This window comes from Vibrio sp. 1457 (assembly GCF_033340195.1).
Taxonomy (GTDB): Bacteria; Pseudomonadota; Gammaproteobacteria; order Enterobacterales; family Vibrionaceae; genus Vibrio; species Vibrio alginolyticus.
Genome location: NZ_JAWOWA010000011.1, coordinates 57,672 through 115,342 on the forward strand (window position 1 = coordinate 57,672; position 57,671 = coordinate 115,342).

Consider the following 57,671-nt stretch of genomic DNA (forward strand, 5'->3'; position numbering starts at 1 on the left):
GGGCTCACTAGCGCTTGGCGGTGCATTGGGCACCATTGCTGTTCTAGTTCGTCAAGAGTTGGTGTTGGTGATCATGGGTGGCGTATTTGTAATGGAAACGCTATCAGTCATCCTGCAGGTAGGTTCTTACAAATTACGTGGTCAGCGCATTTTCCGTATGGCACCAATTCACCACCACTACGAATTGAAAGGTTGGCCAGAACCTCGCGTAATCGTGCGCTTCTGGATTATTTCTATGGTTCTTGTTCTGATTGGTCTTGCGACATTGAAAGTGCGTTAATCGCGCTTTCCAAGAACAAGATTTACAGTGTGATCAAATATGGAACGTTGGCAAAACATACATAGTGTTGTCGTCGTAGGGCTCGGTATTACCGGGCTCTCTGTCGTTAAACACCTAAGAAAAAATCAGCCACAACTTGTGGTCAAAGTCATTGATACTCGTGTAAACCCTCCAGGTGCAGAGCGCTTGCCGGAAAGTGTTCAACTGCATAGTGGTGGTTGGAATACAGACTGGCTTTCTGACGCGGATCTTATCGTGACCAACCCTGGTATTGCGCTAGCGACACCAGAGATCCAAGCCGTATTAGCAAAAGGTACGGCCGTAGTAGGTGATATCGAGTTATTCGCTTGGGCGGTGCAGAAACCGGTGATTGCGATTACGGGCTCAAACGGTAAGAGCACAGTAACCGACCTCACAGGTGTGATGGCTGAGGCTGCAGGTTTGGATGTTGGCGTTGGTGGTAACATCGGTGTGCCTGCACTGGATTTGTTAGAACAAGACGCAGACCTATATGTACTCGAACTCTCGAGCTTCCAGTTAGAAACGACGTCAAGCTTAAAGCTCAAAGCCGCTGCGTTTCTGAATCTTTCTGAAGATCATATGGATCGTTATCAAGGCATGTCTGACTATCGACAAGCTAAGTTGCGTATTTTTAACCATGCTGCTCTTGCAGTCGTGAACCGTGATGATCAAGAAACCTTCCCAGACGCAGAGATGCTATTGGTGACATTTGGCAGCGACAATCAGGACTTTGGTCTCGAGGTGGATGGCAACCGTACTTGGCTGCTCGATCACGGTCAACGAGTTGTCGCAAGTGATGAGCTTAAGCTGGTTGGTAAGCACAACTTATCTAACGCTCTGGTTGCTTTAGCGCTATTAAAAGCTGCGGACGTAAACTATCACAACGCATTGAATGCACTTAAAAATTACACGGGACTGACACACCGATGCCAGGTGGTTGCGGATAATCAAGGCGTCAAATGGGTGAATGACTCTAAAGCAACTAATATTGCCAGCACTATGGCTGCGCTATCTGGTTTGGAATCGACAGGCAAGCTCTACTTACTCGTTGGTGGTGTTGGCAAAGGTGCTGACTTCTCGCCATTAAAACCGATCTTCGCGACGCTTAACTTGCAACTGTGTTGCTTTGGCGCTGATGGCGATGAATTTATGCCACTGCATGAATCTGCAATACGTTTCGACACTATGGAAGATGTGATTCAACAAGTATCTTCGCAGTTAAAACCAGGTGATATGGTGATGCTGTCTCCTGCATGTGCTAGCTTTGATCAATTCGACAACTTTATGGCAAGAGGTGATGCTTTCGCTGCTCTTGCTCAGAAATATGCATAATTAAAGGTTACACACTTCGTGGGTTTAGGTAACGTTAAACGCAGTATTGGCAATTGGCTCAAGCATCCAGCCCCAGAGGCGATGTTTGATCGTCAGTTAGTGTGGATTGCACTGGGTTTGATGTTGACTGGTTTGGTCATGGTAACCTCTGCATCATTTCCAATCAGCTCTCGATTAACGGAACAGCCGTTCCACTTTATGTTTCGTCATGCGACGTTTCTCGTGCTGGCGTTAGGGACCTCCGCTGTTATTTTGCAAGTGCCTTTGCAAGAGTGGTTTAAGAAGAGCCATTACTTACTTTGGGCTTCTTTCGCACTGTTGATCATCGTGCTCTTGGCGGGTAAGTCGGTTAATGGTGCGTCTCGTTGGATTCCCCTTGGGCTGTTTAACCTTCAGCCAGCGGAAGTCGCGAAGCTATCGCTGTTTATCTTCATGTCTGGTTACTTAGTTCGAAAGCAAGACGAAGTACGACAAACGTTCTTTGGTGGCTTTATGAAGCCAATCATGGTGTTTGCCTTCTTCGCAGTATTACTACTTGGTCAGCCAGACTTGGGGACGGTCGTCGTGATGCTGGTCACGCTGTTTGGCATGCTTTTTATCGCAGGTGCAAAACTAACCCAGTTTCTCGCCTTGATGGTGGCAGGTATCGGCGCTGTAGTAGGTTTGATTCTCGTCGAGCCATACCGTATGCGACGAGTAACCTCCTTCCTTGACCCGTGGGAAGATCCATTTGGCAGTGGCTATCAGTTGACTCAGTCTTTGATGGCGTTTGGTCGTGGTGAATGGTTCGGACAAGGTCTCGGTAATTCAATTCAAAAACTGGAATATCTACCGGAAGCGCATACCGACTTTGTGTTTGCCGTACTTGCTGAAGAGCTTGGTTTCTTAGGCGTAGTGCTGGTCTTAATGCTGATTTTTAGCTTGGTGCTAAAAGCGGTTTACATCGGCAAGCGTGCATTTGAAGAAGGCGAAATGTTCGGAGGTTATCTGGCTTTCGGAATTGGTATTTGGTTTGCGTTTCAAACCTTGGTTAATGTTGGAGCTGCCGCCGGTATTGTTCCAACTAAAGGTTTAACACTTCCACTCATCAGTTATGGTGGTTCTAGTCTAATAATTATGTCCGTCGCAGTGTCCATACTACTGCGTATCGATTACGAATGCCGCTTGAAACGTGAGCAACAACAATCAGAACAACAAGCTAATGAAACAAAATAAACGTTTGATGGTGATGGCTGGTGGTACTGGCGGTCACGTATTCCCAGGTTTGGCGGTAGCAAAACAGCTTCAAGAGCAAGGTTGGGAGATCCGTTGGTTAGGTACGGCGGATCGAATGGAAGCGGATTTGGTGCCAAAACATGGCATTGAAATCGACTTTATCAAAGTGAAAGGGTTACGAGGTCAAGGCGTTAAACGTCTTCTTGCAGCACCATTTCAAATTATCAATGCCATTATGCAGGCTCGTGCTCACATGAAACGCTGGCAGCCAGACGCAGTGCTTGGTATGGGCGGTTATGTTAGCGGCCCGGGCGGTATTGCCGCTTGGATGAGTGGCATTCCTGTTGTTCTGCATGAACAAAATGCAGTAGCAGGTTTAACGAACCAATGGTTATCGAAAATCGCTAAGAAGGTTTTTCAGGCTTTCCCAGGCGCTTTTCCAAATGCCGAAGTGGTTGGGAACCCAGTTCGTGAAGACGTGACTCAATTAGCAGCGCCAACTGAGCGCATGCAAGAGCGCCAAGGTCCAATTCGCATTTTGGTGATGGGTGGCAGCCAAGGCGCACGTATTCTTAACCAAACTCTGCCAGAAGTGATGTCGAAATTGGGCGAAGATTACTGTATTCGTCATCAAGCGGGTAAAGGTGCCGCCGAAGAAGTGAATGCAGCATACCAAGCTAATGGTGTGGTAAATGCAGAAGTAATGGAATTCATTGATGACGTTGCAGAAGCTTACGCATGGGCTGACCTTTTAGTTTGTCGCTCTGGAGCGTTAACCGTATCTGAAGTCTCGGCGGCAGGTGTAGGCGCTATTTTTGTTCCATTCATGCACAAAGACCGCCAGCAAGCACTTAATGCAGACCACTTGGTGGATTGCGGCGCGGCGAAAATGATTGAACAACCAGATTTAACCGTTGAGTCTCTGACTCTGCAGATCCAACAATTGGATCGCCAAGCTTTACTTACAATGGCTGAGCAAGCGCGTGGCGCTGCAAAATTGAATGCTGACCGAGTTGTCGCACAAGCCATTGTCGCTTTGACCGAAAAGCGTTAACCGAATTATTGAGAATAGAATTGATGACAATCCAACATACACAAGACTTAGCTCAGATTCGCGCAATGGTGCCAGAGATGCGCCGCGTGAAATCCATCCACTTCATCGGTATTGGTGGTGCGGGCATGAGCGGCATTGCAGAAGTGCTGTTGAACGAAGGCTACCAAATCACAGGTTCTGATCTATCAGAGAACGCTGTGACAGAGCGTTTGGTATCAAAAGGTGCGACGGTATTTATTGGTCATCAAGCCAGTAATGTAGAAAAAGCCAGTGTGGTTGTTGTGTCAACGGCGATCAACGAAGAAAACCCAGAAGTGATGGCGGCACGTGAATTACGCATCCCTATTGTACGCCGCGCAGAGATGTTGGCTGAATTGATGCGATTCCGTCACGGTATTGCCGTTGCGGGTACACACGGTAAAACCACGACGACCGCTCTTGTTACTCAAATCTATTCTGAAGCCGGTCTTGATCCAACGTTTGTGAATGGCGGTTTGGTGAAAAGCGCAGGTACAAATGCGCGTCTAGGCTCGAGTCGTATTCTAATTGCAGAGGCAGATGAAAGTGACGCGTCATTCCTGCACTTGCAACCAATGGTGAGCATTGTTACCAATATCGAAGCCGATCATATGGATACCTATGGTGGTGACTTTGAAACCTTAAAGCAAACCTTCATCGATTTCCTTCATAATCTACCGTTTTACGGCCAAGCAATTGTTTGCATTGACGATCCTGTGGTTCGAGAGTTAATCCCACGTATTAGTCGTCAAGTGATAACTTACGGTTTTTCTGAAGATGCCGACGTACGTATTGAAGATTATCGTCAAGAGGGGCAGCAAGGCAAATTTACGGTAGTACGTAAAGGGCGAGCTAACTTAGATATCACGCTGAATATTCCAGGTCGTCACAATGCATTGAATGCGTCTGCTGCGATTGCGGTTGCTACTGAAGATGACATTGAAGACGATGCGATCCTAAAGGCAATGGCTGGTACGCAAGGTACGGGAAGACGTTTCGATCACCTTGGCGAGTTTGATACTGGCAACGGTCATGCAATGCTTGTTGATGATTACGGCCATCATCCAACAGAAGTGGATGTAACCATTAATGCAGCACGCAGTGGTTGGCAAGACAAGCGTTTGGTGATGATTTTCCAACCGCACCGTTATAGCCGTACTCGTGATTTGTACGATGATTTCGCGAATGTGCTTGAACAGGTGGATGTATTGATCATGCTGGATGTTTACGCAGCGGGTGAAAAGCCGATTGCAGGTGCTGATGGGCGCGCTTTATGTCGCACAATTCGCAGCCGAGGCAAGGTAGATCCGATTTTTGTTCCAGAAATCGAGCAATTACCTTCAGTTTTAGCTAACGTTATACAAGACGGCGACCTAATCTTAACGCAAGGTGCGGGTGATATTGGTAAAGTGGCGAAACAGCTGGCAGGTCTTAAATTGAATATAAACAAGATGCTTGGCTGACACATATTGTTGACGCGAAGGACAGATAAAGACTCAGATCTCGATTTTGCGTCAATATCATTGTGATTTATTGCTATCAGTGTTTGATAGTTTACAAGAGCTCAGTATAATCCCAAGGTTAAAGTCAAGACTTTTACCTCTGCGTAATTATATGGGTAAAAAGTACACGACAAAAGTCAGGAAACGAAGACGTTGTTGAATATTGCACTGAATGACGAGCGACCAAACACGGGTAACAACCGTGGTCGCCAAGAAAAAATCTTGGGTGCGTTATTTTTCGTTGTGGTTGTGACTTTAATTAGTTCTGTTTTGTACGCGGCGATCAGTTGGATGTGGGATGACCAAAGGTTACCTCTCTCCAAAATAGTACTTCAGGGGAAACTGGAGTATGTCCAAGCTGACGATGTGCAGGCTGCATTTAGTCGAATTGATCACATCGGTACATTTATGTCTCAGGATATTGATGTATTACAGCAAAGTGTCGAAGCTCTGCCATGGGTAGCGCATGCCGCAATCCGAAAGCAGTGGCCGGATACAGTAAAAGTTTTTTTGACGGAGCATCAACCAGAAGCCATTTGGAATGGCAACGAACTGTTAGATAAAAACGGGTTCGTTTTTGATGGAGATGTTGCTCTGTTGCAAGAAGAAAAAGTGAAGCTGTACGGACCCAAAGATAGCGGACCGGAAGTCTTACAGACTTACCGTGATTTGAGTCCTAAGTTTCAGCAATTGGGTTTAGCGATATCGTCTCTGGTATTAAACGAGCGACGAGCTTGGCAAATCATCCTTGATAACGGTATTCGATTAGAGCTCGGTAAAGAGTCTCTTCTTGAGCGTATAGAGCGCTTTTTTAAGCTCTATAACAAGCTTGGCAGTGACACGCAAAGAATCAGTTATATCGATCTTAGGTACGATACAGGAGCCGCAGTTGGTTGGTTTCCTGAACAAGAGTTAGAAGAGAGTACAGATGACTAAGGCCGCTGATGACAACATTATTGTTGGTCTTGATATAGGCACTGCAACCGTATCGGCTCTAGTGGGTGAGGTTTTACCAGACGGTCAAATTAATATTATTGGCGCAGGTAGTAGCCCCTCACGCGGCATGGATAAAGGTGGCGTGAATGATTTGGAGTCGGTTGTAAAATCAGTACAACGTGCAATTGATCAAGCTGAATTAATGGCAGAGTGCCAGATCAGCCGAGTCTTCATTTCGTTGTCTGGTAAGCATATCGCAAGCCGAATTGAAAAAGGTATGGGCACGATTTCTGATGAAGAGGTGTCTCAAGAAGACATGGATCGCGCTATCCATACCGCAAAATCGATTAAAATCGGTGATGAACAGCGAATTCTTCATGTGATCCCGCAAGAGTTCACCATTGATTACCAAGAAGGAATCAAAAATCCGCTTGGTTTATCTGGGGTAAGAATGGAAGTGAGTGTCCACCTTATCTCATGCCATAATGACATGGCACGCAACATTATTAAGGCGGTAGAACGCTGCGGCCTTAAAGTAGAACAACTCGTATTTTCTGGGCTTGCTGCTAGTAATGCAGTAATCACCGAGGATGAAAGAGAGCTTGGAGTTTGTGTGGTTGATATTGGCGCCGGCACGATGGATGTGGCCATCTGGACTGGCGGTGCGTTACGTCACACAGAAGTATTTTCGTACGCAGGAAATGCTGTAACCAGTGATATTGCTTTTGCTTTTGGCACGCCAGTGAGCGATGCTGAAGAAATAAAAGTCAAATATGGCTGTGCTTTGAGTGAACTGGTCAGTAAGGATGACACGGTTAATGTACCAAGCGTAGGTGGACGACCATCACGTAGCCTGCAACGTCAAACGTTGTCAGAAGTGATTGAGCCACGCTACTCTGAGCTTATGGGACTGGTTAACCAAACTATCGACTCTGTACAAGCAAAATTGCGCGAAGAGGGTATCAAGCACCATCTGGCTGCGGGAGTTGTACTCACCGGCGGTGCTGCGCAAATGGACGGAGTGGTAGAATGTGCGGAACGCGTATTCCGCAATCAAGTAAGGGTCGGCAAACCGCTCGAAGTCAGCGGATTAACTGACTATGTAAAAGAGCCGTACCATTCTACGGCAGTTGGATTACTTCATTACGCAAGAGACATGCAGTCTAGCGACGATAGCGATTATAATGAACCTAAACGCTCATCTGTAACTGGCTTTTTCGATAAATTGCGTAACTGGATACAAAAAGAGTTTTAACCTGAGTTGCAGGATAAACGGAGACAACACATGTTTGAACCGATGATGGAAATGTCTGACGATGCAGTAATCAAGGTCGTTGGGGTTGGTGGCGGCGGTGGTAACGCCGTTGAACACATGGTGCGTGAATCCATCGAAGGTGTGGAATTCATCAGCGTCAACACTGATGCGCAAGCACTTCGTAAGACAAGCGTTGGCAATGTTATTCAGATCGGTGGTGATATCACTAAAGGTCTGGGTGCAGGTGCTAATCCACAGGTTGGCCGTGACGCAGCTCTCGAAGACAGAGATCGAATTAAAGATTCCCTGACTGGCGCCGATATGGTGTTTATCGCAGCTGGTATGGGTGGCGGTACCGGTACTGGTGCAGCGCCTGTTATTGCTGAAGTGGCTAAAGAGCTTGGCATTCTAACAGTAGCGGTAGTAACTAAACCGTTTAGTTTTGAAGGTAAAAAGCGTTTGGCATTTGCTGAGCAAGGTATCGATGAGCTGTCTAAGCATGTTGACTCTTTGATCACGATTCCAAACGAAAAGCTACTTAAAGTACTTGGTCGTGGTGTAACACTACTAGAAGCTTTTGCAAGCGCTAACGATGTTCTTAAGAATGCCGTTCAAGGTATTGCTGAGCTAATTACTCGCCCTGGCATGATCAACGTCGACTTTGCGGACGTAAGAACTGTAATGTCTGAAATGGGTCACGCAATGATGGGTAGCGGCATCGCCAAAGGTGAAGACCGTGCTGAAGAAGCGGCTGAAATGGCAATTTCTAGCCCACTTCTGGAAGACATCGATCTAGCGGGCGCTCGTGGTGTTCTTGTCAATATTACTGCTGGTCTGGATATGCGTCTTGACGAGTTTGAGACGGTTGGTAATACAGTGAAGGCATTCGCTTCTGACAATGCGACTGTTGTTATCGGTACTTCTCTAGACCCTGATATGACTGACGAAATCCGCGTAACAGTTGTAGCGACAGGTATTGGTAATGAGAAAAAGCCAGATATCACGCTAGTTGCGGGTGGTAAAGCTAAAGTGGCACCGACGCCGCAAGCTCAACCACAGCAACAAGCAGCGGCAACGCAAGCTGAAGAAAAACCGGCACAGACCTTGCAAAATAATCAAGTGCAAGAGAAGCCACAGGTAACTCCTCAGCCGACAAACACTGCTCCTTCTTCTCCAGCTTCGTCGAGCCAAAGTTCTGCGGCTCCAAAGCAAGAAAAGGAAAGTGGTTATTTAGATATACCGGCATTTTTGCGTCGTCAGGCTGATTAATCTTTAACCCATAAATTTGACATGGCTCAAAATTATGGTAGCATTCACGGTCGACGTTACAGACGGCCGTGTTTTGTAGCAAATTTTTGAGAGGCAAGCAGATGATCAGACAACGTACTCTGAAAGAAATAGTGAAAACAACTGGTGTGGGTCTCCACTCTGGTCGTAAAGTCACACTTACTCTGCGCCCGGCTGCTGCAAATACAGGTATCATTTACCGTCGTACAGATGTAAATCCACCTGTAGATTTTCCAGCTGATCCAGCTTCGGTTCGTGACACCATGCTTTGTACTGCATTGGTAAACGATGAAGGTGTGCGTATTTCAACTGTTGAGCACTTGAATGCGGCACTTGCTGGTATGGGCATCGATAACATTGTTGTCGAAGTAGACGCACCTGAAATTCCGATCATGGATGGTAGTGCAAGCCCATTTGTATACTTGCTACAACAAGCAGGTATCGAAACGCAAAATGCGCCAAAACGCTTCATCCGCATCAAAAAGCCAGTTCGTTTTGAAGATGGTGATAAATGGGCAGAATTTGTACCATTTAACGGCTTCCGTATGGACTTCGAAATTGAGTTTAATCACCCAGCGATTGAATCAGACGAGCAACGTTTGCTGTTTGATTTCTCGTCAAAAGGCTTTGTTCGTGAGATTTCTCGAGCACGTACGTTTGGCTTTATGCGTGATATCGAATATCTACAATCTCAAAACCTAGTTTTGGGTGGTAGTTTTGACAATGCTATCGTTTTGGATGATTACCGTATTCTTAATGAAGAAGGTCTACGCTTTGAAAATGAGTTTGTGACTCACAAAGTGTTGGATGCGATTGGTGACCTTTACATGTGTGGCCACCCAATCATTGGTGAATTCCGTGCCTTTAAATCTGGCCACGGTTTAAATAACCAACTGTTACGTGCTGTTCTTGCAGATCAGGAAGCGTGGGAGTGGACTACATTCGAAGAAGAAGTCGGCTCACCAGTAGCATTCGCAGAACCAAATATGGTGCTTGCGTAAATACTTGGCATTAGAATTAATAAAAAACCAGGCTTATGCCTGGTTTTTTGCTATTTGGCTTTAATCCTGGATTTATCAATAACATTCAAGCTTTCAGCATATTGAAATAACGTTCACTTACGATCTTCCTTTTCTGCCATATCGGCTAATCGTTTTAAACGCTCTTGAATTTTCGGTGGCGCCATGTCGGCAATCGTCATTAATGACTTTGCTGCAGATTCGGTTAGTGGTGGACGCTTAGGTCTGTCGTCTTGTTGAAAGCGGTTTCGATATAGTGAAGGATTGATCCTCACTTCAACGCTCATCAGCTTGGCAAAGCCTTGAGTACGAAGTTTATTTAGGATCATGAGGCGATCGTAATCGATCTTCATTTTGATCGCGGCACTAGAGACATCGATCAATAGATGGCCGTTACGAACATTCGCTACTCGGCAATGATCGGCCGTCCCCGTGGGTAAGACCTCTTGCAAAGCTTGGTTAAGCTGTAAGATTTCTCCAGCATGTTCTTGAATCTGCTTGAACTGTGACTCAGCAATAACATCTTCAGTCGAGGTTGGACGGTGATCACGCATAGGTAAAATCTAATTTTGTTGAGATATAGCTATTCTAGAGCAGCTTTCTATCAAGGTATAGTTTACATTAACGTCTTTAGCTTCAGTTTTACAATGTAGCAAGGTAAAAAGCAAAGTTTGCTCTGGATGGATTACACATATTGCGGTATGCAATATCGGCTAATCAGTCACCACTTTAAGTAAAAACTTCAGAGTGCTTCAAACAAATACGTCTATTTATGGTTGTATCGATTAAAAATCCTTACACTAAGCCACATTGTTTCAAAACTTAGCCTTGAAATATGGATGTTTGAACTCAATATCTTTGATAAATGATTTATCTCAGTATTCTTAGTTCCAAACTGGCAGAGACTGAAGGCATTATGAGTAGATCGGGAACGGTCTGAATAAAGAGAGATTCACGAAAAATGATAACTAAGCTACTGACAAAAGTGATTGGCAGTCGCAACGACCGAACACTGCGCCGCCTTAGAAAAATTGTAAAAGAAATTAATAACTTTGAGCCAACATTCGAAGCTCTAAGTGACGAAGAGTTAAAAGCAAAGACGGTTGAATTCCGTGAGCGCCTAGAGAAGGGTGAAACTCTTGATAAACTACTTCCAGAAGCTTTTGCTACGGTTCGTGAAGCATCTAAGCGTGTCTACGGTATGCGCCACTTCGACGTCCAGCTTATCGGTGGTATGGTTCTAAATGCGGGTCAAATCGCTGAAATGCGTACGGGTGAAGGTAAAACGCTGACGGCAACGCTTCCTGCTTACCTAAATGCCCTGGCTGGTAAAGGCGTTCACATTGTAACAGTGAACGATTATCTAGCTAAACGTGATGCAGAGACAAACCGCCCTCTATTTGAATTTTTAGGTATGACTGTTGGCGTAAACGTGCCAAACATGCCCCCTCAAGAGAAAAAAGAAGCGTACCAAGCTGACATCTTGTACGGAACGAACAATGAATTTGGTTTTGACTACCTTCGTGACAATATGGCTTTCCGTAGCGAAGATCGCGTACAACGTGAACGCTTCTTTGCAGTTGTCGATGAGGTGGACTCAATCCTAATTGATGAAGCTCGTACCCCTTTAATCATTTCTGGTCCTGCTGAAGATAGCTCTGAGCTATACACCCGAATCAACCTTTTGATCCCGCATCTTAAAAAGCAAGACAAAGAAGACTCTGAAGAATATCGTGGTGATGGTCACTACACTGTTGATGAGAAATCAAAGCAAGTATACCTCACAGAAACGGGCCAAGAGTACGTTGAAGAACTATTGGTGAAAAATGGTCTTATGGAAGAGGGTGACACACTTTACTCTCCGACTAACATCAGCATGTTACATCACGTGAATGCCGCTTTGCGTGCTCATGTGTTGTTTGAGCGCAACGTTGATTACATCGTTACAGACGAAGGTGAAGTAGTAATTGTTGATGAACATACTGGTCGTACAATGCCAGGTCGTCGTTGGTCTGAAGGTCTTCACCAAGCAGTAGAAGCGAAAGAAGGCGTTAAGATTCAAAACGAAAACCAAACTTTGGCTTCGATTACCTTCCAGAACTACTTCCGCTTATACGAAAAACTGTCTGGTATGACAGGTACTGCGGATACTGAAGCGTTTGAGTTCCAATCTATTTATGGCTTGGAAACGGTGGTTATCCCAACCAACAAACCAATGATTCGTAACGATATGCCGGATGTGGTGTACCGTACCGAAGCTGAGAAGTTTGCTGCAATCATTGAAGATATCAAAGAGCGCGTTGCGAAAGGTCAGCCAACATTGGTTGGTACAGTATCGATTGAAAAATCAGAACTTCTTTCTAACGCATTGAAGAAAGCGAAGATCAAACACAACGTATTGAATGCGAAATTCCATGAAAAGGAAGCGGAAATTGTTGCTGAAGCGGGTATGCCTGGTGCGGTAACTATCGCGACCAACATGGCCGGTCGTGGTACGGACATTGTGCTTGGCGGTAGTTGGCAATCAAAAGTGGAAGCTTTGGAGAACCCAACTCAAGAACAAATCGATGCGATTAAAGCAGAGTGGAAAGTGGTACATGATCAAGTACTAGATGCTGGTGGTCTACACATCATTGGTACTGAGCGCCACGAATCTCGCCGTATTGATAACCAGCTACGTGGTCGTTCTGGTCGTCAAGGAGATGCGGGTTCATCTCGCTTCTACCTATCTATGGAAGACTCTTTGTTACGTATTTTCACTTCTGATCGTATGGCGAGCCTTATCCAAAGTGGTATGGAAGAAGGTGAAGCAATTGAATCGAAAATGCTTTCTCGCTCAATTGAAAAAGCACAGCGTAAAGTGGAAGGTCGTAACTTTGATATCCGTAAGCAGCTACTAGAATACGATGATGTGGCGAACGATCAGCGTAAGGTTGTCTACGAGCTGCGCGACGAATTGATGAACGTTGAAGACATCAGCGGTATGATCGAGCAAAACCGTGAAGATGTGCTAACAGCGGTTATTGATGAGTACATCCCGCCACAATCACTAGAAGATATGTGGGACGTTGAAGGTCTGCAAGAGCGCTTGAAAGCAGACTTCGATCTTGATGCGCCAGTGAAGCAATGGCTTGAAGAAGACGATAAGCTTTACGAAGAGGCGCTACGCGAGAAGATCATCAATCTAGCCGTTGAAGTGTACAAAGAGAAAGAGGAAGTGGTGGGTGCGCAAGTACTTCGTAACTTCGAGAAATCGGTTATGCTTCAAACGTTGGATACGCTTTGGAAAGAGCACTTGGCAGCAATGGATCACTTGCGTCAGGGTATTCACTTACGCGGCTATGCGCAGAAGAACCCGAAACAGGAATACAAGCGTGAATCGTTTGAACTGTTTGAAGGTCTACTAGAAGCGCTGAAAACCGATGTGATTACTGTTCTATCTCGCGTTCGAGTTCAGCAACAAGAAGAAGTTGAACGTATGGAAGAGCAACGTCGTGCGCAAGCTGAAGAGGCCGCTCGTCGTGCTCAAGCGCAACACGCAGCAGCACAAAATCCTCTTTCTGAAGGTGAAGAATCTGAAGAAGGTTCAAGTCAGCCAATGGTACGTGATGAACGTAAAGTAGGTCGCAATGAGCCTTGCCCTTGTGGTAGTGGTAAGAAGTATAAACAGTGTCACGGCAAAATCGACTAACGTATTAGTCAGATAATTTTTTAAAGAGTCGCCTAGGCGGCTCTTTTTTTAAGCAAATTCTGTGGCTGTCGAATTTCATAAGTTTTGATAGCATCGGATAGTTTTAGAGATGCAAAGACCGTTGAAGTGTAACGGCTTGAGAGTTAGGAACCCCTATGAAAAGAATTCACATAGTCGCGGCTATTATTTTTAACCAAGACAAATCAAAAATTTTTATTACAAAGCGTCCAGACGACAAGCATAAAGGCGGGTTTTGGGAGTTTCCCGGCGGGAAAGTCGAGTCAGGAGAAAGTATTGAACATGCTCTAGCAAGAGAACTTGAAGAAGAAGTAGGAATTGAAGTTACTGAGCAAGCCCTTTTCGAGCATTTGGAATATGACTATCCAGACAAATCACTTAAGTTTGATTTTATTACGGTATCTAAGTTCAGTAATGAGCCTTACGGCCGAGAAGGTCAAGAAGGTCGCTGGGTTGAGATAAGAGAATTGGGTAACTATGCCTTTCCTGAAGCGAACGTGCCTATCTTGGAGCGTGTCGTAAAAGAGTTTGCTTAAGCCTGATGAACTTGCTTGTGGTAACCACGGTATGTTGTTAGTTTAAACAGATTAAGCGAAACGAGAGAACGAGAGCAAACCTCGTTATCCAGAGAAGGAGAGAAAGCGCAATGGTTCGTATTGCAATCGCAGGAGCAGCAGGCCGAATGGGCCGTAATTTGGTTAAAGCTTCACACCTTAATCCAGAGGCGACAGTGAGCGCGGGATCAGAACGACCTGAGTCCTCACTTGTCGGTGTCGATATCGGTGAACTTTGTGGTGAAGGCAAATTCGATGTGTTCTTAACGGATGATCTTGCTAAAGACGTCGATAATTTTGATGTAATCATCGATTTTACTGCCCCAGTAAGTACGTTGGCGAATCTTGAACTGTGTAAGAAGCATGGAAAGAGTATTGTGATTGGGACGACTGGTTTCAGTGATGCAGAGCGTGAGCTGATTGACGAAGCCGCTAAGCAAGTGCCTGTTGTCATGGCTCCTAACTACTCTGTTGGTGTGAACCTAGTATTTAAGCTTCTTGAGAAAGCAGCCAAAGTGATGGGCGACTACTGTGATGTTGAGATTGTCGAAGCACATCATCGTCATAAAGTTGATGCTCCTTCTGGTACTGCTATCGGGATGGGCGAAGCCATTGCTGGTGCGATGGGCAACAAGCTGAATGATGTAGCTGTCTATGCGAGAGAAGGTATCACAGGTGAACGTACTAAAGATGAGATCGGCTTTGCTACAATTCGCGCTGGCGATATTGTCGGTGAGCACACAGCCATGTTTGCTGATATCGGGGAACGAGTGGAGATAACGCACAAAGCGACCGATCGTATGACGTTTGCTAATGGCGCCGTCAAGGCCGCTGTTTGGTTGAGTGCCAAACCAGCGGGCTTTTATACCATGACAGATGTTTTGGGATTGAATGATCTCTAAATACATAATTATTCGCCGGCGGTAGCCGGCTTTTTTATATCTATAGAATTGTTTGTAAATGAAATGATTCTAACAGAAAGTATTTTGGTGCTTACTTTTGTTGTTGTTTTGGTTGTTTTGTGGGTGTTTTGGGTTTTGATGTCTAAAAACTAATGTCTTTTTTGTTGAGTGAACGTTTGCGTGAAAAACTCATACTTTTTTGTGATCTCTAAAAAGTTTAAATTTGTAAAATTCATTAAACCTCTATGCCTCTCTATGTAATAGCATGTAAAAGTTATCTTTTTGGGCCTTACTGATTCAAAATGACCTTACTCGCTAGAAATTAATCATTTATTTTTGATTGTAGGTTGACAGGTTTCGACTCCAACTTTAGAATACCGCCAATTTGTCTGAAATACCTATTTATGTAGATTTTATAGGTAAAGGAAGGCATGTTTGCAGTTTGATTTATTTTTTTTGCATTTTTATTCTGGAGGTTGTCTTGGGTAAATTAGCACTGTTGGTCCTAGAAGATGGGACAGTGTTCCGCGGAGTGTCCATAGGGGCAGATGGTCTTTCCGTTGGTGAAGTCGTTTTTAATACCTCGATGACGGGGTATCAAGAAATCCTCACTGATCCTTCCTATTCTCAGCAAATCGTCACTCTCACTTATCCTCACATTGGCAATACCGGAACCACTTCCGAAGATGAAGAATCCTCTTCCATTCATGCACAAGGCCTTGTGATTCGCGATCTTCCTCTAATCGCTTCTAACTTCCGTAACGAACAATCCCTCTCTGATTATCTTAAGTCTCAAAATATCGTTGGCATCGCTGATATCGATACTCGTAAGCTCACTCGTATCCTGCGTGAAAAAGGTGCTCAAAACGGCTGTATTGTTGCGGGCAATAACCTAGACGAAGCTTTGGCACTAGCGAAAGCAAAAGAATTCCCAGGCTTAAAAGGAATGGACCTTGCGAAAGAAGTTACAACAAAAGAAGCGTATCAATGGAAGCAAGGTTCGTGGACGCTTGAAGGTGGACTTCCAGAGGCGAAAGATGACAGCGAGCTGCCATACCACGTTGTCGCTTACGACTTCGGCGCAAAACGCAACATCTTACGAATGTTGGTTGACCGCGGCTGCCGCTTAACGGTTGTACCTGCAGAAACGTCAGCGGAAGAAGTTCTGGCACTAAATCCAGATGGCGTATTCTTATCGAACGGCCCTGGTGACCCAGAACCATGTACTTACGCGATTGAAGCAACCAAAGTGTTCCTAGAAAAAGGCCTGCCAATTTTTGGTATTTGTCTAGGTCACCAAATTCTGGCGCTAGCATCAGGTGCGCAAACGGTGAAAATGAAGTTTGGTCACCACGGTGCAAACCACCCAGTAAAAGATTTAGAGCGTAACGTTGTGATGATCACTTCGCAAAACCACGGCTTTGCGGCAGATGAAGCAACATTACCGGAAAACTTACGTGCTACTCACGTATCGCTATTTGATGGCTCTTTGCAAGGTATCCACCGCACAGACAAGCCAGCATTTAGCTTCCAAGGTCACCCAGAAGCGAGCCCTGGTCCACATGACGCGGCACCTCTATTTGACCACTTTATCGAACTAATCAAAAAACACAGCGCTTAATTCGGAGTAGTAGATAATGCCAAAACGTACTGACATTCAAAGTATTCTAATTCTTGGTGCTGGTCCGATTGTTATCGGTCAGGCATGTGAGTTTGACTACTCTGGCGCACAAGCGTGTAAAGCTCTTCGTGAAGAAGGCTACCGAGTTATCCTAGTTAACTCTAACCCTGCGACCATCATGACTGACCCTGAAATGGCAGATGCGACATACATCGAGCCAATCCAGTGGGAAGTTGTTCGCAAGATCATCGAGAAAGAACGCCCAGACGCGGTACTGCCAACCATGGGTGGTCAGACAGCACTTAACTGTGCGTTAGATTTAGAGAAGCACGGCGTTCTCGCAGAGTTTGGCGTAGAGATGATTGGTGCAACGGCTGATGCAATCGACAAAGCGGAAGACCGTTCTCGTTTTGATAAAGCGATGAAGTCTATCGGCCTTGAGTGTCCTCGCGCAGATACAGCGAAGAGCATGGAAGAAGCTTACAAAGTTTTAGATATGGTTGGCTTCCCTTGTATCATTCGTCCATCGTTCACCATGGGTGGCACTGGTGGTGGTATCGCGTACAACAAAGAAGAGTTCGAAGAAATCTGTCGTCGCGGTCTGGACTTATCTCCGACCAACGAACTTCTTATCGATGAGTCACTCATCGGTTGGAAAGAGTACGAAATGGAAGTCGTTCGTGACAAAGCGGACAACTGTATCATCGTATGTTCAATCGAGAACTTTGACCCAATGGGCATCCATACGGGTGACTCAATCACGGTTGCTCCAGCACAAACACTGACTGACAAAGAATACCAGCTTATGCGTAATGCATCGCTAGCCGTTCTACGTGAGATTGGTGTTGAAACAGGTGGTTCAAACGTACAGTTTGGTATCAACCCGAAAGATGGTCGTATGGTCATCATCGAGATGAACCCGCGTGTATCTCGCTCTTCTGCGCTAGCATCAAAAGCAACAGGCTTCCCAATCGCGAAAATTGCCGCGAAACTGGCTGTTGGCTTTACGCTAGACGAACTACAAAACGACATCACAGGTGGTGCAACACCTGCGTCATTTGAACCAACTATCGACTACGTCGTAACTAAGATCCCTCGCTTTAACTTCGAGAAATTTGCTGGTGCAAACGATCGTCTGACAACTCAGATGAAATCGGTTGGTGAGGTAATGGCGATTGGTCGTAACCAACAAGAATCTCTTCACAAAGCACTGCGTGGCCTAGAAGTTGGCGCAACTGGTTTTGATGAGATGGTCGATCTGGAAGCGCCAGATGCACTGACTAAGATTCGTCACGAACTTAAAGAAGCAGGTGCAGAGCGTATCTGGTACATCGCCGATGCATTCCGAGCGGGTATGTCAGTCGACGGTGTGTTCAACTTGACTCAAATCGACCGCTGGTTCCTGGTTCAAATCGAAGAAATTGTAAAACTCGAAGAACAAGTCAAGGCGGGCGGCTACGCAGGTTTGACCAAAGAAGTGCTTCGTCAGATGAAACGCAAAGGCTTCTCTGATGCTCGCTTGTCTAAATTGCTTGGTGTCGCTGAAAGTGAAATTCGCCGTGCTCGTGAGCAGTTTGATATTCATCCGGTTTACAAACGTGTGGATACATGTGCCGCAGAGTTTTCTTCTGACACGGCTTACATGTACTCATCTTACGATGAAGAATGTGAAGCAAACCCAACAGACAAAGATAAGATCATGGTTCTTGGTGGCGGTCCAAACCGTATCGGCCAAGGTATCGAATTCGATTACTGTTGTGTTCATGCATCACTTGCGCTGCGTGAAGACGGTTACGAAACCATTATGGTTAACTGTAACCCAGAAACGGTATCTACTGACTACGATACGTCTGATCGTCTGTACTTCGAGCCAGTAACTCTGGAAGATGTACTGTCTATCGCTCGCGTTGAAAAACCAAAAGGTGTGATTGTTCAGTACGGTGGTCAAACGCCACTTAAACTGGCTCGTGCTCTAGAAGCGGCTGGTGTGCCAATCATTGGTACTAGCCCAGATGCTATCGACCGTGCGGAAGATCGTGAACGCTTCCAAGCTGCTGTTGACCGTTTAGGTCTACTTCAGCCAGAAAACGCGACAGTAACAACGATGGAGCAAGCGGTTGAGAAATCGAAAGAAATTGGCTTCCCATTAGTTGTTCGTCCATCTTATGTACTCGGTGGTCGTGCGATGGAAATCGTATACGACGAGCAAGACCTGCGTCGCTACTTCAACGAAGCAGTAAGCGTATCGAACGAGTCTCCAGTTCTGCTAGACCGTTTCTTGGATGATGCAACCGAAGTTGATATTGATGCTATCTGTGACGGTGAACGCGTCGTTATCGGCGGTATCATGGAGCACATCGAACAAGCGGGTGTTCACTCTGGTGACTCTGCATGTTCACTGCCTGCATACACGCTAAGTCAGGAAATTCAAGACAAGATGCGTGAGCAAGTTGAGAAGTTAGCATTCGAACTCGGTGTGCGCGGTTTGATGAACACGCAGTTTGCTGTGAAAGATAACGACGTTTATCTAATTGAAGTGAACCCTCGTGCTGCTCGTACGGTACCATTCGTATCGAAAGCGACAGGCGCTCCTCTAGCGAAAATCGCTGCACGTGTAATGGCGGGTCAATCTCTAGAGTCACAAGGCTTTACTAAAGAGATTATCCCTCCTTACTACTCAGTGAAAGAAGTGGTTCTGCCGTTCAACAAATTCCCTGGTGTTGACCCTCTATTGGGCCCTGAAATGCGCTCAACAGGTGAAGTAATGGGTGTGGGTGCAACGTTCGCAGAAGCTTACGCGAAAGCAGAGCTAGGTTGTGGTGCGGTTTATCCTGAAGGTGGTCGTGCGCTACTGTCTGTACGTGAAGGTGATAAAGAGCGTGTTGTTGACCTAGCTTCTAAGTTAGTGAAACTGGGTTACCAGTTGGATGCGACACACGGTACAGCTGTAATTCTGGGCGAAGCGGGTATTAACCCACGATTGGTAAACAAAGTACACGAAGGTCGTCCACACATTCTTGACCGCATCAAGAACAACGAATACACCTACATCGTAAACACGGCTGCTGGTCGTCAAGCGATTGAAGATTCGAAAGTTCTACGCCGTGGTGCACTGGCAGAAAAAGTGAACTACACAACGACACTGAATGCAGCGTTCGCTACATGTATGTCTCATACTGCAGACGCAAAAGCGTCAGTAACTTCGGTTCAAGAGTTACACGCTAAAGTGAAAGCGAGTCTAGACGCGTAACAGATAAAAATCAGTAAGCTCATTAATCAGGGCTTACATGACAACCTCATTGCCCGCTCATTTGAGCGGGCTTTTTTATATCGAGGTTTTTCTAAAATGAAGAGCATTAAAGTGTGCTAGGAACGATTGGTATGCTTCGCTTTTGAAGATCATTAAGCTAATGATGGCAAGCAATGTACCCAAAGATGAAGAAATAGTACTACCATTTGCTACAACAAAATTAATGCTGTAGGACTGAGGTATTAAGCCGACCATAACTCTTTAAGCAGATAGGTAATTAGACAAAGTTAAAATAAGCACTGTCGAGCTTAAAAACATACTAACTATGGAGTGCTTCGATAGGTTCTTTTTTCTAAGACTAAGTTATAAGTTGATTCTTCAGTATCAAGAGAGTATCCGTTACTTTTTGCAAAAACATCTGCTGCTAGTAGCGAGGGATAAAGAAGAAAAAAACTAGTTACCGATATAGTTAGGAATATCTTACTAGAGCTTTTAAACTCACTTTTAGTTAGGAAATTATTTGATTTTAATGTTTTTACGGACATTCTAGAGCATTCAAATAAGATCAAACTAGAGCCTATAATCAAAATATCAGCCTGATCAAAAGATGAATAACTTTCATTATTATAGATGTTAAGATAAAAGTCTGACAATCCATCAAAACCATATATTAACAGTGATATTGCTGATGCTAATAAAATTATTAAATAAAAAAACACTTGCGTTCGGTCGTAACTCCCTTTTTTCATCGTAACAAACCTCGCTGTATTTCTTGCGAGAAAATCATACTTTGAGTTTTACGTTGAATCTCATTATATTCTTCTTTTGCTCTTCTCTTTGCTTCTATATCTCTTTGCTTTAAGTAAATATCTATAGAGGCTATTAACTTCTGTGTTAAACCTCGTTTATCATTTTCTCTATTCAATAAAAGACCTACAGCCGAGCTTATCAAAATAGCCCCTAATAATGGGCCAGCACTTAAAGTTACAACACTGCCACCCACTGCTGCGGCAAAGTTTACAAATATAGCTGCTGCAGCTGACGATAACCCGATAGTGATTATATCACTAGCTAAAGTACCAAATAGTTTGGCTAAGGTTTGACGGTCATTGAGGAAAAAGTCAATCACTCTGTATGTGGATATTAAGATAATTGTTATTATGCCCCCACTTCTAATGGATTGTAATGCCCCTTCTGGTCCAACAGCGAACTTTGCCACAGTTGGAGTGGGAAGAAATTTTCCTAATCCAGAAAGCTTTGAGTGCATAGCAGGGGAGCCTGTGAGTATGATATGTGGAGATCCAGAATAATTTTTAACGATAACAGAGCTATTATTTCCGTACAAATAGTTTGATAAGTTGGTTATAAAAACTAAGTCCTGTCCTGTAGCATAATAGTTTGCTGTATTTTCAAACATTCCCTTTATCTTTTCCCAACGTTCTAATTTCGCTTTATCTTTTACATTGTTCTTGACAACGATATCGAAGCTCTCGATAGATAAGATAATGGTTTCTTGATTTCGATGTTGATGGTTTGATTTATAAAGTGGGTAGGTGCTTATACTACCACTATTTTTTGAGGATTGATGTCGTGATAAAGGGTAGTTGCTAGTCATGTATTTTCCTCAGATATCGGGCCTTGAGAGCTGACAATGTAAACTCTACATGCTGAACAGATCTTTCATATTCGTCTAGTTTTATATTTAAAGGTAAGCGTTTGATCTCATTATCAGGAATAGATTTGTGACAGTGATTCAATTCTTTCTGACAACTAAATTTTATATAAAAGTTTGGAGTCAAGTTTAAGCATTAATTCTATGAAAATTAGGAATAGATTGGTGTCTTGACTTTCCATTGGTAGTTTTGTGAATAAGTGCTACCGTTTCTTCCTCTTTGATACCTCTTCAAAAAGGAAGTGTAGTGGAAATCACGGTTGAGATTTTGTTGGCCTTATTTTTGGTTGCGACTGCCGCAGGCTTTATTGATGCGATGGCTGGTGGGGGAGGGCTCATTACGCTCCCTGCGCTTTTGGCTGCGGGGTTGAGTCCGACTCAAGCTCTAGCAACCAATAAGTTACAAAGTTCGTTTGGCAGTTTCTCTGCTAGCTGGTATTTCGTGCGTAACGGTATTGTCAGCCTAAAGGAAATGCGTTTCGCGATACTCTGTACTTTTATTGGTGCAGCGATCGGTGCCGAGGCTGTGCAGTTTATTGATGCTAGCGTACTCACCAGTTTGATCCCTGTTCTTTTGATAGCCATTTCCCTCTATTTTTTACTCGCGCCAAGTACGAGAAAAATCGATGGAGAACCAAAGTTATCTGAAGCGATGTTTGCGCTATGCATTGGTGGCGGGATTGGCTTCTATGATGGCTTTTTTGGCCCTGGGACTGGATCTATTTTTACTGTTTGTTTTGTTGCACTAGGTCACTTTTCTTTGGTCGAAGCCACAGCTAGAACCAAAATCCTCAATTTCACGTCAAACATTGCGGCACTACTCTTTTTTATCTTAGCTGGGTTGCCAGTGTGGAAGCTTGGCTTAACTATGGCTGTTGGCGGTTTTCTTGGTGCTCAGTTAGGGGCGAAGGTCGTGGTAAGTAAAGGGCAAAAATGGATTCGTCCTCTAGTTATAGTGATGTCGATGCTTATGGCAACGAAGCTTCTTTGGCAACAACATCAGCAATGGATTCTGTCAGTGCTTTAACTCGTTCGCTACGATATGTGCTGTGACGTAAGCAGATATGTATTGGTCGAACTAACTGATCTAGCTCTTCAAAGTCATAGCAGAACTTAGATGTGATATTAAGTGTCGTTAGGATAGATTTAGGGATTAAAGCGGGAGCCATACCTCCCAAAGCCAGTTGTGCTGCCGCAGTATACGAATCCATTTCCATCAAAGGTTCGATTCCGTGTTTGGATAAAATAGCTTGTTGATATGTGTTGGCAGGGTTAGTTAGGTCATTGGTCAAAATAGCTTTAGGTAGTTGTGAAAGTGAATGTCGACTGACAATTGAGAAAGGTTCATCGGCGAGGTGAAGGCTCATTAATCCATGATGAGGTGGTAGATAGCCAGCGCAAAATCCCAATGTTGCTTTGCCTGATTTCACATTCTCAATAATGCGTGGCGTATGATTGGTCGATATTCGTATGTACTGATCATGGGCAAAGTGTTCTGCCATGATCATGCTGAGGTATCCCGCCACTAAGGTTTCAGAGCAGTCCATTTTGATTAAAGAAGTATCTTCTATTTGTTGTTGATCATAGATCTGACCTCTTAACTCATTGAACGTTGGTTCTATTGTGTTTATGAGGGCAAGGCCATCGGAGGTCAGCTTTATGTGCCGACCATTTGGCTCTATCAATTTTTTTCCTAACTTCTTCTCTAGATTTGAAATACGTTTACTCACGGCAGATTGACTAATATAGAGTTGACTGCCTGTGCGGCTCATGGTTTTTTCTTTACTGAGGACAAGTAACGTTTCAATACCTTCAAGCAACATAATGATTAATGAAAGTTAGGAATGGTTGAGATAATTTAGCGAATTGCCCAAGAATTGGCGAATCAAATGAGCATAAATGAGAGGAGCCGACACTTGGTCGACTCCATAATGAGTGATGTTGTTGGTGTTTAACGGTTAATGGCGAAAGTTGGCAGGGATAGATGCCAACGAATCGCACCGAGGCGTATAATGAGCGTTGAGATTACACCAGCGAGTAAAGCCGTTGAGTGGTCATAACCCATGTTTACCGCCATCGTATGGAAGATGCCGCCAATAATACATGCCGTAGCATAGACTTCACTTCTTAATACCATAGGAACTTCGCGAGCCAGCACGTCTCGTATAATGCCACCGCCACAGCCAGTAATAACCCCCATTATCACCGCGACCATCCCGGATGCATTGTAGGCGAGTGCCTTTTCTACTCCTATTCCCACAAATACAGCGAGACCGATGGCATCACAAACGGGTAATACCCACCATGAGAGTCGCTTGGGTCTTCGAATAACAAGCATGGTTAGTAGACACGTAACAAATATCACCCATAAGTAAGTCGTATCTGTTATCCAAAATACGGGAGTGGCACCAAGCGCCATGTCTCGGATTGTTCCGCCACCTATAGCAGTCACACTGCCGAGCACGATAACGCCGAATGGATCCATTTTTAAACGGCCCGCCAGTAATACGCCAGAGATAGCGAAAACAGCGGTACCGAACAAATCGATCATATAAAGCAGCATGGAGTCCATGTTACTTAGTACCTTTAAATAGTGTGAGAAAAAATGGGCGGAAATTGTACGGTATTTGCCACGAAATCGTTAGCGTTTTTGACGAACGCTTTTAAAGTGCTCACACACTTCCTTGATCGCGTTCAATGTGCGTGGTGTGGGACGGTTAATCCAATCAGAGTTTAGGGACCAGATGTGTTTGTTTTTAAGAGCAAGAAGCTCATTACTCCACTCAGCCCACATACTATCGTTACTCATTGCGTGACGAGAAGTAAAAATAACCTCTGGCTGGCGAGTAATGACTTGCTCGATGCTAACTTGAGGATAAGGCGCGCTAGATGCGGCGAAAATGTTCTCACCACCGCAAAAAGTAAAGACTTCACTTGGCCAGTTCTTTCCGGCGACAGTGATGATAGGCTTTTCACTCAACTGATAAAAGTAACTAACTTTCTCGTTCGTGTTGTACTGTTCTTTTAGTGTACTCAGCTGCGTTCTAAAATCTTCAGCGGCCTTTTTTCCTACTTGTGGAGTTTCGCTGTATTGGCTGAGTTGCTCAATATTGTTGGCGATATCTTCTAATGAACCTGTAGTGGAGTAATAGATAGGAATACCGAACTGTTTAATTTTCTCCAACTCTTTAGCGGGGTTTCCGGCTGGCCAAGCGATCACTAAGTCCGGCTGAAGAGCAATAATACGCTCTAATTTAATTCCTTGATAATTTGAGACTCTTTCTAGCTGCTTTGCCTGTTCTGGATAATCGCTCATTTCGCTGACAGCAACAAGCTGCTCTCCTAGCCCTGCTGCAAAGGCAATTTCGGTGGCATGTGGAGCTAAACTTATAATGCGTTGAGCGGGTTGAGCGAAGGTCGCTGTCGAAACAAACAGCGTTAATGCGAAGCATAATTTATTCATCATAATCCTTGATAAATTATTCCTAAAAGCAAACTTTGGATTGCGATCCAAGCCAGGACGCGCCAAACGAGCAGCGTATGTATTTGTGAAAGGTGAATAGCCGATGGCGCAATGCGCCCACCGATTTTTGCGCGCTCTGCACGCACACCTTGATAGATAGCAGGGCCGCATAAAGACAGTTGTAGTTTGTGTCCGATAGTACATAACACCCAGCTAGGTCCTGGTAAGGGCCAAGACTTCGCTTGCTGTTGTATTCCAGAGAGCACATTACTTGTATTCTTTCCGGCAGCTAAAAGTATGGCAAAGAGACGAAGTGGAATAATATCCAGAGTAGCAACCAGTTGAATCACAGGTTTACCAAAGGGCAAATATTGGCGTCGGCTAGGGGACCACACTCGCGCTAATTCTGTTGTGAGTCGATACATTAACGCACCAATACCACCTGTTAGTGCGTACCAAAATAGCACGCCGATCACGTTGCGGCTGTATCCCATAATCAGGGTTTCTGAGCCAGCTTTACCTATGCCAACGATCGAGAGGCTACCAGTATCGCGATTAAGATATGGTCTTAGTAATGCTCGACACTGAGCTTTGTCTTCCGAAGACATACTAGTTACGAGCTGTTTCGTTAACGTTTCGCTGTTACGCCAGTCTAGCGCAATGATCAATAGAACCAGTTCATATAAAGGGATTTGCCAAACAAATGGCTTTATTGCAATCAGTAATATCAAGCAAGGAAACAGCATCAAGCCTAATGCAAGACTGCCTGAGATTACACTCTGTGAGTAATTGTGATTATTGTTCACTTTGTTGGCTAGCTGTTCTGCTAGCTTTCGCCATAAAGTGATGGGGTGCGCTGAATGGGGGAGTGGCACTAAAAGGTGCAAGATCAGTGCACCCCACATAATGAGGAGCGCACCGTTGGCATAAAATGACTGAAAAACTTCTTCCATGAATGAGTCGTTTACTTAATGAGTTCCAGCATTTTGAATACCATTTCGGAAGAGCTTTTTGCTGCTAGAGGCAGGAACTCATCAAAGCTCATTGGTGATTCTTTATCAGCGACATCAGAGATTGCACGCACAACAACAAACGGTGTGTTGAATTGGTGACAAGTTTGAGCGATAGCAGATGCTTCCATTTCTACAGCGATAACTGACGGGAAGTGTTTACGAATAAACTCTTGACGCTCAGCAGTACAAACAAACGCATCGCCAGTACAAATTAGGCCGCGAACCGCATGAGTGTTTTCCATTTGTGCTAGGGCTTTTTCTGCTAAGTCCATTAGCTTGTCATCCGCTTTGAATGCAGCTGGTTGACCGGCCATTTGGCCAATTTCATAACCAAAAGCGGTTACGTCTGCATCGTGATGACGAACTTCTGTAGAGATAACTACATCGCCAAGGTTTAAGCTTGAATCGAAACCGCCAGCAGACCCTGTGTTAATCACAACGTCTGGTTGGTATTCATCAAGAAGGATTGTCGTGCCCACTGCCGCTGCAACTTTACCGATGCCCGATTGTAGTACGACGACTTCAACATCGTTAATTTGACCAGAGAAAAACGTACAACCTGCTTTATTTACAGTTTTGCAGTTTGTAATTGCTTGCTTCAGGATGGTCACTTCTTGTTCCATCGCACCGATGATACCAACTTTCATAACACTCTCTTTAGGTAAATATTTTAGTTGGCCGAGAGTATAGCACTCCCCGTTGGCAGTTTTCTATTTGATGAGCTTAGCTTGAGTGAGCTTTTCTCGTAATTGATCGGCGCGCTTTCTGTTTACGCCAAAGTCAGAGTAGCCCACACGAGATTCCGAGCGCACAATCAGTTGGTCTCCTGCTATTTTTAGTTCGAGGTCATCCACGAAGCGCATGATTTTAGATGTGCACTCGATACGAAGGTAGTTGCTTTCTTTCACCGCGGTTTTCGCGCCTGGCAGTTCAAGCGCAACTTGCTCAATAGCGTCGATGTTCACTGAATCAACTAAGATGAATGGCGTTAGGTTGTATTTTTCTCGCGAGTCTTGGGTGGAGACGCAGTTTGGTTTGTCACCACAAGGTGATTGAGAACGATCCGTCATGGTTGTGACTCCTTGGCTACAAGCGGTTAAGCCGAGCAAAGTAATGGAAAGGAGAGCGGCTTTTTTCATTGTATTTACTCTTATAATTTGCTTCTAATTATATGGATACAAAAGAAAAAGGATCCAATAATAGGACCCTTTTTGTGAGGTTAACTGAGATTAAACTTCGAGGTAATCGAGAATGCCTTCTGCCGCTTTTCGTCCTTCATCAATTGCGGTTACGACAAGATCAGAACCTCGTACCGCATCGCCACCCGCGAAGATCTTTTCGTTGCTGGTCTGGAACTGGAACTCTTGCTTCGCTGGGGCTTTGATACGACCCCATTGATCCAAATCGACATCAAACGGTGCTAACCAGTCCATTTTGTGCGGCTGGAAACCAAACGCCATGATAACAACGTCTGCTGGTAGAACGTGCTCGCTGCCTTCAACGGGCTCTGGACGTCGGCGACCCGCTTCATCAGGTTCACCAAGTGCGGTTTTCACCACTTTGACCCCCGAGACTTTGCCTGACGCATCCACTTCAACTCCCAAAGGCTGAAGGTTGAACATGAACTTCACGCCTTCTTCCTTTGCGTTTTTTACCTCGCGACGAGAGCCTGGCATGTTGGCCTCATCACGACGATAAGCACAAACTACGTTGGAGGCTCCTTGGCGAATTGAGGTACGAACGCAGTCCATTGCGGTATCACCACCACCCAGTACGACGACTTTCTTTCCTGCCATATCGATAAAGGGTTGGTTACTCTCAAGACCCATGACTTTGTAGGTGTTCGAAACTAAAAATGGCAGCGCGTCATACACACCCGGCGCATCTTCATTATCTAGACCTGCACGCATGTATTTATAGGTGCCAACGCCCAAGAAAACAGCATCGTATTCATCAAGTAGCTCTTGCATTTGGACATCTTTGCCTACTTCCATGTTCATGCGGAACTCGACGCCCATTTCAGTGAACACACGGCGGCGGTTTTCCATCACGCCTTTTTCAAGCTTGAATGAAGGAATGCCGAAGGTCAGAAGGCCTCCAATTTCAGGGTAGCGGTCAAACACGACGGGCTTAACGCCATTGCGCACTAGGATATCTGCGGCAGCCAAGCCAGCTGGGCCTGCTCCAATGATTGCGACCTTTTTATCGGTCCACTCCACCTTGGACATATCTGGCTTCCAGCCCATTTCAAACGCTTTGTCGGTAATGTACTTTTCTATGTTACCGATGGTGACGGCACCAAAGTCATCATTAAGCGTGCATGAACCTTCACATAGGCGGTCTTGAGGACAAACGCGCCCACATACTTCCGGTAGGCTGTTGGTTTGATGCGATAGTTCAACCGCTTCAAGAATACGACCTTCATTGGCAAGTTTTAACCATTGAGGGATGTAGTTGTGGACTGGGCATTTCCATTCACAATATGGGTTGCCACAATCTAAGCAGCGATCCGCTTGTGCAGTCGCCTGTTGTTTAGTGAACGGTTCATAGATTTCAACGAACTCGATCTTACGAACTTTGATAGGCTTTTTCGCAGGATCTACACGCTGCACATCGATAAATTGATAAACGTTCTGGCTCATGATTCAAACATCCTCCATGATTACTGTGCTTGAACACGCAGCTCTGCGGCACTGCGGCTCTGGTGACCAAGTAGCGTGCGAAGATCTGCCGCTTGTGGTTTCACCAAATAGAACTTTGGAATCCATTCATCAAAGTTCGCCAAAATATTTTCAGCATGACTCGACCCTGTTTCTTCAAGGTGTTCCGCAATTAGGCCACGCAAATGTTCTTGGTGGATGTAAAGATCGGACAATGAGATGGCTTCGACAGACTCAGTATTAACTCGACCTTCAAAGCTTTGGTTCTCATCCAGAACATAGGCAAAGCCTCCAGTCATACCCGCGCCAAAGTTCACACCTGTCGCACCAAGAATGGCAACAATACCGCCAGTCATGTACTCACAAGCGTTATCGCCAGCACCTTCAATGACGGCTATCGTACCTGAGTTTCGTACGCCGAAACGCTCACCTGCTTTACCGGCTGCAAATAGTTTACCGCCGGTCGCGCCGTACAGACAGGTGTTACCAATGATGGTTGCTTCATTACACTTAAATGCAGTGCCAAGGTGAGGTTTGATAACCACTTTACCACCCGCCATGCCTTTGCCCACGTAGTCGTTCGCATCGCCCGTGAGGTAAAGCTCTACACCACCTGCGTTCCAAACACCAAAGGACTGGCCTGCGGTGCCGTCAAGATAGATTTTGATAGGGGAAGCCGCCAACCCTTGGTTGCCATAGCGTTTTGCTATTTCGCCAGATAAGCGTGCACCAACAGAACGATCAGTGTTGATGACATTGTAGAAGAAACTTGCCGATTGACTGTTTTCGACCGCATGCATGGCATCATCAACGATCTTTTGGTTGAGCTCAGCTTTATCAAACGGTTTGTTTGGCTCTGTCCAAAATAGCGGATGGCCCTCAGGTGATACTGGAGCTTCTAGAATATTGGATAGATCCAGCTTGGTCTGTTTCGCTGTAAATCCCTCTACTGCCTCAAGTAAATCGGTACGACCAATCAAGTCCGTCAGCTTTTCAACGCCAAGTTCGGCGAGTAATCCGCGCACTTCGTCTGCCAGGCCGATGAAGTAATTCATCACCATTTCTGGTAGACCTTTGAAGTATTCTTTACGCAGTGTCTCGTCTTGAGTCGCAACCCCAGTTGCACAGTTGTTGAGGTGACAAATTCGTAGGAACTTACAACCCATAGCGACCATTGGCGCAGTACCAAAACCGAAGCTTTCTGCACCTAAAATTGCGGCTTTAACTACGTCTAAACCAGTCTTTAGACCACCGTCTACCTGTAGGCGGATCTTATGACGCAGACCATTAGCAACCAGAGCTTGTTGTGTCTCTGCCAACCCCAACTCCCAAGGGCTACCAGCGTATTTTACCGAAGTTAATGGGCTTGCTGCGGTACCACCGTCGTAACCCGAAATGGTAATAAGATCAGCGTAAGCCTTGGCTACACCCGTTGCGATGGTGCCGACACCTGGCTCGGAGACGAGTTTTACCGAAACCAGCGCATTCGGGTTGACTTGTTTAAGGTCGAAGATCAGTTGGGCCAAATCTTCAATCGAATAGATATCGTGATGCGGAGGAGGGGAGATCAGAGTCACGCCTTGTACCGAATAACGCAGTTTTGCGATTTCTGCGGTGACTTTGTGTCCTGGTAGCTGTCCACCTTCACCCGGTTTCGCACCTTGTGCCACCTTGATTTGCAGTACATCCGCATTAGTCAGGTAATGCGGCGTTACACCAAATCGGCCAGAAGCAATCTGTTTGATACGTGAGTTACGCTCAGTACCGAAACGGCGAGGATCTTCACCGCCTTCACCCGAGTTAGAGTAACCACCAAGACGGTTCATCGCCGTTGCAAGTGCTTCATGCGCTTCTGGGCTAAGTGCGCCAATGGACATTGCCGCAGAGTCAAAGCGTTTGAACAGTTCAGTGCGTGGTTCTATTTGCTCAAGTGGCAGCGGTGAGTCTGATTTTTTCAGCGACATTAAGTCACGCAGCATGGCAACAGGGCGTTGGTTTACCTGCTTAGCAAAGCTCTGATAGTCGTTACTTTCGCCAGATTTAACGGCCTGTTGCAGCGTGCCGACGACATCCGGGTTGTAAGCATGATATTCACCTCCATGGACGTACTTTAACAAGCCGCCATGATCAATCGATTTGCGTTTCGCCCATGCTTTACGAGATAAGTTTGTAAGATCTTGCTGGAAGTCGTCAAAATTCGCGCCTTCAATTCGAGTTGTGACGCCTTTAAAACACAGATCGACCACATCTTGGCTCAAGCCAACTGCTTCAAACAGTTGTGAGCAGCGGTAAGAGGCGATGGTTGAGATCCCCATTTTCGACATGATCTTATACAGGCCTTTGTTGATGCCGTATTGGTAGTTTTGCATCACATCGCGGTAGTCTTTCTCTAGTGCTTTATCATCAATCAGTTTACCTAACGCTTCATAAGCAAGGTATGGGTAAACCGCAGTAGCACCAAAGCCAAGCAAGACAGCAAATTGGTGTGGATCACGGGCTGTTGCGGTTTCGACAACAATGTTGGCATCGCAACGCAAGTTCGCGTCAATCAGACGAGTTTGAACGGCGCCGACTGCCATTGCTGCCGGAATTGGCAACTTACCTTTGACCAAGGCTCTGTCCGAAAGCACCACTAAAACCGTGCCTTCACGAACGACTTGCTCTGCTTGCTCACACAGATCATTAATGGCTTGTTTAAGATCTTTTTGTTGTGGGTCGTAGTTGATATCGAGAATGGTATTACGGTAATGATCGTCACTCAGCTCTAGTAGTTGCTGCATGTCTGAATAGAGCAGTACTGGAGAATCAAAGGTTACACGATGCGCGTGGCCATCGGTTTCACAGAAGACATTCATCTCCTGGCCGATGCTGGTCGCTAGCGACATGACGTGTTTCTCACGCAGCGGATCGATTGGTGGGTTGGTGACCTGCGCGAACTTCTGACGGAAGTAATCAGTCACCAAGCGCTCTTTCGAAGAAAGAACCGCCATCGGGGTGTCATCACCCATCGAACCGACGGCTTCTTGCCCCATATCACCGAGGACACGCAATACTTGATCGACTTCTTCATTGCTCATGGCAAACTGCTTTTGATAAGTCTTAAGCAAGTCTTCATCAAAGCTACGCTCACCTACTTGATCTTCAGGCAGCTGAGAGAACGGTGTTAGTTTGCGAACGTTGTTCTCCATCCATTCGCGATAAGGGTGACGAGATTTCAGGTCATTATCGATCTCGCTAGACTGCCAAAGCTTACCTTTACGAGTGTCGATGACGAGCAATTCCCCCGGACCTACACGACCTTTTTTGGCAACTTCATCTGGGGCGTAATTCCAAATCCCTACCTCAGATGCCAGAGTGATCAACTTGTCTTTGGTAATTACATAACGAGCTGGACGCAGACCGTTTCGGTCTAGGTTACAAGCAGCATAACGACCATCGGACAGTACGATACCTGCTGGACCATCCCATGGTTCCATGTGTTTGGAGTTGAAATCGTAAAACGCACGCAAATCCGGATCCATGTCAGGGTGGTTTTGCCATGCTGGCGGCACAAGCATACGCATGGCACGGAAGATATCCATGCCGCCAGCTAAAAAGAGATCTAGCATATTATCTAAGCTAGACGAGTCTGATCCTGTCTCGTTCACAAACGGTGCTGCAGTTTGTAGGTCAGGCAGCAGTGGTGACGAGAACTTATAAGCACGAGCGCGTGCCCATTGTCGGTTACCTTCAATGGTATTGATCTCACCATTATGAGCAAGGTAGCGGAACGGTTGAGCTAATGGCCAACGCGGTTGAGTGTTGGTAGAGAAACGCTGGTGGAACAGACAGATAGCAGATTCCATACGTAGATCGGCAAGATCAAGATAAAAGCGCGGTAAGTCCGCAGGCATGCATAGGCCTTTGTACACCAAAACTTGAGTCGACAAGCTACAGATGTAGAAATCCGGATCTTCGGTGATTTGTTTCTCGATGCGACGGCGTGCGATGTAGAGACGACGTTCAATGTCACGCTCGCGCCAACCTGCCGGTGCAGAGATAAAGACTTGCTGAATATTTGGAAGCGAGTTGGCCGCAATTGGACCGAGTACTTCTGAATTAGTTGGTACTTCACGCCAACCAGCCACAGTTAGCGTCTCTTGCGCCAGTTCTTTGTTGACGATGTCTTTAGCGAGTTGAGCTTTGACTGGATCTTGGTTGAAGAAAATCATCCCTACGGCGTATTGCTTGCCAAGGTTGAAACCATTTTCTTCGGCAATAAGACGTAAATAGGAATCGGGCTTTTGTAATAGAAGACCACAACCATCACCAGTTTTACCATCGGCGGCGATACCACCACGGTGAGTCATGCGGTCAAGTGCAGAAATTGCTGTACGTACCAGCTTGTGGCTTTGTTCGCCTTCCATATGCGCGATCAAGCCAAATCCACAGTTGTCTTTCTCAAGACTTGGATCATAAAGAGCCATTGCAATTCTCCCTTTGCTTATCCGTCATCCCGACAGATATATCAACACTGCTTACGTTGATATCGATGACTAACTATGCGTCATCTTTATAGCTTTATGTATAATTATTCATTAAAAGTTGTGAAATATTTAACATTTTTTGAGTGTTTTATTTTCATCAACTTCACAAGCTATAGCTTATTGTAAAAAAGGTCAAGTTATTAGTGGATCATCACGTGAATATGCGATTTACCATTTAATAAGCTAAAATAGTTTAATAATTTCAAATAGATAGAAAATTGATTGTTACAAAAAAGTAACATTTGATTCTGTGGGAGATAAAAAAGACCAGCATAAAATGCTGGTCAAAATAGAAAGATTGGAAGGAATTGTTTTCTTTCTTCACCGATAGCCATCGATATTGCTGATGGCTATTAGGCAATTGAAAGAGAGAAGCATGACTGCTTCGTTAAGCAGAAAGCATCAGTGAATCTGCTTTTGCTTCTAGGTTTGTGCCACCCATTAAGTAATCATCGATAGCACGGGCACATTCACGGCCTTCGTTGATACAACGAACCACCAAAGATTGGCCTGTTCGCATATCACCAGCAGCAAATACACCTTCTTGGTTTGTAGCAAAACCTTGAGTTGCTACGTTACCACGATCATCTAGCGCGATATCCAGTTGAGCAAGTACGCCCGTTGGTTCAGGATGAAGGAAGCCCATCGCTAGGAATGCCATATCACATGGAATCACCCGCTCGCTGCCTTCAACTTCTTTAAAGCCTGGACGCTCGCCAGGTTTCGCCTCTTCCCAAACGATATCAGCCAAACGAAGACCAGTAACTTCACCTTTGTCGTTACCGATGAACTCTTTAGTTAGGATGTTCCAGTGACGATCAACGCCTTCTTCATGAGATGTCGAAGTACGTAGGATCATCGGGTACTGTGGCCAAGGCATATTGGCAGGACGCTTTTCTGGTGGAATCGGCATGATTTCCACTTGAGTTACACTTGCTGCGCCGTGACGGTTTGATGTTCCCACACAGTCTGAACCCGTATCACCACCACCGATAACCACAACATGTTTACCCGCAGCGTGAATTTCTTCCGTTTTCAGGTCCATGTTATTGGCGCGACGGTTGTTTTGACCTAGGAATTCCATCGCGAAGTGAACGCCTTTTAGTTCACGACCCGGAACGGGCAAATCACGAGGAACGGTTGAACCACCCGTTAGTAGAACCACATCGAACTCTTGACGCAACTGCTGAGCATTCACATCAACACCAACGTGTTGGTTTACTTTAAACTCAATGCCAGCTTCTGCCATTAGATTGATCTTGCGATCAATGACTTCCATGCTCAGTTTAAAGTCTGGGATACCAAAACGTAGCAGACCGCCCACTTTCTCGTCTCGCTCGAATACTGTCACGGTATGGCCTGCGCTGTTTAGCTGCTCAGCAGCCGCAAGACCAGCAGGTCCAGAACCAATGATCGCCACCGTTTTACCAGTGCGAGAACGTGGCGTTTTTGGCTTGGCGTACCCTTCACGATACGCCGTTTCTACGATGGTTTTCTCGATATTACAGATAGTGATTGGGTCTTGGTTGATGCCAAGTACACAAGCACTTTCACATGGAGCAGGGCAAACACGACCAGTGAACTCTGGGAAGTTATTGGTTGAGCTTAGAATGTTCCATGCTTCTTCCCAGCTATCACGATAAACCGCGTCGTTAAATTCTGGGATGATGTTACCGATAGGGCAGCCGTTATGACAAAACGGCACACCACAATCCATACAACGAGAAGCCTGAGTATTGATCTTGTCACCAAACTCCTCGTTCAGAACGAACTCTTTGTTGTTCTTGATGCGTTCAGCTGGGTCGATCTTCTGTGGTAGTTCACGACCATGCTCTAAAAATCCAGTAGGCTTACCCATTATACGGCCTCCACTTGAGTTTCGTTTCCTTGAGACAGTGCTTCAGCTTTGCGTTTTTGAAGAACCGCTTTATAGTCACGCGGCATTACCTTAGCCATAGAGGCTAGGCTAGCTTCAAAATTGTCTAGGAAAGACTGAGCGACTTCACTTCCTGTGAATTGAACATGCTTAGTTAGCATGTCGAGTAATAGATCTCTGTCTTCTTGCTCGATTGGATCTAGGTCTACTAGCTCTGGGTTCAGTTTCGACTCAAAGTCACCTGATTTATCCCATACGTATGCCACGCCGCCACTCATACCTGCGGCAAAGTTACGACCTGTTGAACCTAGGATAATTGCTGCACCGCCCGTCATGTATTCACAACCGTGGTCACCGACGCCTTCTACTACTACTTTCGCGCCTGAGTTACGAACACAGAAACGTTCACCAGCCATACCGCGAATGAAAGACTCACCCGAAGTTGCACCGTAGAAACACACGTTACCAACCACGATGTTGTCTTCCGCGACAATACTTGATTTTGCATCTGGGTAAAGTACTAAGGTACCGCCAGATAAGCCTTTACCCCAGTAGTCGTTCGCGTCGCCTTCCACTTCGAACTTCACGCCCTTAGCTAGGAATGCACCGAATGACTGACCCGCAGAACCTTTGAACTTCACGTTCATTGGCTGAGGTAGACCCGCATCTTTGTACACTTTCGAGATTTCGTTCGACAACATGGTACCTGCAGAGCGGTCCGTGTTGACGATAGGGAACTCGGCATTCACCGCTTCGCCTTTCTCTAGTGCAGGAATCGCTGCTTGAATCAGCTTACGGTCTAGCACTTCTTCTAGGTTGTGGTTCTGTTGAGCTTGGTTGAATACACCATCAGCTTCACGTGGTTGCTCAACGTGGAGAACAGGAGACAGATCTAGGTTCTTGTATTTCCAGTGAGAAATGTCTTGGCGGATCTTCAGTTTCTGACCTTGACCGACCATTTCATCGATAGTGCGGAAGCCAAGCTCAGCCATGATTTCACGTAGACCTTGTGCCATGTATTGGAAGAAGGTAACGACGTCTTCTACGCGGCCATCAAAGCGCTCGCGAAGCGTCTTGTTCTGAGTCGCGATACCAACAGGACAAGTGTTCTTATGACACTTACGCATCATGATACAACCTTCAACCACTAATGCTGCGGTTGCTACGCCCCATTCTTCTGCACCAAGTAGTGTTGCCACTGCAAGGTCGCGAGGTGTCTTCATCTGACCATCTGCTTGAACCACGATACGGTTACGTAGACCGTTCTTCAGTAGCGTTTGGTGCGTTTCTGCCAAGCCAAGTTCCCAAGGAAGACCGGTATGGCGGATTGAAGACATTGGTGATGCACCTGTACCGCCGTCGAAACCTGCGATTAGTACAACGTCCGCTTTCGCTTTCGCTACACCAGAAGCGATCGTACCTACGCCTGCTTCTGATACCAGCTTCACGTTTACACGGCCTGCGCGGTTCGCGTTCTTCAAGTCGTAGATAAGCTGAGCCAAATCTTCGATTGAGTAGATATCGTGGTGTGGTGGTGGAGAGATAAGGCCAACGCCCGGAGTCGAGTGACGCGTTGCACCGATCCAGTCATCTACTTTATCGCCTGGTAGCTGACCACCTTCACCTGGCTTCGCACCTTGAGCCATTTTGATTTGCAGCTCTTCAGCGTTAGTTAGGTAGTAAGAGGTTACGCCGAAACGACCTGAAGCCACCTGCTTGATTGCAGAGCGTTCCCAATCGCCGTTCTCTTTGCGCTCGAAACGCATTGGGTCTTCACCACCTTCACCAGAGTTCGATTTCGCGCCAAGACGGTTCATCGCAACAGCTAGTGTGGAGTGTGCTTCGTAAGAAATAGAACCGAATGACATAGCGCCCGTCGCGAAGCGTTTCACGATGCTTTCAATTGGCTCGACGTCGTCGATAGAGATAGAACCAGCGGGGTTCTTAATGAACTCAAGTTGGCTACGCAGGGTTACCGCGTTGTCACCTTGCTTATCTACAGCAGTCGCGTATTGCTTGAACTGATCGTAGTTCTTGTTGCGCGTAGACTCTTGCAGTAGAGAAATGGTTTCTGGGTTGAATAGGTGCTTCTCACCACGCTGTTTCCATTGGTAAACACCACCAACATCCAGCATTTGAATTGGGATTTCGCGTTGTGGGTAACCGATGCGGTGACGGATAAGTACTTCTTTGGCGATATCATCAAGGGTTAGACCTTGGATACGAGAAACCGTCCCTGTGAAGTATTTGTCGACCACGGATTTGTGGATACCCAATGCTTCGAAGATTTGCGCACCATGGTACGACTGTAGCGTAGAGATGCCCATCTTCGAGAAGATCTTCAGAAGACCGCCATTGATCGCTTTACGGTAGTTGTTGAACAGATCGCGAGGGTTGGCTTCTGGATCCAACTTCTTCGTACGTTGAAGTTCAATGATGGTTTCAATCACTAGGTAAGGGTTAACCGCATTAGCACCGTAACCAAGTAGCGTTGCAAAGTGGTGCGTTTCACGCGCGTCACCAGTTTCAACCACGATGTCACACTTCGCACGTAGACCTTTACGGATCAAGTGGTGGTGTACTGCGCCAACTGCCAGCATTGCTGGGATCGCCGCGTGGTTTGAATTCACTGCGCGGTCAGTGAGTAGGATGATTGAATAACCATCGATAACCGCGTCTTCTGCGTATTGGCAGATACGTTTTAATGCACGCTCAAGTTTGCCTTGATCTTCACTAGCTTGGAATACGATATCCAACGTTTTCGCTTGTAGGTGCTCGTTATCGATCGCACGCAATTTTTCAAGCTCAGAGTTGGCTAGAACAGGCGATTCCAATTCTACTTTCTGACAGTGAAGTGGTGTTTCAGTCAGAAGGTTTTGGTCTTTACCCAAGTAAGTGTTCAGCGACATAACCATGCGCTCACGGATCGGGTCGATCGGTGGGTTAGTTACTTGTGCAAACAGCTGCTTGAAGTAGTTTGAAAGGTGCTGAGATTGATGAGATAGAACCGCAAGAGGCCAGTCGGCACCCATTGCTGATAATGGTTCTTTCGCGTCATTCGCCATTGGAACGATGATTTCGTTCACTTCTTCAGTGCTTACGCCAAACGCTTGTTGGCGGTGTAGAAGGTGTTCTGGCTTAGGTTGGCTGAACTGGTTGCTCGCATCTGGCAGCTTCTTCAAGCTCAGTAGGTTTTCTTCTACCCACTTCTCGTAAGGCTGTGCCGTTGCGATGGTGTCTTTCACTTCTTCATCAGAGATGATTCGACCTTGTTCTAGGTCTGCAACGAAGATACGACCTGGCTGTAGGCGACCACGGAACTCAACGTTTTCTGGTTCTATATCCACAACACCAGATTCAGATGCCATCACTAGGAAGTTATCTTTGGTCACTGTGTAGCGAGAAGGGCGCAAACCGTTACGGTCTAGTGTCGCACCAACTTGAACACCATCAGTAAAACATACGGAAGCCGGGCCATCCCATGGTTCCATGATGTTCGCATGGTACTGATAGAACGCGCGACGTTTAGGATCCATGTTTTTGTTTTCTTGCCATGCTTCAGGAATCATCATCATCAATGCGTGTGGCAGGCTGCGACCAGACAGAACTAGGAGCTCAAGTGCCATGTCAAAGTTAGATGAATCCGAGCTGCCTTCCTGACAGATTGGAAGAAGCATGTCGATTTCAGCCTGAGTGAACAGGTCTGATTCTAGGATTGCTTCACGGGCTTTCATCCAGTTCAAGTTACCGCGAACTGTATTGATTTCGCCGTTGTGGGCAATGTAACGGAAAGGCTGTGCAAGACGCCATTTCGGGAAGGTGTTGGTAGAGAAACGAGAGTGTACCAGTGCCAGTGCAGTCACCATGGTCGGGTTTTGCAGATCGAGGAAGTACTGAGGTACTTGCTCAGTCGTTAACTGACCTTTGTACACTAATGTCTTGTAAGACATGGAGTTAATGTAGAAGTCGTCACCAATGTTCGAAACGCTTTCTAGGCAAACGCGTACGGTGTAATTACGAAGTACGTACAGTTTGCGTTCTAGCTCTTCAGGCGTGATGCCAGGGCCGCCGGAGATAAACACGTGCTCAAATTGAGGCTCTGTGCTTAGAGGGTCGGCACCAATCATGGAGTTGTCGGTTGGTAATACGCGGTAGCCGATAACTTCAAGGTCTAGACGCTGTGCGTTGCGTTCTAGAATGTCACGGCATTGTTCGCGTTTGTATTCGTCTTTCGGGAAAAGAACGACACCAACACCATACTTTTCAAACGAAGGCAGTTTAATGCCTAGCTTAACGGCTTCTTCTAATAGGAATTCATGAGGTTTTTGTAGCAAGATACCCGCACCGTCACCGCTGCATGGGTCACAACCTTGACCACCACGGTGTTCCATGCGAGCCAGCATATCCAATGCTTGAGTCACTACTTCATGAGATTTACGGTTTTTAAGGTGAGCAACAAAACCGATACCACAAGCGTCATGCTCCAGTTCCGGAGTGTACAGACCCTGTGGATTTTGCTCTCTATCTACCATAGATACATCCTTCCAGTTCAATGTCGACGCAAAAGTACCGGGCAGCAAATACTACCTAGACTATTGATTACGTCTTGTCCTTTATATTTATTATCGCCACCGATCTAGGTTGACCGGTCTTGATTCCTTTCCGTATCTCGCAGGAAAAGTTTTGCGAGAAAAACAATCCTTGGTGGTATCCCTTTATTTATTATCACTATCTAGTGATTTATATAGGTAGGAGTGGGATAACACCGACAAATCCCGCAGTGTGCTTTGTAATAAAAGTCACAAAAATAACGGGGTTGTGTAAGTATCCTACAATTTTGTCACTTCAGAATGCAATGAAAAAGTCGGCGTTGTGACCCAATTTTTTCGTTTAATTATGCATTTTTAGTTTAACATTTACGCAACATGAACGATTTTTGTCTTTAATTATGCAAGTTTATTGATTTTGACCTGCATGATGGGTGTTTGAATTGATTAATATTGTGTGTTTTTTCTTGCAGGGATGTAATTTATTTACACAGATCGTAGTGAGATTGATTACGATTTATTGTTGGTGAGAATTTATGCAGTTACATGAGTTGGTCAATACAATCGGCCAAGATCTTCAGCGTCGATACGGTGAAAAGGTTCATAAGTTAACATTGCACGGTGGATTTAGTTGCCCTAACCGCGATGGCACGATTGGGCGGGGAGGATGTACATTTTGCAATGTGGCTTCGTTTGCAGATGAAGAAGTCCAGATAAAAAGCATTCACGAACAGTTAAAAGATCGCGCAGGTGAAATTCACAGAGCGAAGAAGTATCTCGCTTATTTTCAGGCCTACACCAGTACCTATGCAGAAGTACAAGTTCTCAAAAACATGTATGAGGAAGCACTAAAGGCTGCAGACATGGTTGGTCTTTGTGTGGGGACGCGTCCGGATTGCGTCCCTGATGCGGTATTGGATTTACTGTCGGGCTATGTACAGCAAGGTTATGAAATTTGGCTAGAACTAGGTCTTCAAACCGCCAACAACGACACCCTCAAACGTATCAATCGTGGTCATGACTTTGAGTGTTATGCCGAAATCACTAAGCGTGCTCGAACACTCGGAATCAAGGTTTGTACTCACTTAATTGTGGGTTTACCCAAAGAAACCCGCGCCGAAAATATTGAAACGCTGCAAAAAGTGTTGGCCGTGGGAACGGATGGCATCAAGTTACATGGCTTGCATATTGTCGAAGGTAGCACCATGGCGAAAGCTTGGCGTGCTGGAAAGCTAGAAGCCCCTGAATTAGAAGAATATGTTGCGATCGCCAGTGAAATGATTCGTATGACACCACCAGATGTGATTTATCATCGCGTTTCATCAGCAGCCAGGAGGCCCACGTTATTATCGCCTCTGTGGTGTGAAAACCGTTGGCTAGCGATGACGGAAATTGGTCGAGATCTCAGTGCTCATGGTGCTCAAGGGAGCCTTACGGGGAATGCCTTTATCTATACTAAACCGGAATTAATAGCAGATCGCTCAATAAATAACTGATATATTTTAACCAGTGTTCTTTGAAGGTTTAAACGATGGATCAGTTACTCAATTGGCTTTGGGGTGGTCAAGGCGGTTATGGCTATGTCGTCTTGTTGTTAATCGCAGGCGTGTGCGCGTTAGCACTGATCTATTTGCACTTTCAGACATCACTTAAGCAACTAGTAACGGATTCTCCCTATCCAGTCATAGTGGTGGACACTAGCCATGCTCAGCTCTTGCTATCTAACCAGGCTGCGATGCAGTTGTTAGGCATTCGCTCTTTGGGAACGGGGTATTTGTATCCTGCTTTATTCGATATTCATGAGCTTGAGCAGTTTCTCGATCGCTTCTCTAGTCGTCATTTTCGTCAGCAGGCTTTTGACTGGCGACTATCTGATAGTGAATCTATTAAAGTGGAGCTGTCAGGCAGAAAGAGTTTATTGCGCAATCATCGAGTTTGGATTCTTTATGCTCAGCCATATCAAGCCACTCACCAAGAGCAGCAACAAGAACTTGCCCAATTAATCATCGCACGTTCGGCATTAGACTCACTTTCAGAGCTGATTTGTACCCAAGACCGCCAAGGCAATCTATTAACGACCAATCGAGCATTTGATCAATTCTGGCAAGGGCGAAGGGAAGAAGCTTGCGCATCCAAGGCCTTGGGTGAGATGACCAGAAAAAGCGAACGTAAATGGACAACGGATCCACAAGGTCGAAGTTGCTTATTGGAAGTCAATCAAAACTCTCTTGTTTCGCCGAGTGGTGAGCTTATCGGTACGCTGTCTATTAGTCATGACGTGACTGAATGGCACAAGATGCAACAGAATCTGCGAGATGAAATGGAGCGTCGCAAAGATACTGAGGTGGCGCTAGCGCAAAGAGATACTATCTTACAAACGATTCTGGATGCCAGTCCGGACTCCATTGGTATTTTCAATGAGAACATGGTCTATCAAGCGTGTAATCAGCCTTTTGTTAAGGCGTTAGGCATTTCAAAAATTTCTGATTTGATAGGTAAGCGCCTCCAAGACGTGATTCCTAAAGAGATGTACGCGCGCTTAGCAGACAGTGACTTAGAAGCATTACGCCAGTTAGAGCCAGTTCGATACATAGATAAAGTCGTGAGTAGTGATGGTAAAAGTACGTGGTTTGATGTGGTGAAATCGCCTTTTAAAGATAAAGCATCAGGAACGAATGGTGTGCTGATCATGGCGCGTGATATTTCTGAGCGTTATCTTGCAGAACAAAAGTTGGAAAAAGCCAACCTAGAGTTAGAAAAATTGAGCTTTATGGATAGCTTAACTCAAGTATCGAACCGACGCCGTTTCGACGAACAACTGCAGGTATTGTGGTACCACCACGCTCGAGAAAAGCTGCCGCTCACCATCATGTTATGTGACATCGACTTTTTCAAAGATTACAACGACTGTTACGGTCACCAACAAGGTGATGAAGCGTTAGTCAGTGTCGCTACCGTGTTTACACAAGTCATCAATCGTTCTTCGGATTGTGTTGCGCGTTATGGTGGCGAGGAGTTTGGTTTTATCTTGCCGAATACCACCACGGAAGGTGCGCGCAACGTAGCACAGCGTATTCATGAGAAAATTCTACAGCTTGATATGGAACACGACAGTTCAGAAGCATCTGAACGCCTTACCGTCAGTATCGGTCTGGTCTCTTACATTCCTCAGCATGGTGATGAACCCGAAATGGGCATCGCTATGGCTGACAGTGCGTTATACCAAGCTAAAGCTGATGGACGTAATCGCACCTGTATTCACCCCAGTTCTTGCTAACGCTTTGTGACCGCTTGCTCTAAGTTGATAGCTGATTGTTTAAATCACCGTATTAAACACGTTAAACTTACAGAAGCCTGTGCGCTCGTTGGTTTATCTTTCTATCTCGTGTCACAAGCGCAGATCGCACCGTGTGTTTTTCACTAATCAAACAGACCTAAATTGCGTTAGGTCGAGTGCATTTACCTGTTTTTCATCATCGAATGGCGCTATCTAGCCACCACCATGGAGTAGTTAATGAAACCCATGAAAAACCTCGCCCAGTATTATGTCGACTTGCTAGTCAAACTGGGGATTGTTCGCTTCTCTATTTTGCTAGCCCTTGCGCTGGTGGCATTAGCTGTTGTGGTGCAGGTAGGGATTACTTTAGCTCTCAAAGGGCGAGTAGATGATATCGATATTGTCCGTTCGGTGTTTTTTGGTCTATTGATCACCCCTTGGGCGGTTTACTTCCTCTCTGTGGTTGTCGATCAACTAGAAGAGTCTCGCCAGCGTTTAACTAAGCTGGTGTCCAAACTGAAGGACATGCGTTCGCGAGATCAAGAGCTGAATTACCAACTTCAACAAAACATTGAAAAGCTTAACCAAGAAATTGAAGAGCGTATTAAAGCGGAAGAAGCACGTGAAGAGGCGATGCAAGACCTCGAAAATGAGGTGTTCCAACGCGAACGTACTCAATTAGAGTTGGCAGAACGTACCGCATTACTGCGTTCATTTATTGATGCCTCACCAGACTTAATTTACTACCGCAATGCGGATGGTGTTTTCTCTGGCTGTAACCGCGCGATGGAAGAGCTAACGGGCAAGAAAGAGCACCAGTTAGTCGGATTAAGCCCTTGGGATGTGTATAGCAAAGAAATCGCCGAGCATATCGTTGATACTGACCAAAAGGTTTTTGCCGATAATCAAGCAATTACTTACGAGCAATGGCTCGAATACCCAGATGGTCGCAAGCATTACTTTGAGCTGCGTAAAGTGCCATTTTACAGCAAAGATGGCCGCCACCTTGGTCTCGTTGGGTTCGGTCGTGATATCACTGAACGTAAGCGCCATGAAGAGTCGTTAGAGAAAGCAAGCCGCGACAAAACTACCTTCATCTCAACCATCAGTCATGAGCTGCGAACGCCGCTGAATGGCATTGTAGGCTTAAGTCGTATGCTTCTAGATAGTCCGTTGACAGAAGAGCAGCGTAAACACATGCAGACCATCAATGTGAGTGCGATTACTCTAGGTAACATCTTCAACGATATTATCGATATGGATAAATTTGATCGCCGTAAGTTAGAACTATTACCTGCGCCACTTAACTTCGAAGACTTCGTCGCAGAGATTGAGAGTATCTCAGCTCTGATGGCGGAACAAAAAGGGTTACGCTTTGATTTAGAACGTTTAAGCGACTTGCCAAAAGCAATTGAAGTGGATGCAACCCGTCTACGTCAGGTGATTTGGAACTTGGTCAGCAACGCAATGAAGTTCACCAAGGAAGGTGGCGTTGTGATGACAGTGAGCGCGGATGTCGAAGACGATTTTGCGACCATTATTATGGAAGTGGAAGACACAGGTATTGGTATCCCAGACGAAGAGCTAGATAAGATCTTTGCGATGTACTACCAAGTGAAATCAGGCAAGGACAACCTGCATGCGGTCGGTACAGGTATTGGTTTGGCGGTATCTAAGCAACTGATCAATATGATGGATGGTGACATTACGGTTACCAGTGAGGAAGGCTTTGGTAGCACTTTTACTGTATCGATCCACGTTCCGATTGTTGAACTAGCTGAGCCAGTCATTGATGCGAAACGCGACAATGTGCGCCTCAACATATTTATGGTCGAAGACATCGAGCTTAACGTAACTGTGGCTAAATCGTTACTAGAGAGCCTAGGGCACTCTGTCACCGTGGCAATGACGGGCCAAGAAGCGTTAGTGAACTTTGTGCCAGAAAAATACGACTTAGCGTTGTTGGATATCCAACTGCCTGATATGACGGGCTTTGATGTCGCCAATTATTACCGCAAGCATTATAACAATCTTCCTCCATTGGTCGCCTTAACTGCTAATGTAATGAAAGATCGTCGTGAATACTTAGATAACGGCATGGATGATGCGATCAGTAAGCCGCTGGCAGTGAATGCTATTCAGTCAGTGATTGATAAATTCTTCGCTCACCAGTTAGAACAACCTAAGGAAGTGGTGAGCGGTCCCGAAGCAGTGGAAGAGCCAGTCCCTTCTCCTGTGATTGAGACACATTTGCTCGATATGGATATGTTAGAGTCTTACGTCGACATTGTTGGTGCAAAACCTGTCTACGACAGCATAAAAATGTTTGAAGATATGATGCCAGACTATATTGATGTCTTAGATTCGAACATGACAGCGAAAGATCAAGATGGGATTGTTTCTGAAGCGCATAAAATCAAAGGTGCTGCAGGTTCAATTGGCCTGAAACGTATCCAAAGTGTGGCGCAAAAAGCGCAATCGCCTGATATGCCAGCATGGTGGGAAAACATTTCAGACTGGGTTGAAGAGATCAAAAATGAATACCAAAACGATATTCAAGTCCTCAAAAGTTGGTTGGAACAAAGGAAATAACATGAAAAGAATCGCACCATTGGCATTAGCCATGGCATTGATGGCAGGCTGTAGTTCCGTTCCAAATGTGAATTGGCAACAAAACAGTCAGATTACGATTAATGAGGTTAATGTTGAGCTCAAAAGTAATTTATGGGTGAACCTCATGCCGAATATTGGGGACGTGGAAGAGCAAAGTATTCAAGGTGCACTTTACCTCGAAGGAGATCAGTTACTTCCTGCAAATCTAACGGCAGAAGCTCTTATTATTAAACAGGGGCAAAAAGAGTGGTTGGTGGACAGTGCGTCTTTAGATACTCGAACGCACAGTGAAAGCCGATGGGAGGTGGCGTTCTCGTCTCACATTGATGTGAACACAGAAAAATCGGTTGATATCGCAGTGCTTCTAGACGATGCGGGTAAACAGCGTTGGTTAGTCGAAAAGTACGTGAAGATTAACAAGGTTTATTAACCGCAATGATGTTGCATTAGTCGTTAGACCTAAAACAAAAAGGGCTTGCTCAATGAGCAAGCCCTTCGCATATTAGCGGTTAAATCTAGTCTTCTAGATCGCCACAGAAGCGGTAACCTTCGCCGTGGATAGTGGCGATGATTTCTGGCGTGCCTGAAACAGACTCAAAGTGCTTACGGATACGACGAATCGTTACGTCTACAGTACGGTCGTGTGGCTTAAGTTCACGACCAGTCATCTTCTTAAGAAGATCTGCACGAGTTTGAATCTTACCCGGGTTCTCACAGAAGTGCAGTAGTGCGCGGAACTCAGAGCGAGGTAGCTTGTAGCTATCACCAGCAGGGCTTACTAGAGAGCGGCTGTTGATGTCTAGTACCCAACCGTTGAATTCATACTTTTCTACCGAGCGCTTCTCTTCTTGCACCGCGTTAGAGCTCATTGAGCGACTAAGTAGGTTACGTGCACGAATAGTTAGCTCACGTGGATTGAATGGTTTAGTGATGTAGTCATCTGCACCAATCTCAAGACCTAGGATCTTGTCTACTTCATTGTCACGGCCTGTCAGGAACATTAAAGCAATGTTCGCTTGCTCGCGTAGTTCACGCGCGAGTAGAAGGCCATTCTTGCCTGGAAGATTAATGTCCATAATAACCAAGTTGACTGAGTTATCAGACAACACTTGGTGCATCTCTTCACCGTCACTGGCTTCAAAAACAGCGTATCCCTCTGCTTCAAAAATACTCTTAAGAGTGTTACGAGTTACTTGCTCATCTTCAACGATAAGAATCTGCGGGGTTTGCATTGGCGGTACCTAAATTTGTGACAAAATTGTGCTAATAGAATAAATTCTAGGCAAAAATATAACATACAGGTAATGTGATTTTGATAATAAATCAAGTTGATCAAAAAAACACTTCTTTCAGTTATCCGCCCTCCATGGAATTTTGCCAACTCACCAGTATCCAATGGCGACGTTTATTCTAAAGGGCTTGTTTACCTTTCATTTCCTGCTTTCAGTGGGGCCTGAAACGTAAACACCCTAAGATATTGAGCGGATTTTATATTGTTAACAGCATGCTAACAATGCTCAAATGTTAATTCCATTCAGTTTGTTGATTTATATCAATTGATGAAATGTAACTGTTATTAATCGTTTAAGACTTATGATAGAAAAAAGTAATACGAACATAGACGCATCGTTATGGAATGCTTATTCAGAATCTTTTTTCAGATTCGAAGCCGAGTGGCGTGTTTCAAACTATGCTGTGATAACCGCTTGGAACCCATACAGTAACTTGAGGTCCAAAGAAGATAACAGCATAAACAATCACGCGTTAGAAAAACAGCTACAGCACGTTAATTACGCGCCTGTCACGGTAGGTGATAGCGCTTTTACATGGTATGAGGAAAGCTTTGCTGTCGAGTTGTCGCCAGAGGTAGCCGTTGAATTGGCGAATGACTTTCAACAAAACGCGATTTATTACGTCATTAATGACCAGCTTTATCTAATTGCGTGCTCGCAGCCGAAAGTTTTGCATATGTTAGGCTCCATTAAGCCTCGGCTCGTATAAAAGGTATAGAAAAGGATACTGCTCACTGAAGCAACGCTTGGGTGAGAAAATTCACGGAGGAAATATGAGAGACATTACACCCGATATTTGTGACCAATTTGAAGACCAAGTGAGCTTGCTTACTTTACCATTGCAGAACTTTGGTCAACGTAGCGCTTTTTACGGTGAAATCGTTACGGTGCGCTGCTATCACGATAACTCGAAAGTGCGTGAAGTACTGGGCGAAGATGGAACGGGTAAAGTATTGATTGTTGACGGACATGGATCGTGTCAGAGAGCATTACTCGGCGATCAATTAGCGATACTCGGAATAGAAAATGGGTGGGAAGGCATCATTGTCTATGGTGCAATACGCGATGTAGCACAAATATCTCAAATGGACATTGGCGTTCAAGCTCTTGGCACCAACCCGTTTAAAACAGAGAAACGCGGGATAGGAGAGGTAAACGTAACCTTAACGATGCAAAACCAAATCGTTCAACCTAAGCACTACGTTTACGCGGACTGGAACGGTGTATTGATTTCTAAGCAAAAGCTGGACTTCTAAAAACGAAAGCCTAAACCAACCTCAAAGCCTTGTTGCCAATCTTGGTAATCAAGAGTCGCGTGAAGATCCAGTTTATCGGTAATTTTTACGCGACTTGAGACTTCAGCCGCGAGGCTACTGTCGTCTTGGCGAATACCTTCCACTGTTTCGTTCTTGTAAGAGCGAACTGTACTTTTCAGCGTGACACGATCATTAAAGTGATAGCTGATCCCGCTCAAAAAACCACTTTGATTTTGGGTAGGAGAGTTATTGACTCGCGCACCGACATAAACGTCTACCGAATCAAAAAGCTCGTAAGCGTAGCCCGTATCGATATTCCAAACATCAAAACTGTCAGACTGATAACTGTCGCTGGAAATGAATAGCTTATGAGGAGAAGGGGATGTTTTACCTGGAAGCGGCGGAAGTTCGTTTGCTAGACAAACACCAGGCACAAAAAACAGCAACAGAAAAAGCCATCTTTTCATGTTCACCACTCCTTGTGTCAACTTTTTTATTAGTATGCGCCCAAAGCTTCTCACTATTAAAGCATAGAATATGAAAGCTAGCTCACCTATTTTCTAAATAATTCGATCCTATGAACATAAGTCACAGTTAAGTTGTTGTTATGTGTCACAACCCTCTCGAATTATTTGATCGTACGTTTTATGGCAAAGATTAGACTAGTTATTAGATAAAAAACCGAACTGGTGATGATAGTTAAGTCCTTTACAAAAACTAACTGTAGATTTTCAAATGATCAATAATGTGTAATTAACTATAAATATCAATGACATTGCTTAGCAGAAATCTCTGAAAGATGGAAAAACAAACAATTTTTTGTTGACTATGTATCAGAAACTCGGTAAACGTAGAGTTAAGCAAACACAATTAACGTTGAATATTTATTTATGCCATCTAACAGCCTAGTAGTAATGACCACGACCATTATTATTACCGACACGACACATGTTGGGGCAGGCTGCTGAGCGAAAGAAATTCACAAAAAAGGCCTGTATCCAACAAGATACAGGCCTTTTTTTATGCTTTTTTATCCAGAATTTAGACAAATTTAAGAAGATATACCGGAGGAAGGGATGCGAGTATTGAAGTTTGGCGGATCATCACTAGCTGATGCAGATCGCTTTTTGAGAGCGGCAGACATTATTGCCAATAACGCTCAACAAGAAGAAGTAGCGGTTGTTCTTTCCGCTCCTGGTAAAACAACAAACAAATTGGTTGCGGTCATTGAAGGCGCATTGCGCAATGGTGAAGCAGAACTACAAATCAAAGAGTTGGAGGAGTCGTTTAAAACGCTCTTCACTCAAATCCAAGCAGTACTACCCAATATCGATGGTTCAGCTTTCGATAACCAAGTGAAAACTTCTCTCTCTCAATTACGCCAATTCGTTCATGGCATCAATCTTCTTGGCATGTGCCCAAACAATGTTAATGCACGTATTATTAGCAAAGGCGAACGCGTTTCGATTCAATTGATGAAAGCGGTGCTAGAAGCCAAAGGCCAGCCAGCACATCTTATCGACCCAGTTGAATACCTATACGCAAAAGGTGATCACCTTGAAGCCATGGTTGATGTAGACGTTTCAACGCAAAACTTCCGCCAAAACCCTCTTCCTCTGGGCCATGTGAATATCATGCCTGGCTTTACCGCAGGTAACGAGAAAGGTGAATTGGTAACACTTGGTCGCAATGGCTCTGATTATTCGGCGGCGGTTCTTGCGGCGTGTCTGCGCGCAGATTGTTGTGAGATCTGGACTGACGTAGATGGTGTATACAACTGCGACCCTCGTTTAGTGGAAGATGCTCGCTTACTTAAATCTCTTAGCTACCAAGAAGCAATGGAGCTTTCTTACTTCGGTGCTTCCGTTTTGCATCCGAAGACCATTGCTCCTATCGCGCAGTTCCACATCCCATGTCTGATCAAAAACAGCTTTAACCCACAAGGTGCAGGAACTCTGATTGGGCAAGACACTGGTGAAGACAATCTGGCGATCAAAGGTATCACGACGCTAAACGACCTAACCATGGTTAACGTCTCCGGCCCAGGTATGAAGGGTATGGTTGGCATGGCAAGCCGCGTATTTGGCGCAATGTCTTCCGCTGGTGTGTCTATTGTTCTTATTACTCAGTCTTCTTCTGAGTACAGCATTAGCTTCTGTATTGAGGCAGAAGATAAAGCAAAAGCGCAACAAGTACTGGCCGATGCGTTTGAGTTGGAACTGAAAGATAGCTTATTAGAGCCGGTCGAGTTTATTGATAATGTTTCAATCATAACGTTGGTTGGTGACGGCATGCGTACATCGCGCGGTGTTGCATCTCGCTTCTTCTCATCTCTTGCTGAAGTGAACGTAAACATTGTAGCCATCGCACAGGGCTCATCTGAGCGTGCTATCTCAGCCGTGATTCCTGAAGATAAAATCTCTGAAGCGATCAAAGCGTGTCACGAAAACCTATTCAACTCTAAGCACTTCTTAGACGTATTCGTGGTTGGTATTGGTGGCGTTGGTGGTGAGCTGGTGGATCAGATCGAGCGTCAACAGGCGAAGCTTGCGGAAAAAGGCATCGTGATCCGCGTGTGTGGCTTGGCAAACAGCAAAGGTCTTCTGCTTGATAGTGAAGGTCTTCCACTCGATCATTGGCGTGATCGTATGTCGGCAGCGACAGAAGAGTTCAGCCTAGCGCGTTTGATTTCTTTGGTTCAACGTAACCACATCATCAACCCAGTATTGGTTGACTGTACATCAAGTGAAGATATCGCGAATCAATACGCTGATTTCTTAGCTGCTGGTTTCCATGTCGTTACACCAAATAAAAAAGCAAACACAGCAAGCATGGCTTACTACCATCAGCTTCGCGATGTTGCGCGCAGCTCTCGTCGCAAGCTGATGTACGAAACAACTGTGGGGGCGGGTCTACCGGTAATCGAAAACCTGCAAAACCTAATCTCAGCGGGTGATGAGCTAGAGCGCTTTAGCGGTATTCTTTCTGGCTCTCTGTCATACATCTTCGGTAAGTTAGATGAAGGTATGAGCCTAAGTGAAGCAACTAATATCGCAAAAGAAAATGGTTTTACTGAACCGGATCCTCGTGATGATCTTTCTGGTATGGATGTCGCGCGTAAGCTTCTGATCCTAGCTCGTGAAGCAGGCATGTCTCTAGAACTAGAAGACGTTGTGGTTGATCAAGCACTGCCACCAGGTTTTGATGATTCTGGTAGCGTTGATGAATTTATGGCGCGTTTACCTGAAGCAGACGCCTACTTTAAAGAATTATCTGCAAAGGCAGCGGAAGAGGGCAAAGTACTGCGCTACGTTGGTGAAATTAATGAGGGCAAGTGCACAGTAAGCATCGCAGCGGTGGATGAAAACGATCCAATGTATAAAATCAAGGACGGTGAAAACGCACTGGCATTTTACAGCCGTTACTATCAGCCAATCCCACTAGTGTTACGTGGCTATGGTGCAGGCACCGAAGTAACGGCTGCGGGTGTATTTTCTGACGTGATGCGTACTTTAGGTTGGAAACTAGGGGTATAACAATAATGAGTTCAAGTGATATGGATGTAGTGGTTTATGCCCCAGCATCAATTGGTAATGTAAGCGTTGGCTTTGATGTGCTGGGGGCTGCCGTGTCTCCAGTGGATGGCACACTATTGGGTGACCGTGTATTGGTGAAATCTGGGGCTGATCCGTTCAGCCTTAAAACGGCGGGTGATTTTGTTGAGAAATTGCCAACTGAACCAAAAGAGAACATCGTCTACGACTGTTGGCTCGTGTTTGCTCGTGAGTTAGACAAAAAAGGCGTTGAGCTAAAACCACTTGAGATGACGCTAGAAAAGAACATGCCAATTGGCTCTGGTTTAGGCTCAAGTGCATGTTCTATCGTCGCTGCATTAGATGCATTGAACCGATTCCATGGACAGCCACTTAACGAGACAGAATTATTGGCGCTGATGGGAGAGATGGAAGGCAAGATCTCTGGTGGTATTCACTACGACAACGTTGCGCCATGTTACCTTGGTGGTGTGCAACTGATGCTTGAAGAGTTGGGTATCATCAGTCAAGAAGTGCCTTGCTTTGATGATTGGTACTGGGTGATGGCGTATCCGGGTATCAAGGTATCAACGGCGGAAGCGCGTGAGATCCTACCATCTCAATACCGCCGACAAGATATCATCGCTCATGGTCGCCACCTTGCGGGCTTTATTCATGCGTGTCATTCTGGTCAGCCAGAACTTGCTGCAAAAATGATCAAAGACGTGATCGCAGAACCGTATCGTGAGAAACTGCTTCCAGGTTTTGCGAATGCACGTCAATACGCAGCGTCTGCGGGTGCATTGGCAACCGGTATTTCTGGCAGTGGTCCGACACTGTTCAGTATTTGCAAAGAGAAAGATGTCGCTGAGCGAGTTGCTCGCTGGTTAGAACAAAACTACGTACAAAACGAAGAAGGATTCGTCCACGTTTGTCGTCTAGATAAGCAGGGTTCGAAAGTAACAGGAAGTGAGCTATGAAGCTTTACAATATAAAAGAAAATGATGAACAAGTTTCCTTTGGCCAAGCCGTTCGCCAAGGGTTAGGTCGCAATCAAGGCCTATTTTTCCCATCGGAATTACCAAAATTTGAAGATATCGATGCGCTGCTTGCAGAAGACTTTGTCTCTCGTAGCACTAAGATTCTATCGGCGTTAATTGGAGATGAACTTGCAGAAGAGCAGGTGAATGCTCTTGTTGATGCTGCATTCCAATTCCCTGCGCCAATTAATCAGGTCAAAGACGGTGTTTACGCTCTGGAACTGTTCCATGGTCCAACGCTTGCATTTAAAGATTTTGGTGGTCGCTTTATGGCGCAATCTCTTGCAGCCGTTTCGGACGGTGGCAAGATCACCATTCTGACTGCAACTTCTGGCGATACTGGCGCAGCCGTTGCGCATGCTTTCTACGGTATGGAAGACATCAACGTTGTGATTCTTTATCCAAAAGGCAAGATCAGCCCACTGCAAGAGAAGCTATTCTGTACGCTTGGTAAAAACATTCACACTGTCGCGATCGATGGAGACTTCGATGCGTGTCAGGCACTGGTTAAGCAAGCTTTTGATGATTCTGCACTGCGTGAAGAGATCGGTCTGAACTCTGCAAACTCAATCAACATCAGCCGTTTGATGGCGCAAATCTGTTACTACTTTGAAGCAGCTGCGCAAATGAGCAAACAAGAGCGTGAAAACCTTGTTGTGTCTGTACCAAGTGGTAACTTTGGTAACCTAACTGCTGGTCTATTGGCAAAAGCGTTGGGCTTGCCTATCAAACGCTTTATCGCTGCAACTAATGCCAATGACACGGTTCCTCGCTACCTAGAAACAGGTAAGTGGGAGCCAAAACCAACAGTCGCAACAACATCGAACGCGATGGACGTGAGCCAACCAAACAATTGGCCTCGTATTGAAGAGCTGTGCCGCGTGAAAGAGTGGGGCTTGGAGACGTTAGGTAAAGGCGCAGTATCTGATGAGCAAAGCGCACAGTCAGTGAAAGATTTACATGCTCTAGGCTACCTATGCGAACCGCATGGTGCGATTGCTTACCGAGTGCTTGAAGAACAATTGCAAGACGGTGAAACCGGTCTGTTCCTATGTACTGCTCACCCTGCGAAGTTCAAAGAAGTGGTGGATGATATTCTAGAATCCGATATCGACCTTCCTGCGCCACTAGCGAAGCACGCTGCGATGGAGCTGCTATCGGAAGAGCTCGACGCAGACTTTGACGCATTGAAACAAGTACTGCGCCGCGTGCAGTAAGCTTCAAAGTATAGTAAGTATCAAAAACAGAAATAACGAGAGGTGAATGAGTAATCATTCACCTTTTTTATTGTCGGTAAGTTGTGACTCTCTTTATGATTGAGAAACGAACTTAACTAAATGAGATAGAAAGAGAAGCATGCATTTTTTGATTTTTCTTGGCTCAGTGAGAAACAGCACGCCACCACGACCAGCCCGTTTAGGAATGCGAGTCAGTAAAGCGTGTGAAAAACTCATCGCGAGTCAACATTCGCAACATATGGTCGAAATCATCGACCCTTTGAATTACGACTTTGGCGATGTGTTTAAGCCCGAGTTTGCTTATCACCGCTCTAAAGTTCCGCAGCACCTAAGTGAGCTGGCAGACAAAATCAAACATGCGGATGGGTATGTGATGGTTAGCCCGGAATATAACCATTCGATGAGTCCTGCTTTGGCGAACATGCTTAACCATTTCGGCAGTTCGCTGTTTTCTTACAAGCCGAGTGCTATCGTGACCTATTCTGCCGGACAATGGGGTGGTGTTAGAGCTGCCGTTTCTATGCGTACCTTCTTATCTGAACTTGGATGTTTACCTGTCTCTGCGATGATCCACATTCCGAAAGCGCAAGAAGTGTTTGATGAACAGGGCGTTGCTGAGGATGAGTCGGAGCAGACGCAGTGGGACAACTATATGAATCGCACTATGCATCAATTGATTTGGTGGGCAGAAGGGGCGTCACTGCAAAGAGATAGGCGTGATCCAACCTCTTTAGCGCAAGCGTTTCAGAAAGATCCTTCGCAAAGAAATGCACCTTAGAGGCGAGTTGCTTTCCATTATAGAAAGGGTTTAGAAGGATTCTGAAACAAAAAAAGCTTGGTCATTGCTGACCAAGCTTTTTAAATTCTAGCGAGCTAGTTTACTGAGAGATTATAGAGTCTCAGTAAAAGTACGAGCGATTACATCACGTTGTTGCTCTGGAGTTAGCGAGTTAAAACGTACTGCGTAACCAGAAACACGAATAGTTAGTTGTGGGTATTTCTCTGGGTGTGCAACTGCATCTTCTAGTGTTTCGCGTTTAAGCACGTTCACGTTTAGGTGTTGGCCGCCTTCGATACGAGGAGCAGTTTCGATTGCAACTTCACGGCTTTCGTATTCACCTAGGTCGCTGATTGCGATAACTTGGTCTGCTTCGTAGCCAGCAGTTGCAGCAACACAACGAGCTTCATTTTTTTCGCTATCTAATAGCCAGATAGAGTTTAGTAGGTCGTCGTTTGCCGCTTTTGTAATTTGGATACCTTGGATCATCACTATCTCCTAGACCACTTACGTGGTGATTATTGGTGTTAATTTTCGAATTTTCGTTGAGCTGAGTATTATATAGCTAATATCCACTATTTTAATATTGATTTAAGTCAAAAAACAACCAAAAACATTATTTTTATTAAGGTAATTTTATTGAGTTAAATCAATAAAACCTTTGAAAACAAACTAATTACAATTTATTTGATAATATAAAAAATATTTAATAACTAGTTTTGTTGTAAATTTACTACAAATTGAGATTAAAGTTTAAACTGGTTAACGCAACTATCTGTATTTAGGTAGCAATACTGAAAGTCTAAAGTGATTAAATGACAAACATGAAAAACAAGCTTGGGAATAAACTCATTGGTGCACATGTCTCTGCTGCTGGTGGGGTCGATCAAGCTCCGTTGAGAGCTCGTGAAATTGGCGCGAATGCATTCGCACTATTTACAAAAAACCAACGCCAGTGGGTGGCGAAGCCTTTAGAAGCAAAAACCATCAGTGCGTTTAAAGCGAACTGTAAAATGCTGGGTTTCGGAGCAGAACATATTCTTCCCCATGATTCTTATCTGATTAACTTGGGTGCGCCGGAAGAAGAAAAGCTGAATAAATCCCGCGCGGCATTTATTGATGAAATGGAGCGTTGTAATCAGTTAGGGCTGACTTTGCTTAACTTCCACCCGGGTAGTCACCTAAAGAAAGTCTCTGAACAGGAGTGCCTCGCAACGATCGCCGAGTCGATCAATCTTGCGCATAAAGCGGTGCCGAATGTGATCGCTGTTATCGAGAATACGGCAGGTCAAGGCACTAACTTAGGCTGGAAGTTTGAGCACCTTGCTGAAATCATCGAGCAAGTGGAAGATAAAGATCGTGTCGGCGTTTGTATTGATACCTGCCATACCTTTACGGCTAGTTATGACTTACGTACAAAAGAAGATTGCGAGCGCACCTTTGCAGAGTTCGACCGTATCGTAGGTATGCACTATTTAAGAGCAATGCATCTAAATGATTCAAAAGTAGAGTTTGCCAGCAAAGTAGATCGCCACCATTCGCTAGGTAAAGGAGAGATCGGGTGGGATTGCTTTGAGTACATCGCGAAAGACCCTCGTTTTGATGGTATCCCTCTGATTTTGGAAACAATTGATCCAGATATTTGGCAGCAAGAGATCAACACATTGCGTCAATTCCATTTAGCGGCCATTGCCAGTTAATGGCGTAACCACAAAGTTGGCACCTTTCTTTCTTAGTCATTGAACATCAATCTCTGAATTAGCAAAGAAGGATGCCAACATGTCTCGACCACTCTCTTTTACTCCTTATGCTTTCACTCGTCGCGTGCTTCGCTTACCGATGCCTAATCGTCACATTACCGGACAGGGGCATTTTCGAACGCCACAGAAGCATTAGTCTTTTATTACTTGTCTCAAGTTCGTGGTAAGTTTTTGTTTGTTTGAGTTTCGCTCGTTAGAATAGAAGCAAAATTTAGGACAGGAACTTTCCATGAATCAGTCACCCACTTGGCACGATGTGATCGGCGAAGAGAAAAAGCAGAGCTACTTTGTAGACACCTTGAATTTTGTTGAAGCCGAACGCGCCGCAGGCAAAGCTATTTTTCCTCCCGCAAAAGATGTCTTTAACGCGTTTCGTTTTACCGAGTTCAAAGACGTTAAGGTCGTGATTCTAGGACAAGACCCATACCACGGCCCAAATCAGGCGCATGGCCTGTGTTTCTCTGTACTTCCTGGCATTAAAACGCCACCGTCACTGGTTAATATGTATAAAGAGCTGGCGCAAGATATTGAAGGTTTTCAAATCCCTCAGCATGGTTTTTTGCAAAGCTGGGCTGAACAAGGCGTATTGTTACTCAATACGGTATTAACGGTGGAGCAAGGTAAAGCGCATTCACATTCAAAGACAGGTTGGGAAACGTTTACTGATCGAGTGATTGAAGCCATTAATCAGCATCAAGAAGGTGTAGTGTTCTTGCTGTGGGGGTCACACGCGCAGAAGAAAGGTCGTTTTATCGATCGCAATAAGCACCATGTGTTAGCTGCCCCACACCCATCGCCACTTTCTGCACATCGAGGCTTTTTCGGTTGTAAGCATTTCTCTCAAGCAAACCAGTTGCTTACATCACAAGAAAAAGCACCAATTAACTGGCATTTGCCATTAACGGTATAAATGAAGAGACAGCGATCATGGATGGTATGATCGCTGTTTTTTTGAGCACGCTCGAGGCTGATAGTAAATTTCTCATGTACACTTACTAAAAGTAGGTGTTAAGGAGAGACGCTATGATGATCGAAAGAATTCGACGCGAACATGGTTATATGGTTCGTCTGTTGGCGATACTGCGCCATAAGCTTAATGAGATAAAAAAAGAACGTGTAATCAACTATGCGTTAGTAAGCGAGATTGTTGATTACCTCTCTAATCATTCGGA

The 57,671-nt window shown here is 45.2% G+C and carries 45 protein-coding genes and 1 other annotated feature (2 of these 46 cut by a window edge); of the genes, 29 read left to right on the plus strand and 16 right to left on the minus strand.

Annotation, left to right across the window (positions count from 1 at the left end; genetic code table 11):
• From mraY to lpxC, 9 genes are all read left to right on the plus strand, one after another.
• Nucleotides 1-280, plus strand: the 3' end of a protein-coding gene (gene mraY / locus R7Z41_RS13320; protein ID WP_005372931.1) for a phospho-N-acetylmuramoyl-pentapeptide-transferase. The gene continues 803 nt to the left of window position 1, outside the view; 280 of the gene's 1,083 nt are visible here — the last part of the coding sequence; the start codon falls outside the window, past its left edge; the stop codon is at nt 278-280.
• A 39-nt stretch (nt 281-319) separates the two neighbouring features.
• Nucleotides 320-1,633 (plus strand): UDP-N-acetylmuramoyl-L-alanine--D-glutamate ligase, encoded by a 1,314-nt coding sequence (gene murD / locus R7Z41_RS13325; protein WP_318136372.1) that lies wholly within the window; start codon nt 320-322, stop codon nt 1,631-1,633.
• 18 nt (nt 1,634-1,651) lie between these two features.
• On the plus strand, nt 1,652-2,848 hold the full coding sequence (ftsW, locus tag R7Z41_RS13330; protein WP_065274177.1) for a cell division protein FtsW: 1,197 nt from the start codon (nt 1,652-1,654) through the stop codon (nt 2,846-2,848).
• On the plus strand, nt 2,835-3,902 hold the full coding sequence (gene murG, locus R7Z41_RS13335) for an undecaprenyldiphospho-muramoylpentapeptide beta-N-acetylglucosaminyltransferase (protein ID WP_031781122.1): 1,068 nt from the start codon (nt 2,835-2,837) through the stop codon (nt 3,900-3,902). Before ftsW ends, murG begins: the two co-directional genes overlap by 14 nt.
• A 23-nt stretch (nt 3,903-3,925) precedes the next feature.
• On the plus strand, nt 3,926-5,383 hold the full coding sequence (gene murC, locus R7Z41_RS13340; protein WP_005387395.1) for a UDP-N-acetylmuramate--L-alanine ligase: 1,458 nt from the start codon (nt 3,926-3,928) through the stop codon (nt 5,381-5,383).
• Nucleotides 5,384-5,575: 192 nt separating this feature from the next.
• Entirely contained in the window at nt 5,576-6,358 is a 783-nt protein-coding gene (locus R7Z41_RS13345) for a cell division protein FtsQ/DivIB (protein ID WP_005387393.1), read from the plus strand.
• Nucleotides 6,351-7,613 carry a cell division protein FtsA gene (gene ftsA / locus R7Z41_RS13350; RefSeq protein ID WP_005372946.1) on the plus strand — a complete coding sequence of 421 codons (1,263 nt, stop codon included), beginning with the start codon at nt 6,351-6,353 and terminating at the stop codon, nt 7,611-7,613. Before R7Z41_RS13345 ends, ftsA begins: the two co-directional genes overlap by 8 nt.
• Before the next feature lie 30 nt (nt 7,614-7,643).
• Nucleotides 7,644-8,882: a cell division protein FtsZ gene (gene ftsZ, locus R7Z41_RS13355; protein WP_017633617.1), complete on the plus strand. Its 1,239-nt coding sequence runs from the start codon at nt 7,644-7,646 to the stop codon at nt 8,880-8,882.
• A gap of 101 nt (nt 8,883-8,983) precedes the next feature.
• Entirely contained in the window at nt 8,984-9,901 is a 918-nt protein-coding gene (lpxC, locus tag R7Z41_RS13360; RefSeq protein WP_005381871.1) for a UDP-3-O-acyl-N-acetylglucosamine deacetylase, read from the plus strand.
• A gap of 113 nt (nt 9,902-10,014) precedes the next feature.
• On the opposite strand, the gene R7Z41_RS13365 is transcribed toward lpxC, so the two are convergent.
• A complete protein-coding gene (locus R7Z41_RS13365) occupies nt 10,015-10,473 on the minus strand; it encodes a DUF721 domain-containing protein (protein ID WP_033906094.1) in 459 nt (152 codons plus the stop codon).
• 407 nt (nt 10,474-10,880) lie between these two features.
• On the opposite strand from R7Z41_RS13365, the gene secA reads away from it, so the two are divergent.
• The 5 genes from secA to carB all read left to right on the plus strand — a co-directional run bounded on the left by secA (nt 10,881) and on the right by carB (nt 19,955).
• On the plus strand, nt 10,881-13,610 hold the full coding sequence (gene secA, locus R7Z41_RS13370; RefSeq protein ID WP_005381868.1) for a preprotein translocase subunit SecA: 2,730 nt from the start codon (nt 10,881-10,883) through the stop codon (nt 13,608-13,610).
• A gap of 155 nt (nt 13,611-13,765) precedes the next feature.
• Nucleotides 13,766-14,164: an 8-oxo-dGTP diphosphatase MutT gene (gene mutT / locus R7Z41_RS13375; protein ID WP_005387387.1), complete on the plus strand. Its 399-nt coding sequence runs from the start codon at nt 13,766-13,768 to the stop codon at nt 14,162-14,164.
• A gap of 110 nt (nt 14,165-14,274) precedes the next feature.
• On the plus strand, nt 14,275-15,084 hold the full coding sequence (gene dapB / locus R7Z41_RS13380; RefSeq protein ID WP_065274178.1) for a 4-hydroxy-tetrahydrodipicolinate reductase: 810 nt from the start codon (nt 14,275-14,277) through the stop codon (nt 15,082-15,084).
• A 481-nt stretch (nt 15,085-15,565) separates the two neighbouring features.
• Entirely contained in the window at nt 15,566-16,705 is a 1,140-nt protein-coding gene (gene carA, locus R7Z41_RS13385) for a glutamine-hydrolyzing carbamoyl-phosphate synthase small subunit (RefSeq protein ID WP_017821483.1), read from the plus strand.
• Between the two features lie 16 nt (nt 16,706-16,721).
• Entirely contained in the window at nt 16,722-19,955 is a 3,234-nt protein-coding gene (gene carB / locus R7Z41_RS13390; protein WP_005381854.1) for a carbamoyl-phosphate synthase large subunit, read from the plus strand.
• A 323-nt stretch (nt 19,956-20,278) separates the two neighbouring features.
• Here carB and R7Z41_RS13395 read toward each other — a convergent pair whose 3' ends face one another.
• Both R7Z41_RS13395 and R7Z41_RS13400 read right to left on the minus strand, forming a co-directional pair.
• A complete protein-coding gene (locus R7Z41_RS13395) occupies nt 20,279-20,704 on the minus strand; it encodes a hypothetical protein (protein ID WP_017633621.1) in 426 nt (141 codons plus the stop codon).
• On the minus strand, nt 20,701-21,570 hold the full coding sequence (locus R7Z41_RS13400; protein WP_065274179.1) for a hypothetical protein: 870 nt from the start codon (nt 21,568-21,570) through the stop codon (nt 20,701-20,703). Before R7Z41_RS13400 ends, R7Z41_RS13395 begins: the two co-directional genes overlap by 4 nt.
• A gap of 304 nt (nt 21,571-21,874) precedes the next feature.
• Here R7Z41_RS13400 and R7Z41_RS13405 point away from each other — a divergent pair, with 304 nt between their 5' ends.
• Nucleotides 21,875-22,654 (plus strand): TSUP family transporter, encoded by a 780-nt coding sequence (locus R7Z41_RS13405; RefSeq protein WP_017821480.1) that lies wholly within the window; start codon nt 21,875-21,877, stop codon nt 22,652-22,654.
• Here R7Z41_RS13405 and R7Z41_RS13410 read toward each other — a convergent pair.
• The 10 genes from R7Z41_RS13410 to gltB (R7Z41_RS13455) all read right to left on the minus strand — a co-directional run bounded on the left by R7Z41_RS13410 (nt 22,596) and on the right by gltB (R7Z41_RS13455) (nt 39,697).
• Nucleotides 22,596-23,450 (minus strand): LysR family transcriptional regulator, encoded by an 855-nt coding sequence (locus tag R7Z41_RS13410; protein WP_065274180.1) that lies wholly within the window; start codon nt 23,448-23,450, stop codon nt 22,596-22,598. The genes R7Z41_RS13405 and R7Z41_RS13410 overlap by 59 nt on opposite strands.
• A gap of 128 nt (nt 23,451-23,578) precedes the next feature.
• Complete coding sequence (locus R7Z41_RS13415) at nt 23,579-24,199, minus strand: TRIC cation channel family protein (protein WP_005387377.1); 621 nt, start codon at nt 24,197-24,199, stop codon at nt 23,579-23,581.
• Between the two features lie 69 nt (nt 24,200-24,268).
• A complete protein-coding gene (gene btuF, locus R7Z41_RS13420; RefSeq protein ID WP_065274181.1) occupies nt 24,269-25,090 on the minus strand; it encodes a vitamin B12 ABC transporter substrate-binding protein BtuF in 822 nt (273 codons plus the stop codon).
• Complete coding sequence (locus tag R7Z41_RS13425) at nt 25,090-26,043, minus strand: cobalamin biosynthesis family protein (RefSeq protein ID WP_065274182.1); 954 nt, start codon at nt 26,041-26,043, stop codon at nt 25,090-25,092. Before R7Z41_RS13425 ends, btuF begins: the two co-directional genes overlap by 1 nt.
• An 11-nt stretch (nt 26,044-26,054) precedes the next feature.
• Nucleotides 26,055-26,750 (minus strand): 5'-methylthioadenosine/S-adenosylhomocysteine nucleosidase, encoded by a 696-nt coding sequence (gene mtnN, locus R7Z41_RS13430; RefSeq protein WP_005381837.1) that lies wholly within the window; start codon nt 26,748-26,750, stop codon nt 26,055-26,057.
• A 63-nt stretch (nt 26,751-26,813) separates the two neighbouring features.
• Nucleotides 26,814-27,242, minus strand: a complete 429-nt coding sequence (locus R7Z41_RS13435; protein WP_065274183.1) for a DUF1499 domain-containing protein — start codon at nt 27,240-27,242, stop codon at nt 26,814-26,816.
• A gap of 90 nt (nt 27,243-27,332) precedes the next feature.
• Nucleotides 27,333-28,745: an FAD-dependent oxidoreductase gene (locus tag R7Z41_RS13440; protein WP_053304346.1), complete on the minus strand. Its 1,413-nt coding sequence runs from the start codon at nt 28,743-28,745 to the stop codon at nt 27,333-27,335.
• Between the two features lie 20 nt (nt 28,746-28,765).
• Nucleotides 28,766-33,229, minus strand: a complete 4,464-nt coding sequence (gene gltB, locus R7Z41_RS13445) for a glutamate synthase large subunit (RefSeq protein WP_033906097.1) — start codon at nt 33,227-33,229, stop codon at nt 28,766-28,768.
• Between the two features lie 448 nt (nt 33,230-33,677).
• The gene (locus R7Z41_RS13450) at nt 33,678-35,147 is read right to left on the minus strand and encodes a glutamate synthase subunit beta (RefSeq protein WP_064353628.1); all 1,470 of its coding nucleotides are present in this window, start codon (nt 35,145-35,147) and stop codon (nt 33,678-33,680) included.
• On the minus strand, nt 35,147-39,697 hold the full coding sequence (gene gltB, locus R7Z41_RS13455) for a glutamate synthase large subunit (protein ID WP_017633630.1): 4,551 nt from the start codon (nt 39,695-39,697) through the stop codon (nt 35,147-35,149). The genes R7Z41_RS13450 and gltB (R7Z41_RS13455) overlap by 1 nt, the downstream gene beginning before the upstream one ends.
• Nucleotides 39,698-40,248: 551 nt before the next feature.
• On the opposite strand from gltB (R7Z41_RS13455), the gene R7Z41_RS13460 reads away from it, so the two are divergent.
• From R7Z41_RS13460 to R7Z41_RS13475, 4 genes are all read left to right on the plus strand, one after another.
• The gene (locus R7Z41_RS13460) at nt 40,249-41,208 is read left to right on the plus strand and encodes a TIGR01212 family radical SAM protein (protein WP_005381829.1); all 960 of its coding nucleotides are present in this window, start codon (nt 40,249-40,251) and stop codon (nt 41,206-41,208) included.
• 35 nt (nt 41,209-41,243) lie between these two features.
• Nucleotides 41,244-42,989, plus strand: coding sequence for a GGDEF domain-containing protein (locus R7Z41_RS13465; protein WP_005381828.1), 1,746 nt, complete (start codon nt 41,244-41,246; stop codon nt 42,987-42,989).
• A 237-nt stretch (nt 42,990-43,226) separates the two neighbouring features.
• Nucleotides 43,227-45,581, plus strand: a complete 2,355-nt coding sequence (gene arcB, locus R7Z41_RS13470; protein ID WP_213906556.1) for an aerobic respiration two-component sensor histidine kinase ArcB — start codon at nt 43,227-43,229, stop codon at nt 45,579-45,581.
• A gap of 1 nt (nt 45,582) precedes the next feature.
• Complete coding sequence (locus tag R7Z41_RS13475) at nt 45,583-46,032, plus strand: hypothetical protein (protein WP_005381825.1); 450 nt, start codon at nt 45,583-45,585, stop codon at nt 46,030-46,032.
• Nucleotides 46,033-46,117: 85 nt separating this feature from the next.
• On the opposite strand, the gene arcA is transcribed toward R7Z41_RS13475, so the two are convergent.
• The gene (gene arcA / locus R7Z41_RS13480; protein WP_005381824.1) at nt 46,118-46,834 is read right to left on the minus strand and encodes a two-component system response regulator ArcA; all 717 of its coding nucleotides are present in this window, start codon (nt 46,832-46,834) and stop codon (nt 46,118-46,120) included.
• A gap of 361 nt (nt 46,835-47,195) precedes the next feature.
• Here arcA and R7Z41_RS13485 point away from each other — a divergent pair, with 361 nt between their 5' ends.
• Nucleotides 47,196-47,603, plus strand: coding sequence for a DUF3293 domain-containing protein (locus tag R7Z41_RS13485; protein ID WP_065274186.1), 408 nt, complete (start codon nt 47,196-47,198; stop codon nt 47,601-47,603).
• A gap of 64 nt (nt 47,604-47,667) precedes the next feature.
• Entirely contained in the window at nt 47,668-48,150 is a 483-nt protein-coding gene (locus tag R7Z41_RS13490; RefSeq protein WP_005381822.1) for a putative 4-hydroxy-4-methyl-2-oxoglutarate aldolase, read from the plus strand.
• Here the strand turns inward: R7Z41_RS13490 and R7Z41_RS13495 are convergent.
• Nucleotides 48,147-48,617 (minus strand): ribonuclease regulator, encoded by a 471-nt coding sequence (locus R7Z41_RS13495; RefSeq protein WP_065274187.1) that lies wholly within the window; start codon nt 48,615-48,617, stop codon nt 48,147-48,149. The genes R7Z41_RS13490 and R7Z41_RS13495 overlap by 4 nt on opposite strands.
• 423 nt (nt 48,618-49,040) lie before the next feature.
• Here R7Z41_RS13495 and thrL point away from each other — a divergent pair, with 423 nt between their 5' ends.
• From thrL to R7Z41_RS13520, 5 genes are all read left to right on the plus strand, one after another.
• The gene (gene thrL / locus R7Z41_RS13500; protein WP_074192076.1) at nt 49,041-49,118 is read left to right on the plus strand and encodes a thr operon leader peptide; all 78 of its coding nucleotides are present in this window, start codon (nt 49,041-49,043) and stop codon (nt 49,116-49,118) included.
• Nucleotides 49,054-49,173: a sequence feature (Thr leader region), on the plus strand. (Overlaps the previous gene by 65 nt.)
• Nucleotides 49,174-49,226: 53 nt before the next feature.
• Nucleotides 49,227-51,686 (plus strand): bifunctional aspartate kinase/homoserine dehydrogenase I, encoded by a 2,460-nt coding sequence (thrA, locus tag R7Z41_RS13505; RefSeq protein ID WP_065274188.1) that lies wholly within the window; start codon nt 49,227-49,229, stop codon nt 51,684-51,686.
• Nucleotides 51,687-51,706: 20 nt separating this feature from the next.
• A complete protein-coding gene (gene thrB / locus R7Z41_RS13510) occupies nt 51,707-52,663 on the plus strand; it encodes a homoserine kinase (protein ID WP_017635074.1) in 957 nt (318 codons plus the stop codon).
• Nucleotides 52,660-53,940 carry a threonine synthase gene (gene thrC / locus R7Z41_RS13515; protein ID WP_033906104.1) on the plus strand — a complete coding sequence of 427 codons (1,281 nt, stop codon included), beginning with the start codon at nt 52,660-52,662 and terminating at the stop codon, nt 53,938-53,940. Before thrB ends, thrC begins: the two co-directional genes overlap by 4 nt.
• 139 nt (nt 53,941-54,079) lie before the next feature.
• Nucleotides 54,080-54,739, plus strand: coding sequence for an NADPH-dependent FMN reductase (locus R7Z41_RS13520; protein ID WP_065274189.1), 660 nt, complete (start codon nt 54,080-54,082; stop codon nt 54,737-54,739).
• A gap of 111 nt (nt 54,740-54,850) precedes the next feature.
• Here R7Z41_RS13520 and grcA read toward each other — a convergent pair whose 3' ends face one another.
• Nucleotides 54,851-55,228, minus strand: coding sequence for an autonomous glycyl radical cofactor GrcA (gene grcA, locus R7Z41_RS13525; protein ID WP_005381814.1), 378 nt, complete (start codon nt 55,226-55,228; stop codon nt 54,851-54,853).
• A gap of 326 nt (nt 55,229-55,554) precedes the next feature.
• On the opposite strand from grcA, the gene nfo reads away from it, so the two are divergent.
• The 3 genes from nfo to R7Z41_RS13540 form a co-directional block, all read left to right on the plus strand.
• Nucleotides 55,555-56,439 carry a deoxyribonuclease IV gene (nfo, locus tag R7Z41_RS13530; protein WP_225477662.1) on the plus strand — a complete coding sequence of 295 codons (885 nt, stop codon included), beginning with the start codon at nt 55,555-55,557 and terminating at the stop codon, nt 56,437-56,439.
• 289 nt (nt 56,440-56,728) lie between these two features.
• Nucleotides 56,729-57,409 carry a uracil-DNA glycosylase gene (gene ung / locus R7Z41_RS13535; RefSeq protein WP_005382846.1) on the plus strand — a complete coding sequence of 227 codons (681 nt, stop codon included), beginning with the start codon at nt 56,729-56,731 and terminating at the stop codon, nt 57,407-57,409.
• 113 nt (nt 57,410-57,522) lie between these two features.
• On the plus strand, nt 57,523-57,671 hold the 5' portion of the coding sequence (locus R7Z41_RS13540; protein ID WP_005381807.1) for a hemerythrin domain-containing protein. It continues 403 nt past the right edge of the window; only the first 149 of its 552 coding nucleotides appear in the window; it begins with the start codon at nt 57,523-57,525; the stop codon falls past the right edge of the window.

Bases quoted from the DNA above. Each gene is read 5' to 3' on its own strand.
- murD (WP_318136372.1), top strand. From the start codon at position 320: ATGGAACGTTGGCAAAACATACATAGTGTTGTCGTCGTAGGGCTCGGT.
- murG (WP_031781122.1), top strand. From the start codon at position 2,835: ATGAAACAAAATAAACGTTTGATGGTGATGGCTGGTGGTACTGGCGGT.
- murC (WP_005387395.1), top strand. From the start codon at position 3,926: ATGACAATCCAACATACACAAGACTTAGCTCAGATTCGCGCAATGGTG.
- ftsA (WP_005372946.1), top strand. From the start codon at position 6,351: ATGACTAAGGCCGCTGATGACAACATTATTGTTGGTCTTGATATAGGC.
- ftsZ (WP_017633617.1), top strand. From the start codon at position 7,644: ATGTTTGAACCGATGATGGAAATGTCTGACGATGCAGTAATCAAGGTC.
- lpxC (WP_005381871.1), top strand. From the start codon at position 8,984: ATGATCAGACAACGTACTCTGAAAGAAATAGTGAAAACAACTGGTGTG.
- R7Z41_RS13365 (WP_033906094.1), bottom strand. From the start codon at position 10,473: ATGCGTGATCACCGTCCAACCTCGACTGAAGATGTTATTGCTGAGTCA.
- secA (WP_005381868.1), top strand. From the start codon at position 10,881: ATGATAACTAAGCTACTGACAAAAGTGATTGGCAGTCGCAACGACCGA.
- mutT (WP_005387387.1), top strand. From the start codon at position 13,766: ATGAAAAGAATTCACATAGTCGCGGCTATTATTTTTAACCAAGACAAA.
- dapB (WP_065274178.1), top strand. From the start codon at position 14,275: ATGGTTCGTATTGCAATCGCAGGAGCAGCAGGCCGAATGGGCCGTAAT.
- carB (WP_005381854.1), top strand. From the start codon at position 16,722: ATGCCAAAACGTACTGACATTCAAAGTATTCTAATTCTTGGTGCTGGT.
- R7Z41_RS13395 (WP_017633621.1), bottom strand. From the start codon at position 20,704: ATGAAAAAAGGGAGTTACGACCGAACGCAAGTGTTTTTTTATTTAATA.
- R7Z41_RS13400 (WP_065274179.1), bottom strand. From the start codon at position 21,570: ATGACTAGCAACTACCCTTTATCACGACATCAATCCTCAAAAAATAGT.
- R7Z41_RS13410 (WP_065274180.1), bottom strand. From the start codon at position 23,450: ATGTTGCTTGAAGGTATTGAAACGTTACTTGTCCTCAGTAAAGAAAAA.
- R7Z41_RS13415 (WP_005387377.1), bottom strand. From the start codon at position 24,199: ATGGACTCCATGCTGCTTTATATGATCGATTTGTTCGGTACCGCTGTT.
- btuF (WP_065274181.1), bottom strand. From the start codon at position 25,090: ATGAATAAATTATGCTTCGCATTAACGCTGTTTGTTTCGACAGCGACC.
- R7Z41_RS13425 (WP_065274182.1), bottom strand. From the start codon at position 26,043: ATGGAAGAAGTTTTTCAGTCATTTTATGCCAACGGTGCGCTCCTCATT.
- mtnN (WP_005381837.1), bottom strand. From the start codon at position 26,750: ATGAAAGTTGGTATCATCGGTGCGATGGAACAAGAAGTGACCATCCTG.
- R7Z41_RS13435 (WP_065274183.1), bottom strand. From the start codon at position 27,242: ATGAAAAAAGCCGCTCTCCTTTCCATTACTTTGCTCGGCTTAACCGCT.
- R7Z41_RS13440 (WP_053304346.1), bottom strand. From the start codon at position 28,745: ATGAGCCAGAACGTTTATCAATTTATCGATGTGCAGCGTGTAGATCCT.
- gltB (WP_033906097.1), bottom strand. From the start codon at position 33,229: ATGGCTCTTTATGATCCAAGTCTTGAGAAAGACAACTGTGGATTTGGC.
- R7Z41_RS13450 (WP_064353628.1), bottom strand. From the start codon at position 35,147: ATGGGTAAGCCTACTGGATTTTTAGAGCATGGTCGTGAACTACCACAG.
- gltB (WP_017633630.1), bottom strand. From the start codon at position 39,697: ATGGTAGATAGAGAGCAAAATCCACAGGGTCTGTACACTCCGGAACTG.
- R7Z41_RS13460 (WP_005381829.1), top strand. From the start codon at position 40,249: ATGCAGTTACATGAGTTGGTCAATACAATCGGCCAAGATCTTCAGCGT.
- R7Z41_RS13465 (WP_005381828.1), top strand. From the start codon at position 41,244: ATGGATCAGTTACTCAATTGGCTTTGGGGTGGTCAAGGCGGTTATGGC.
- arcB (WP_213906556.1), top strand. From the start codon at position 43,227: ATGAAACCCATGAAAAACCTCGCCCAGTATTATGTCGACTTGCTAGTC.
- R7Z41_RS13475 (WP_005381825.1), top strand. From the start codon at position 45,583: ATGAAAAGAATCGCACCATTGGCATTAGCCATGGCATTGATGGCAGGC.
- arcA (WP_005381824.1), bottom strand. From the start codon at position 46,834: ATGCAAACCCCGCAGATTCTTATCGTTGAAGATGAGCAAGTAACTCGT.
- R7Z41_RS13485 (WP_065274186.1), top strand. From the start codon at position 47,196: ATGATAGAAAAAAGTAATACGAACATAGACGCATCGTTATGGAATGCT.
- R7Z41_RS13490 (WP_005381822.1), top strand. From the start codon at position 47,668: ATGAGAGACATTACACCCGATATTTGTGACCAATTTGAAGACCAAGTG.
- R7Z41_RS13495 (WP_065274187.1), bottom strand. From the start codon at position 48,617: ATGAAAAGATGGCTTTTTCTGTTGCTGTTTTTTGTGCCTGGTGTTTGT.
- thrL (WP_074192076.1), top strand. From the start codon at position 49,041: ATGCCATCTAACAGCCTAGTAGTAATGACCACGACCATTATTATTACC.
- thrA (WP_065274188.1), top strand. From the start codon at position 49,227: ATGCGAGTATTGAAGTTTGGCGGATCATCACTAGCTGATGCAGATCGC.
- thrB (WP_017635074.1), top strand. From the start codon at position 51,707: ATGGATGTAGTGGTTTATGCCCCAGCATCAATTGGTAATGTAAGCGTT.
- thrC (WP_033906104.1), top strand. From the start codon at position 52,660: ATGAAGCTTTACAATATAAAAGAAAATGATGAACAAGTTTCCTTTGGC.
- R7Z41_RS13520 (WP_065274189.1), top strand. From the start codon at position 54,080: ATGCATTTTTTGATTTTTCTTGGCTCAGTGAGAAACAGCACGCCACCA.
- grcA (WP_005381814.1), bottom strand. From the start codon at position 55,228: ATGATCCAAGGTATCCAAATTACAAAAGCGGCAAACGACGACCTACTA.
- nfo (WP_225477662.1), top strand. From the start codon at position 55,555: ATGACAAACATGAAAAACAAGCTTGGGAATAAACTCATTGGTGCACAT.
- ung (WP_005382846.1), top strand. From the start codon at position 56,729: ATGAATCAGTCACCCACTTGGCACGATGTGATCGGCGAAGAGAAAAAG.